The following is a 56,403-nucleotide window of genomic DNA, read 5'->3' as shown; positions in this document are numbered from 1 at the left end:
TGGGCGGTCAGGCCCGGTTCGACGCCCGCTGGGACGGCGTCCGCAACTCGGAGGCGCGGCTGAGGATCGCAGCACCCGACGGCACGGCGACGATCGTCGTCGACGAATACGGCAGCGCCGTGCCCACCGCCCCCCTCGACGACCCGGACGCCCTCGCCGCCGTCGCCCAGGCCGACTTCGACACCTGGTGCCGCACGCACGGCGGCGCCGAACGCGACGACCCGGTGATGGGCGACACCGTCCGGCTGGCCGCGTTCGTCACCTGGGCGGCCATCGTGCCGGCGGGCGGCGCACTGCGACGCGAGTCCATGCTCATGTCGAAGAACCGGATGACCAACGTGTGGAGCTGGGACCACTGCTTCAACGCCATGGCCCTGTGGCGGGACCCGCGGGCGGCGGCCGACCAGCTCTTCGCCGTCTTCGACCACCAGGACGAGCACGGCTGCCTACCTGACTACGTCAACGACGCCGGTGTCGAACGCAACTTCGTCAAACCACCGATCCACGGCTGGTCCATCGCCCACCTCATGGACCGCGGCGGCCTCACCGACGACGCGACAGCCGCGCTGTACGAACCGCTGCGCCGGTGGACCGAGTGGTGGTTCGAACATCGCGTGTACGGCGACGACGGCATCCCGTCCTACAACCACGGCAACGACTCCGGATGGGACAACGCCACGACCTTCGGCGTCGGCGTGCCCGTACAGAGCCCGGACCTGCTCGCCCACCTCGCACTGCAGATGCAGACGCTCGCGCTGATCGCCCACCGCACCGGCCGCCACGACGAGGCGGCGGCGTGGACGCGACGGGCCGCCGCGACCGTGCGGACGCTGTGCGACCGGTTCTGGACCGGAGACCGCTTCGTCGCACGGGACACCCTGACCGGCGAGGTGATCGACTCGGAGAGTCTGCTCACCTTCATGCCGCTGATCCTCGGAGACCTCCTGCCGGCTGCACTGCGCGACACGACCGTGCGCCGCCTCCTCGACGGCGGCTACCTCACCCCCCACGGGCCCGCCACCGAGCCACCGGGCAGCCCCCACTACGAGGCCGACGGCTACTGGCGCGGCCCCATCTGGGCGCCGTCCACGATGCTGCTCGCCGACGGACTGCGCCGCAGCGGGCAGCCCGACCTGGCGGACGACATCGAGACCCGGTTCATGGCGACCTGCGCGGGCGCCGGCATGGCGGAGAACTTCGACGCGATGACGGGCGCCGGTCTGCGTGACCGCAGCATGACGTGGACCGCCTCGGTGTACCTGTCGATGGTCTCCGATCGCGCCGAGCGCCGTGCCCTCGCCGCCGGCACCCTGTGTGAGCGTGCGTCATGAGCCGCTTCGGTACGTTGGCCTGTTCCTTGCTCCTTTCCTCGCCCCGATCCTTGCTCAGGCGGCGGTGAAGGCGGGGTAGTCCGTGTACCCCTCGGACCGGCCGGCGTAGTGGGTGTCCTGGTCGTCGTCGGCCAGCGGGTGGCCGTGCGTGAAGCGCTCGACCAGGTCGGGGTTGGCGATGAAGGGGGCGCCGAAGGAGACCGCGTCGACGACGCCGTGGTCGAGGATCTCGTTGCCGAGGGCCTGGGTGAAGCCGAGGTTGGCGACGATGTTGCCCTGGTAGTGGGCGCGGTAGCGGGAGAAGAGGGCGAGGCGCTCCTCGATGGTGCCGGGGGCGCCCAGGAGGTGCAGGTAGGCCAGGTCGCTGTCGTTGAGCTTCTTGAGCAGCTGGTCGTAGTCGGCGAGTGTCTCCTCGTCGGCGGTGAACGCGGCTCCGCTGATCCAGCCCGGGGACATCTTCACGCCGATACGGTCGCCGCCCCACACGTCACTGATCGCGTCGAGGATGTCGAGGAGGAACCGGGCCCGCTTCTCGCTGCTGCCTCCGTAGGCGTCGGTGCGCCGGTTGAGACGGGGGTTGAGGAACTGCGGGATCAAGTGGGAGACCTGGGCGTGGATTTCCACGCCGTCGAAGCCGGCGCGGCGGGCGTTCTCGGCCGCACGGCGGTAGTCGGCGATCGTGTCGGCGATCTCCGCGGCGGTGTAGGCGCGCGGGGTGACGGTGTCCTTCGGGCCTGAGGAGGTGTAGGACTTCTCGCCGGGGTTGACGGCCGAGGGCCCGGCGGGCAGGCGGCCGTCGAGGTGGTCGGGGTGGGAGGCCGCTCCGACGTGGCCGAGCTGGGAGACGATCCGCCCGCCCGCCCCGTGGACGGCTTCGGTGACCTTCGCCCAGCCGGCGGTCTGCGTGTCGGTGTAGATCCCGGGGACGTTGATGTAGCCGATCGCGTCGGCGTTGACCCAGGTCCCCTCGGTGACGATCAGTCCGGCACCGGCGCGCTGCGCGTAGTAGGTCGCCTGCAGGTCGGTGGGGGCGAGCTCGGCGTTGTGAGCGCGGGCGCGGGTCATGGGGGCCATGACGATGCGGTTGGGGAGCTCCAGCGCGCCGAGGCGGACGGGCTGCAGCAGGGGCTGGGTGGTCATGAGTGACTTCCTTGTGCCGAGGGGTGGATGAGGAGAAGGACGAGGGATGGAAGAGGGGGGAGGGGGTGGGGGGTGAGGAATGGGTGTGGGTCCGGCTCCGGGGTTCGGCTCAGTCCTGCTTGAGTGCGTGCAGGCCGGAGAGCGGCCCGCCGAGTTGCATGAGGCGTCCGCCCTCACGCAGGGAGCCGAGATCGACGGGGGCGAACCCGAAGTCCGCGGTGAGGTCCTTGACGATCGTCTTGGCGTCGGCGTCGTCACCGGCGAGGAACAGCACCTGGCGCCCGGCCGGGTGGCGCGGATCGGCGGCGATGTACTGGCCGTAGAGGGTGTTGAACGCCTTGACGACGCGCGCGCCGGGGAGCACTGAGGCGACATGTTCGCTGCCGGTCAGCTCGCCCAGGTCGGCGATCTTCGTGTGCGGGGGCAGGGACGCGAACTGGTTGGTGGCGTCGATGACGATGCGTCCGCCGAAGTGCGGCAGGCCGGCGGTCGCGTCCGCGATCTGGGGCCAGCCGACCGCGAGGAGTACGAGTTCTGCCGCGGCGGCTTCCTCCGGGGTGCCGGCGTGGGCGAGCGGTCCGAGTTCGTCGGCGAGCCCGGCCAGGGAGGCGGGGCCGCGGCTGTTGCTCAGGACGACCTGATGGCCGTGGGCCACGGCGTGACGGGCGATGGCCTGGGCGACGACTCCGGAGCCGAGGGTTCCGATCTTCATGGCGGTGTCCTTCGTGGGGTTCAGGATGCGGGGCTGGTGAGCAGGACGGTTCCGCTCTTGCCGGGGCGGCGGACATGGTCGACGGCCTTCGCGAAATCGGCGAGGTCGTACTCGGCCGCGACCTCGAAGAGTTCCGGGTCGGTCGCGGCCAGACGGGCGGCGAAGGCGACGTCCTCGGCCCGTCCCTCGGGCGCGCGGGTCATCCACCGGCCGATGGACACGCCCCGCACGGTCAGGTCCCTCGCTGTCAGCGCGACCGACTTCAACGGCGTGCTGCCGGAACCGAGTTGTCCGTAGGTGATCAGCGTGCCGCCGTCGTCGAGCAGGCCCGCCAGCTCACCGGTCAGGGATCCGCCCACCGCGTCCAGCACGACCTGGGCACCCCGGCCGCCGGTCGCGTCCCGGACCTGAGTACGCCAGTCCGCGTCGGCCGTCGAGATGGCCGGCAGGGTGGGGAAGCGCTGCCGTAGGGCCTGTGCCCCCGTGGCGCTGCGTACCAGGTTGACCAGCGGGATGTCGTGCCTGAGCGCTGCCGCGCTGACCAGCTTGCCCACCGACGAACCGGCGGCCGTCTGCACCACCGGACCTGCCTGGCCGTGCCGGGCGTCCTCGACGGCCCGCAGCAACATGAGCAGGGTGAGCGGGTTGACCAGCATCAGCGCCGCGGTCTCGTCGCTGACGCCCTCGGGTACCGGCACCACCAGATCGGCCGGTGCCGTGAGGAGTTCGCTCCACGCGCCCGGCACCGGGAAGAACGCGACCCGCTGACCGGGCCGCAGATCCCGCACGCCCTCACCGACGGTCTCGACGACGCCCATTCCCTCCAGGCCGGGAATCCGTGGCGTGGCGAACGGCTGCTGCGACGCGCCCGGAAAGCCCTGCACTCCCGCCAGGTCGCCGGGGTGGACGGGCCGGGACAGCACCCGCACCTGAACCTGCCCGGCCGCGGGCGCAGTTGGGGGTGGCTGCTCGCTCAGGCGCAGTACCTGCGCGGCTTCTCCGTGCTGGTCATAGGCGATGGCACGCATGACGCTCCCGTTCCATGGATCTTTGATGATGTGCATCATTGAAACTCTTGTTATGATGAGAGGCATCATTGAAAACGTCAAGTCGATTGCGACGCGAGAGGACGGCCATGCCGCGGATCACCAAGGAGGACAAGGCCCGCAACCGGGAGAACATCCTCGAAGCGGCGGGCCGTATGTTCCGCTCGCAGGGCATCGACGCGGTCGGCATCGCCGAGCTGATGAAGGAGGCCGGGCTCACCCACGGCGGCTTCTACAACCACTTCGCCTCCAAGGACGACCTGGTCGTGGAGGTGTGCGGGGCCTCCTTCGCCGCCTCCCTCGGGAGCCTGGCCCGGACGGTGGAGGACGGTCCGGACCGGGGCGGCACCCCGCTGGAGCGGGTCGTGGCCGGATATCTGTCCACCGCACACCGTGACGCCCCGGACGGCGGCTGCCCTTCAGCCGCCCTGGTCACCGACGCGGGACGGCACAGCGAAGGCGTGCAGACCGCGTACGCCGAAGGGGTCGAGGGCTATCTCACCGGCTTCGCCGCCGAGTTCCTGCGCGAGGCCGAGGAGGAGGGCCGCGCCCTCGACCCGGGCGAGGCCCGTCGTAGGGCCATGCGCCTGCTCAGCGAGATGGTCGGCGCGATGATGCTCGCCCGGGCGATACGCCACGTCGAGCCCGAGCTGTCCGAGGAGATCCTGCGGACCGGCCGCGGCCACGCCCTCGACTGACGCGGTTCAGCACCGTCGCGGACAGGGGTGCCCGCAGGGGCGGTTGAGGCCGGGGCCGGGACCACTCGCCAGTCGGCCGGGACTCGTGAACGGGTACCTGAGCGCTCGCTCCGTGCCCCTCTGGCGGACGGGCGGACGGGCGGGCCCCGTCCGGCTTGGACGCGCAGTCCGTGCAGGACACGTGGCCAGTGCGGGTCACATAACCTGGTCGTCGTCGTCGACAGCGGGCTACTCCGCGGAGTGGCTGAGGAGGTGGTCGACGGCTTCGGTGACGTCGTCGACGGTGTGGTGGGGCGTGGCGAGGTCGTCGGGCCAGGGTCGACCGCGGACCCAGATCGCGCGCAGGCCAGCGTTGTAGCCACCGGCGATGTCGGTGAGCGGGTCGTCGCCGGTCATCCAGTCGCCGGGGGTGAGCTGGGTGCCGCATCGTGCGGCGGCGAGTTCGAAGAGCCGCGCGTCGGGCTTGCGGAGGTCGATGTCTCCGGAGGCGGCGATCCCGTCGATCAGCTCGGCGAGGCCGGTGGCGCGGATCTTGGCCCGCTGGATGTCGCTGGCGCCGTTGGTGGCGACGCCGATGCTCCAGCCGGCGTCCTTGAGCCGGGTCAGACTCGCGAGGACAGCGGGGCTGCAGGTGACGGCGGCTGCCATGCGGTCGACGTAGACGCGCCACAGATGGCCGGCGGACTCGCTGAGCTCGAAGGTGGCGGCGAGGCGGTCGAAGTCGCTGCGGTCGGCCCGGTCGGCGAGTTCGGTGAGCAGCCAGCGCTCGATGTCCGGACGGTAGCCGTGATCGTGGCTGAGGGTGGCTATGGCATCCGCGAAGGCGGCCGTACGGTCGATGAGGGTGCCGTCCAGGTCGAACAGAGCGAGGCGCATGGGAGCGACCCTATCTGGGTTGCCACCTGCACTGATCCGCCTCCGGCAGCACCCCGGCGTCTGCGTGTCCGGGACGGCGATCGGGGCCGCATACAGAGGCCGTCCCCGCGCGCGCGGGGACGGATCCAGTCCGCGGGAGTCCTGCGCCCGGCCGAGGGGTCCAGCACATCCACGACTTCGTGACGGAGGTGTTCGGCGTGGCCGAGTACCGGGAGCAGGTCGTGGTCTGCGCTACCCGCGGGGCTCCAGGCCGTCCAGGATGACGTCGATCAGGCGGGTGCGGGTCTGCGCGTCCGCGGTGGCCTGGGCGGCCCGGCCGGCCGCGATCAGCAGGGCGATCAGATCGTCGAACGACACGTCCTTGCGTACGGCCCCGGCGGCTTGAGCGCGCTGGAGCAGGGCGCCGACGGCCGAGCGCAGCCGGGCCGTGACCTCGGGGTCGGCATCCATCTGCAGATCGCTCAGGGCGTCGGCGAGGATCAGTTTCTCGGCCGACGTGGTGGCGATGTCGGTGAAGAACTCCCGGAACCAGGTGGGCGGGGCACTGTCGGTCCCGATGGTCGAGGCGCGGGCGGCCAGGAGTTCAAGGCGCTGCTCGTACACCGCCTTGAGCAGGGCTTCCTTCGTCGGGAAGTGGCGGAAGACGGTACCGATTCCGAGTCCGGCCCGCCGGGCGATCTCCTCCGTCGATGCGGTGACCCCGTGTTCGACGAAGACCTCGTCGGCGGCTCGGAGTACGGCGGACCGGTTGCGTGCGGCGTCGGCTCGGGGAGACACGAGAACCCTTCCTTGACAAGCGGAGTCGTCACTCCGTAACGTCTTTTACCGGAGCGGTCACTCCGATTCTAACTTCTGGAGGCAATCATGCCCGACAACGCGGTTCGTGGTCCCCGTGAGGTGTTCGAGCTTCTGCTGAAGTCGCTCGCCGACCGGGACCTGACGACGGTGTTCGGTCTGTACGCCGAAGACGCGGTGGTGCGGCAGCCGTTCGCCAAGCCGGTCGAGGTCGTGCTGACGGGCCGGACCGAGATCGAGCAGCACCTCGCCGCGCTCGGTACGGCCCCGATCACGCTGTCGCCGCGGAACATCGAGGTGCACGAGACCACCGACCCGCAGGTGGTGGTGGGGGAGTGGGACAACGACGTCACCCCGACGACGGACGGCACGACGGTGAGCACGCACAACATCGCCGTGTTCTGCGTCCGGGACGGACGGGTCGTGTGGTCGCGCGACTACCACGACCACGCCGCCCTGGCCGGCCTGCTGTCGTGACCTGAAGCCCGATCGGGTTTCAACGGTTGGCCGCCGGCTGACCCGATCAGCAGCAGGTCGAGCCCCTTCTCCCGCCGGACCCTTCCACCGAGCGGATGCCGACGGGACAGGCTCCCTGGCCCCCCGGCGCAACGACGGCACGGCCGGGCTCGTTCCCGCAACCACGCGCGCGGGTACGAGCCCGGCCACCGGCACGTGGGTGCAGGAGCCCTCGTTCTGGGGCACATCCAGCTGATCCACCGCCCGTGGAACTCATCGGTGCGGCCCACGTCCGCGTACCGGACTTGCCCCTGACATCAACGTCAGCTCCTACGCTCCGGGCAGCCGGCCGACAACGCCGGCGGAACCGACGGACGACGGAGTGGAACCTCATGAGCACTGACGACATCATCGACGGCCTCATCCCCGCCGACATCCTCGCTTCGGACACCCCGGTCGCGGTCTACGGATACGCCCGGGCCAAGGCGGGCGAGGAGGGCCGGTTGCTGGGCGAGATCCAGACGATCATCGGCCTCACCCGCAAGGAGGACGGATGCGAGCAGTACGTGGTGCACACCGCGCCGGATCAGCCGGGCGCCTTCGCCTTCTACGAGCGCTGGTCCTCCGGCGCCCACCTGCTGGCGCACGTCTCGCAGCCGTTCATGCAGACGTACTTCGCCGCTATCACCGACCTGATCGAGACAGCCCCGGAGGCCCACTGGCTGCACCCGCTCTCCTGACCCACGGCCGACGGCCGGGGCCGCGCGCCACGCGGAACCCCGGCCACCTCCGGCAAGCACTATCGGTTGCACTCGATTGCTTGAACCTCACGCGGCGTGAGGATGCATCGTTGCTCCATGACCACCGCGGAAACCTGGAAGGTGGGCCGGCTTGCCGAGGCCAGCGGGCTGACCGTGCGCACGCTGCACCACTGGGACACCATCGGTCTGCTCAGCCCCTCACAGTGCTCCACGGGCGGGCACCGGGAGTACAACGAGGAAGACCTCGTCCGTCTGTATCAGGTGCTGGCGCTCCGCAGTCTGGGGCTGGCTCTGGACACCATCGCCACCTGCCTCGATGCCGGGGTCGACCCGGCGCGGCTGGTCCGGGACCACTTGGCCGGCGTAGAGGCGGCAATCGCCGCGCTCGGTGTCCTGCGGGAGCGGCTCGTGCGGCTGGGTGACGAGCTGTCGGCCGACCCGTCCCCGACGGCCACGACTCTGGTCGATGCGCTGTGGGCGATCGGCGGCACCCACCCGGAGGGCGAGGAGACGCTGGGCCGCCACCTGGACGCCGACCAGATTCAGGTCTTGCATACTCGCACCGCCGCACTGGGACCTGCGATGCACTACCTCCGTGAGGTCGAGTGGCCTGAGCTGTACCGCAGGGCGGAACGGCTTCGTGTAGCCGGAACTCCTCCTGCTGATCAGGAGATCTGTCGGCTGGTGGCCCGCATGGATGAGCTGAGCGCGTTGTTCACCGGCGGCGATGCCGGTATCTCCGCCGGTGTGAGGGCTGCCTGGCATGACGATCCAGCCGCCATGTCCGGAGACGGTGGTGCTCCCGCCGACGACTGGCGAAAGCTTGCCGACTACCTGGACCGCGTCCGCAACAGCCCCGCCTGACCAACACCGACGACACGGTGGAGGTGTCTGTCTCCTGGACGGCCCGGCCCGAGTCGCTGGATAGGGTCGCGGTGTGGACCGTAGCAGCAGAGAGCCGGAGGATGCGTTTGCCGGGGGCGCGGGAGGCGGGCTGTCGTCGCGTGCTGCTCGGGCGTTGTGGTGGGGGTCGGCGCTTCTGGTGCTCGGGGTGTTGGGTCCCTCCGTGCTCGTCGCCGGTATGGATCACGGTTGGCGGGCGCCCGTGGCGGTGGGCCTGGTATTTGTGCAGGTCTGTGCTCTGAGGTGGTTGGCGCGCGCCCCGGTCGCCGTACTGGCCGTGGTCGCGGTGGCGGGGCTGGGGGTGTGGGCACTGCTGCCGGCGGTGACCTTGACGGGGGCGCTGCTCGCCGCGCAGGTCGCGTTGTGCGTGGTGTCGGCCACCAGGCCGCGGCGGGTGTCGGGCGGGGCGCTCGCGGCGATGGTCCTTCCGGCGCCCCTGGCGTTCGGGGCGGGTGGCCCCGCGGGGCTGGCGGTCTATCTGCTGGCGGTGGTCCTGGCGTGGACCGCGGGGCAGTGGCGCAGGGCGCAGCAGGAACGGGCGCGGGCGGAGTTGCGCCGGGCGGTGGTGGAGGAGCGCGCACGGATCGCGCGCGAGGTGCACGACGTCGTGGCGCACACCCTGTCGGTGATGGTCATTCAGGCGGGCGCAGCCGACGACGTGTTCACCCGGCAGCCCGAACAGGCGCGTCAGGCGCTGCGGGCCATCGAGACGGGCGCACGCTCTGCGCTGGGTGAACTGCGTCTGCTGCTGCGCGCGTTCCGGCCCGAGGTGGAGGAGGACGGGGTGGGGGAGCAGCAGGAGCCGGGGCCTTCGCTCGCGCGCCTGGACGAGCTGGCCGACACGGTGCGCGCGACCGGGATGACGGTGCACGTGCACCGCGAGGACGCCACCGCCGGGCTGCCGGCCACGGTGGATCTCGCGGCGTACCGGATCGTCCAGGAAGCCCTCACCAACACGTTGCGTCACGCGGCCGGCGCCGATGAGGTGAACGTCCGCGTGACATCCGAGGGCGGGTGCGTGCTGGTCACGGTGGTCGACAACGGGCGTACGCCTCAGGGCAGGGGCCGTACGGCCCAGGGCAGGCCGGTCGCGGTGGGGGCGGGGCGCGGTCTGGTGGGGATGAAGGAGCGCGCGCATCTGGTGGGCGGCAGCCTGCGCGCCGGAGCGCTGCCCGGCGGCGGGTTCGAGGTGGCGGCCCGGTTGCCGGTGGAGCGTACGTCATGACACTTCGTGTGGTGGTGGCCGACGACCAGGCCCTGGTCCGTACCGGATTCCGTATGATCATCGACGCGCGGGACGACCTGACGGTGGTCGGTGAGGCGTCCGACGGCCGGGACGCGGTGCGGCTGACGCGGGAACTTGAGCCCGACGTGGTGCTGATGGACGTACGCATGCCCGGCGGCGTGGACGGTATCGAGGCGACCCGGCAGATCGCCGAGAGCGGCAGTCGGGCCCGGGTGCTCGTGCTGACCACCTGGGACGTGGACGCGCACGTGGTCGCCGCGCTGCGGGCCGGGGCGAGCGGCTTCCTGCTGAAGGACATGCGCCCCGGCGAACTCGTCGACGCGATCCGGCTCACCGCGCGCGGCGACGCGCTGCTGGCGCCGGCCGTGCTGAGCCGTGTTCTCGACCGGTTCCTGCGCACGACGCCCGACCCGGCACCGCCACCCGCCCTGCGGGATCTGTCCGGCCGGGAGCGGGAAGTGCTCACGCTGATCGGGCAGGCGCTGTCGAACGCGGAGATCGCCCGGCGGCTGCGCGTGTCGGAGGCCACCGTCAAGAACCATGTCACCGCGGTGCTGCGCAAACTGGGCCTGCGCGACCGCGTCCAGGCGGTTGTCGCCGCCTACGACCACGGACTCGTGCAGCCGCGCCGCCCCTGAGCACGCCGTCTCCTCCTCAGGGAGGAGACCGGGCCGCGATCCTCCCACGCTCCCAGTGCCGGTCCCTCCGCGCGGCCGATCCGCCGCCGGGGCACGCGCCCATAACGTCGAGGTGTGAACGATGACCTGGCCTGCCTCATGTATCTGCTCGCCCACGACGACGCGGCCCAAGGGCCCTACAACCGGTCCCGCACGCAGCTGCTGGTGCGCGCCGCCGCCCTGATCGACCTCGCGTCGCGCGGCCGGCTGGCCGAGGACGCCGGCACGGTGACCGTGTCCGGCACCGAGCCGATCGGCGACCCGGTCCTGGACGGAGTTCTGCGCGACGCCGCCGGGGGCCACGGCTGGAAGCACCTCGTACGCCGCCACCGCAAGCGCACCTTGACCCAGGTGGTGGACCGACTGGCCGCGGCGGGCCTGCTCACCGTGAAAGCGCCTCGCACGCTCTTCGGCACGCGGCGGCTGACCGTGACGGACCACGCCGTACCCGCCGCCCTGCGCGCCCGCGTCATCGCGGTGCTGCACGCGGACGGCCCCGTACGGGACATCCCCGTCGCCGACGCCGCGCTGCTGGCGCTGGCCGCGGCGGGCGGCATCCGCTCGGTCGTTCCACGGGAGGACCACAAGGCGTATCGGGCCCGTATCGACGCCTGCACACGGCGTCTCGCCGCCCTCGCGCCCGGCCTGGAGAAAGCTGTACGCGCTCTGCCGACGACCATGATCGCCGCGCAAGGCGGCATGGGCGGCAGCTGACCCAACGGGGAGACGATCACCATGCACCGCGTCCTGACCAGCCTGGGCTGCGCCCTGACGGCCGTACTCGCCACGGCCTGGTCCGCACCACCGCCGACGGAGCCCGCCCGGCCCGCCATCGCTCCTGCCGCTGCCACTGCTCCTGCTTCTGCTTTTGCCGGTGACACTGCCGCCGCCACGACGGTACGTACGCGCGACGGCCTGGTGAGGGGCGCCGCCCATGACGGCTACCGCACCTTCGAGGGCATCCCTTACGCCGCACCCCCGGTCGGCAACCTGCGCTGGGCGGCGCCCCACCGCCCCGCCCCCTGGTCCGGGACACGGGACGCGACCCGGCCCGCGAGCCCCTGCCCGCAGCCGTCCGGCGAGGTGCCCGGCGGCAGCACCGACGAGGACTGCCTCCATCTGAACGTCACCACGCCCGACGGCGCGGGACCGACCCGCCCCCGGCCGGTCATCGTGTGGCTGCACGGCGGAGGCTTCACCACCGGAGCGGGCAGCTCCTACGACGCCCACCGCATGGCCACGCGCGGCGACGCAGTGATCGTCACCGTCAACTACCGCCTAGGAGCCCTCGGTTTCCTCGCGCACAGCGGGCTCTCCGGCTCCGGTACCTTCGGCCTGGCCGATCAGCAGGCCGCGCTGCGCTGGATCCGCACCGAGATCGGCGCCTTCGGCGGCGACCCGCACAACGTGACACTGGCCGGCGAGTCGGCGGGTGGCTACAGCGTCTGCGCCCAGCTCGCCTCACCCGCAGCCGCAGGGCTCTTCGACCGGGCGATCATCGAGAGCGGCCCCTGCACAGGGCGCCTCGACCGGCCGTTCGCCCCGTCCTCCGTCCCCCTGACCGAGGCGCGTGCCACGGGCGCGGACCTCGCGGCAAGGGTCGGCTGCGGCTCCGCGCGCCACGTCCTGGCCTGCCTGCGCCGCGTGGATGTCCCCCGTCTCCTCGCGGAACAGGACACGGACCAACAGCCCGCTCACACCACCCCGTTGCTGCCCAGCGATCCCGCGGCGGCGATCGCTGCCGGCCGCTTCCACCACGTTCCCGTGCTCATCGGCAACAACCACGACGAGGGCAACGGCTGGGCCGCCGGGATCGTACAGGCAGGCCATCCCGTCAACGCCGACACGTGGCCCGACATCGCGGCCACCTTCTTCCCTTCCCCGGGGCAGGCGAAGGCGATCGTCCGCGAGTACCCGGTGCACGGCATCGACGGGGGCCCAGTGTTCGGCGCCGTCATCGGCGACGCGAACTTCGCCTGCCCGACCGTGCGCGCGGGGAGCCTGCTGGCGGATCATGTACGCGTCTGGCGCTACGAGTTCGCCGACGAGCACGCCCCGCCACTCACCTCGGGTACGCCGCCGTTCCCGCTCGGCGCACCGCACGCGAGCGAACTGCCCTACTTGTTCGACCTGGGAGGCCGTCCCCGCGACCTGACCGCAGCACAGCACCGGCTGGCCGACACGATGATCGACTACTGGACGCGCTTCGCCCGCACCGGCGACCCCAACGGCCCGTCGTCACCGCCCTGGCCCCGGCAGTCGGTGTTGTCCCTGGCGCCGGACCACATCGTCCCCACTCGTACGGTGTCCACTCGCCACCATTGTGCGTTCTGGGACGCCCTCGGGTGACCGTGGAGCTGGTTGCCGACTCGCCCCGCCAAGTTGCTGAGCGAGGGTGGCTTGGGACCGTGCCCACAGCGGGTCGGGCGCCGAGGAGGGGCCTGGGGAACTGACCAGCGGCCCTGAACCCGCCGATCGGGGCGGCTGGTACCGGCGCAACGAACTCGGGCCAGTGGCCGGGGCGCGAAGGTACGTAGTGATTACCCATGCGACGGTGTGCTGCCCGCCAACAGGATGTCGGTCGGAACGGAATCACTGAGCAAGCAAGAGGGAACCACTTGATGACATCACGGAACAAGGTCATGCAGGGAGTGGCTGTCGCCGCTTTCGTCACGGCGACGGCGCTGGCGGCGCCGTCGCCGGCCGCTGCGTATGAAGCGAAGCCCGGTGGCGGGACCTATCAGGAGTGCCGGGGTGTGACCGTCGACAAGAGCGCGCCGGTCGTCAGCCGTGCCGCCGTCCTCATCAAGGCGCCGCTGACCACGATCTGGGACCTTCACACGGACATCGACGCGTGGGACACGTGGATCCCGGAGATCACACCGGCACGGAAGCAGACGCCGGGACCGCTTCGGCAGGGCTCGGTCTTCGAGTGGTCGCCCCAGAACATGCACGTCACGTCTACGGTCAAGTCCGTCGCGCCGCGCAGGTGCACCGCGTGGGCCGCGCCTGTGAACGGCATCGACGGTGTCCACCTGTTCACCTTCAAACAGGTCAAGGGCGGCGTACTCGCCACCACCGAGGAATCGTGGGCCGGCGCGCCCGTGGAAGCCGACATCCCCGGCAACCAGGCCGCCCTCGACGCAGGCCTCGCAGACTGGGTGAAGCGGCTCAAGGACACGGCAGAGTCGACGAGTTGCGGAAAGTAATTCGCCGCTGAGCCGACTGCGGCCCTCGCGCCGCAGTCGGCTCAGCAACCCATCACCCAAGGATGATCAGTGACCTGTATCCCCTCCTTGTCCTCCAATCCGGACCATCCCGATCGTCAGTACGCGCTCGGTCAGGAACTCCGGGTCTCGGTCCTCACCTCGGCGGAGGAGACCGACGGCCGTCATGATGTGACGGACTCCTTCATGCTCGCCGGTGCGGCCACACCGCTGCATGCCCACACCAGGTACGAGGAGCGGCTCTGGGTCTCCGCCGGCTCGCTGACCGTATGGGCGGGTGACGAGAAGGTGACCTTGAGTTCGGGAGACTTCTACACCATCCCCCTGCGCGTACCCCATGCGATAGCGGCCGGTCCGGACGGCGCCCGCGCCCTCAACATCTCCACACCGGCCGGATTCGCCGAGGTCATCGCCCGTACGGCCACGCCGCTCCACCTGTTCACGGACGCGACCGCACTCGATGTGGAGCTCTTCAACGCTGTGGCGGAGCAGCTGGGCGACCTTATCCTGGGTCCACCCGGGACCACACCCGCCGACCTCGCGTCAAAGCCTCCGGGGTCCATCTGACGCTCCCCGAGGCCGACCCGCGCGGAGCCACCCCACGGACCTGCCTCGCGCCAAGGCCGCACGTCAGGGTCGGCGAGCGGTACCGAAGTGAACGACGGAGGCAAGGCATGAGTGCAGGCGCGGACATGGATTCGCTCCGCTGGGCGGTGGCCTGGATGTGCGTCACCTTTTCCCGCGGCCTGAGCCCGGAGGAGGTCTTCACCCGGTACGGGGCCGACCTGGACCACGTGCGCGTACTCGACTGGGACACGGCGTCGGACCTGGTTCCGGGGGATTCCGGTGACGGGACGGTCTCGCTGCTGCGGTCCGGGAGGATCGGCGAATGGGCCTTCTGCGTCGAGGAGGAAGGTGTCCTCGGCTGCGGGGAAGAATCGCTCGCGGAGTTGTCTCGCGGCACTGAGACGTACAGTCTGGCGACGACCGAGGGAATCGACGTCTTCCAGCACTGGCGTGACGGCGAGTGCGTCGAGTACTTCGAGCCCGGCATGGAACACACCCGGTCCGAACCGCTCGGCCCCTGGTGGGACCGGGTGGAAGCGGCGCGCACAGCGCACGAAGGCGAGGGTGCCGGAATGGCACCTGCGGTGGCCCTCGTACTGGAGCACCTCGGCATCACCCTGGACGATGCCGTCCTCGCCGGGCCCTGGCCCAGCCTGACTCTCACCGAGGACGACGCATCGGCGGGGCCACGATGCGACACCTACGCGGGAGAGGGGCCGGTTCCGCCCGGGACCGTCGAGATCTTGCGGCCGAACTGACGTAGTCAACGATGCCGTCGGCTCCGGATCTAGGTCAGGTGCGCGAGCGAGCCGATGACACGCTCGGGGATGCCCTCGGGCCAGAGGAAGGACGGCGAGACGACTCGCTGGTGGGCGAGTCCGTGCAGGCCCGCCCACAACGCCGTCGCGTCGGCGGACACATCCGTGCTTATGGCCGCACCCGCCGCGACACAGTCGGCCAAGGCGTCGATGAGCATCAGCAGGGACGACGCGCCGAGCACGACGAGATCCGTCTCGGTCAGCGAGCTCTCGCCCAGGCGTGGCATCCACAGGCCGCCGAACATCGTGCGGTAGCGCTGGGGGTGACGCCCGGCGAAGTCGAGGTAGGTCGCGCAGACGGCCAGGAGTCGTTGCCGTGGATCGCCGCCGGCTCGCTCCGCCGCCGCGCCCAGGCTGCTCTCCAGTCCGGCGAACTCCCGTTGTACGACGGCCAACATGATGGCCGGTTGGTCCGGGAAGTGCGGGTAGATCGAGGGGGTGGCGATGCCGACCCTGCGGGCCACCGAGCGCAGCGTGACGGCGTGTTGCTCACCCGTCTCGTCGAGCAGTTCGGCCGCCGCGTCGATGATCTCCTCGCGCAGACGCCCGCCTTCTCCACGGCGATTGTGTGCGCGGGCCGGGGCAGCCTGCCCCGCAGCGCCAGCGCCAGCGCCAGTGACAGCCGCAGCCGCCGCAGCCGGCGCTCGTACTGATCCCGTTTGCTTCACCTCGTCACCTTCCGTCGTGGAGTGGGTAGCGCGACCGTGCCCGAACAGCAGTGGCCCGACCAGCAAAGGCCCTACCAGCAAAGGGAGTTGCGGAGCGTCGGGTGTCACACCTGGGGAACGATGACGACCTTTCCGGCGACGGTGCGGGCTTCGGCGAGCTGCAGTGCGGCGACGGTGTCGGTCAGGGCGAACTTGGCGGCGATCTGCGGGACGAGGGCGCCGTCGGCGACCAGGCCCAGGACCTGGGTGAGATCGTCGGTCATGCGCTGCTGCCAGGTCTTCTGGCAACGGCGCTTTCCGGCCCAGAGATTGTAGAAGTGGGCGCTCCTGCCGTTGTGCAGGGCGTTCCAGGTGTTGAGGCGCGCGAAGAGCTTGAGGACGGGGAACTGGGAGTTGCCCTCCTCGTCCTTGCTGGCCGCGGTGCCGTAGGAGACGAGGGTGCCGCCGCGGCGCAGCAGTTGCCAGGAGTCCTCGATGGCGGGTCCGCCGACGTGGTCGAAGACCGCGTCCACGCCCTCGGGGGCCAGTTCGCGGATGCGGGCGTACATCTCCGGGTCGCGGTAGTCGACCGGGGTGACGCCCAGTTTCCGCAGGGCGTCGTGATGGCGGGGTGACGCGGTGCCGATGACGGTGATGCCGGCGTGCCGGGCGAGCTGGACGAGGGTGGAGCCGACACCGCCGTTGGCGCCGAGGACCACGATGGTCTGGCCGGTGCGGACCTTGGCGGTGCGGTAGAGCATCTGCCAGGCGGTGACGCCGTTGACGGTGACCGTCTCGGCGACGGCCGGGTCGATGTCGTCGGGCACGGGCATCAGGTCGGCGGCGTCGACGGCCAGATGGCTGGCCCAGGCGCCGGTCTTGGTGATCGCGGCGAAGCGGCGTCCCACGAGCGAGGCGTCGGTCCCGGGGCCGGTCGCGACGACGGTGCCGACCAGGTCGTAACCGGGGACGAAGGGGAACGGCGGCTGGTCGTAGTACTTGCCACGGCGCATCTGCTGCTCGGCGAAGCACACCCCGGTGGCCTCCATCCGCAACACGACCTGTCCCTTGCCCGGGGCCGGCAGCTCATGGGTCCGGGTCTCCAGTCCTTCGGGCTCGACCTTGCCCGGCAGGACGATCTCGGTCGCGGTGATGGTGGGTGTGGTGCTGCTCATGGTGTGCTCCCGTGGATTCCTGCCGTGTGGTTACACCCGTAAGGCTAGAGGTGTTAGGTCAGGTCGAGCAAGGGGCTACGAGCATAAAGTTACGTGCGTAAGTCTGCGATCTGGGCATGAGAAAGGGCGCGACCGGATTCGAGTCGGTCGCGCCCTCTTCATCAGTCCTGGTTCAGAGCGATCTGTCCACGGATCGCAGATCGGGCCGGTCCCTGAGCTGCCGACGCGAGTTGATGCCCAACTTGCGGTAGATGCTGCGCAGGTGGGCGTCCACGGTGCGTGGACTGATGAACAGCCGCGAGGCCACTTCCTTCGATGTCGCGCCCGTGGCGACCAGCCGCGCGATGTGCAGTTCCTGCATGGTGAGTTGGTCACGGGCGAAACCCGTGCGGCTGCGCGCCGTCTCTCCCGTCGCGCGCAGCTCGTCGGCGGCTCGCCGGGCGAACGCCTCCAACCCGGCACCGGAGAACAACTCGTGCGCCGTACGCAGATGGGGCCGGCAGTCCTGCCTGCGGCCCTGGCGCCGCAACCACTCCCCGTACAACAGGTGGGCCCTGCCCCGGTACGGGAGCAGCGGTGTGTCGGTGAGGCGGTCGATCGCTTCCCGGTAGTCGCTCTCCGTTCCCTCCACCAGTCCCCGCGCGTACGCCGCGATGCCCAGGCCGGAAGGGGTGCCACTGGCCTGCGTACGTTCGGTCAGCGAGGCCAGCGCGGCGACGGCCGCGGCGTGGTCACCGCAGCGGACGGCGGCTTCCACCAGCTCCGGCAGGACGAACCCGGCGACGAAGAGTTCCCCGTCGGCCGCGGCACGTCGTGCGGCTGCCAGTGCCTCCTGGTATTCGGCCAGGCCGTTGTGGAGCACCGCGCTCGCCCAGTGGATGTTGGAGATGATCTGTCCCGTGGCGGTGGCTGTCGTGGTGACGGCTTCGAACAGTGCGACAGCCTCGTCGCGGCGTCCGCGCATCGCGGCCAGTTGCAGCCGGTGGTAGATGACGGGAGGCGCACCGGTCGCGTCGGCGATCGCCTCCTCCTCGGCGATCGCGGCCATCGCCTCGTCGAGGTCGCCGGTGAGCGCGGCGGCGGAGGCGGCCTGGGCGAGACCGAGCCGCAGGACCAGCGGTGATCCCGACGCCCGGCCGTTCTTCAGCAGCCACTCGATGATCCGCACGTGGGTGACCGGGTCCCACAGCTCGGCCGCGAGGATGATCGCGAGCGCGGGGTGCCGGGCCCACAGCGGGCCGTCCGCACCGTCTAGGGCCTCTTTGATCAGGGGGACGGCCGCGTGGTGCCCGTCCGAGGTCAGGGTGTCCAGCGCGTCCAGGATGTCCGGGGCGTGCGGCGAGGTGGTCCTGGCCGCGGTCCTGGCCTCGGCGAGGACCATGTCCGTCACACCGTTCGCGCGTCCGACGAGCAGACTCATTTCGAGCGCTTCCACATAGCTCTCCCGGGAGCGCGCGGGATCCAGCAACGCGAACCGCCTCGCGGCGCGCAGCATGGCCGCCGGGCCGTCGCTGTCGTCGACGCGGGCCAGGGCGATTCGGCCCCGCAGCAGATCGGCCTCCGCCTGTTGCCACTCGTACGAGCCCGAGCCCGATTCGGAGCCCGATTCCGAGCCCGAGTCTGATTCCGAGCCCGAGTCAGTCCCAGTGCCGGTGTCCGAGCCAGGGTCGAAGCCTTCGACCGTCGTGAGCAGAGCGGTCGTCGTGAGCAGCGCGGCAGCCCTGTCGGTGGCGCCCGCGTCGAGGTGGGCGCGCGTGGCCGCGAGGGTCCGTTCGATACGCCGTTCGGTGTCGAGCGACAGCTCCGCCGCGCGTTCGAGGAAGGCGGCCGTGGCCACCGCGCCACCACGTGCCAGGGCGCGGGACGCCGAGCGCTCCAGCTCTGCGGCGACGTCCTCGTCCGGGACGGCAGAAGCCTGTGCGCGATGCCACGCGCGCCGGTCGGGGTCGGTGACCGGGTCGGTCACGTCGGCCAGCGCGCGATGGGCCAACTGCCGCTCACCCGCCGCGGCGTCGTCGTACGCCGCAGTGCGTGCCAGCGGGTGGTAGAAGCGCACGCGGGCGCCGAACTCGACCAGTCCGGTCGCGGCGGCAGCCGCACCGGCCGTCGCCAGGTCGATGTCCAGCCTCCGCGCCGCGGGCCACAACAGCCCGGGATCGCCGGTCGGGTCGGCGCCGGCGAGCGTGAGCAGGAGCCGCGCCTGCGCGGGCAGGTCGGACAGCGTGGTCCGGAATCCGTGGCCGACCCGGTGCGGCACCGAGGCCGGTTCGGGCGGGGCGAACCCACCGGCCCTGGGCAGGGCGAGCAGAGCCAATGGGTTGCCTCTGGCCTCGGCCACCAGCCGGTCACGTACCTGCTCGTCGAGCGTTTCGTGGCTCTGCCGGGCGAGCAGTGCCCGCGCGTCGGCGTCGCTCAGCCCGTCGACGTTCAGACCTGGGAGAGCCTCCAACTCACCTTCCTCGTAAGGCAGTCGGGCGGTGAACACCATGGCCACCGGCTCGGCGAAGACGCGCCGGGCGAGAAAGGCAAGTGCCCTTGACGAAGCCGCGTCGAGCCAGTGCGCGTCGTCGACCACGCACAGCACGGGGCGTTCCTGGCCGGCCGCCGTGAGCAGTCCCAGGGTCGCCAGGCCGGCCCGGAACACGTCCGGGGTGCCGGACGCCAGGTCGAAAGCGATCTCCAGGGCCTGGCGCTGCTGGGCGGGCAGCTCGGTCAGGCGGTCCATCACCGGGAGGCAGAGCTGGTGCAGCGCGGCGAACGGCAGTTCCGCCTCGTGCTGGGCCCCGCCCGCCCGGAGGACCTGAAACCCGGACGCCACCTCCTGCGCGTGCTCAAGCAGCGTGCTCTTGCCGATTCCTGCCTCACCGCGGAGGACCAGAGTGCCGCCCCGGCCTGCCCGCGCCGCGCCGATCAGCTCACCGAGGCGCTGTGTCTCGTACTGCCTGCCGAGCAGCGGACCGCGAGTATGGGCCAACGTTTGCACAGCGCGTAGCCTACCGAGCCGGCGGCGGACCTCGATCCGGTCCCGGGGAACGGGTGATTCAGAAGAATTCCGGGTTTTTTCGGGCGGCGCGGGTATCCAGGACGGTTCTCAGGAGTGATGGTGTGTCGGCTGCACGACGCCGACCTTCTCCCTCTTGCCGAGGACGACGAACTGGCCCATCATCCCGTCGTCCTCGTGCTGCAACAGATGACAGTGGTACATGTACGGCGTGTTCGGATCGGTGTGTCCGCGAAAGCGCATCGCCAGCCGGTAGTGCTTTCCCTGTGCCAGCAGGACGGTGTCCTTCCAGCCGCGCAGGTGCGGTTCCGGCTTCCCGCCGCCGACGGTCAGCACCTGGAACTGCACGTCGTGAACGTGGAAGTTGTGCAGAAAGCCGTTGTCGTTGACCACGTCCCACACCTCGACCGTGCCCTCGCGGACACCGAAGTCGATACGGTCCACCGCCATCGACCTGCCGTTGATCTGATCCGACGCGAGCACGAAGGAGCGTTCCCGCGCGGCCTTTTCGCCGGCGAGGTCCGGTGCGACACCGAGCGTGTCAGGGAGGGTGCCGACGTCGGACAGGGTGGTCGCGGCCCGGAACTGGCAGATGTCGAGACGGTCGTCGAAGCCGTCGATCCGACCCAGCGTGCCCCCGTACTCGGACGGATAGGAGCGCAGTTCAACCTGCTCGCCCGGCTTGAACGCCACCAGAATCTCCGCACGTTCGCCGGGTGAGAGATAAAGGCGCTCGGTGTTCCACGGCTCCGCGAGCAGACCGCCGTCGGTGGCGATGAGCGTGAAGCGCCGGTCGTCGGAGAACCCCAGGTTGTACAGGCGCGCATTGGACCCGTTGAGCAGCCGCAGTCGTACGAGCTTGGTGCTGACGTCGACGTACGGACCGATCGCGCCGTTGACGAGCACCTCTTTGCCGATCACGCCCACCGAGCCGCCCAGTGGCACTCGCTTCTCGAACTGGTTGTCCCCGTCGAACGCCCGGTCCTGAACAATCATCGGGATGTCGTCGACGCCGTACTCGGACGGAAGTGTCGACGCCTCGGAGTCCTCGTCGTCGACGATGAACAGGCCGCTGAGGCCCCGGTACATGTGGTCGGCGGTCGCTCCGTGCATGTGTGGGTGGTACCAGAGCGTCGCGGCGGGCTGGTCGACCGTCCACTGCGGCCGCCAGGTCTCTCCGGGGGCGACGACCTGATGGGGTCCGCCGTCCATGGCCGCGGGAAGGTGCATCCCGTGCCAGTGGAGAGAGGTGTCCTCGTCCAGTCCGTTGCGGACGGCGAACTCGACCTGCTCGCCGCGCCGCACACGAATCGTCGGGCCGAGATACGTGCCGTTCACGCCCCAAGTGCGCGTCGTGGCACCGGCCTTGAACCGGGTCCTGCCCGACCGGATACCGAGGGTGAACACCCGGGCCCCCTGCGCGCCCTTCTCCGACTCTGCCAGGGGCGGTATCGGCAGAACCTTGTCGAAGTCGATCTCGCCGAACGTGTCCTGCTGCGCGGCGTAGTAGTAGATGCCGTAACCACCACCAGCGAGGACAACCGCGCCCCCGGTGCCGAACCCGAGGGCCTTCAGCGCTGTGCGTCGTTTCATACGGTCACTGTCGTGCGCGGACCGGTCCCTTCGCGTCGGTGCAGATTACGTAGACCGGGTTCTCCACGGACGGTTTCGCTGGCGAGGCACACCGCCTCAATGCGCATGGCCGAGACATACGTACTTCCCACCGACGCGAAGGCCCCAGGCCGCGCGAGAGATTCTCCGGGGGCCCGTTCCAGCCGGACCGCGCACACCGTACGCCGCTTGCCGTGACCTGTCCGCCCCCAGACCGGACACCCCGAAACACCCTCTCTTGGAGAACAGTTGCCCTACATACCCGTCAGTGACGTCGATCTCTACTCCGAAGCGGCGCGCACCGACCCGTACGACATCTACGCCGAACTCCGGGCGCTCGGGCCGGTGGTGTACCTGTCCCGCTACGACCTGTACGCGTTGCCCCGCTACGACGAGGTGCGCGCCGCGCTGATGGACTGGCGGACGTTCTCCTCGGCACGCGGCGTGTTCGTGGATCCGGGCGTGAACGCACAACTGGAGGGGATCACGCTGTGCAGTGACCCGCCCGAGCACACGGCGATGCGCTCGGTACTGGGACGGCCACTGCGGCCGGATCGGATGCGCGAGGTGACTCCGCGGATCGAGGCCGAGGCCGACCAAGTCGTCGAACGGGTCGTCGGGCGGGGCAGGTTCGAGGTGGTCACCGAACTGGCGGAGTATCTGCCCATGACCGTGGTCTCGGACCTGGTCGGACTTCCCGATCACGGCCGGGAGAAGATGCTGGAGTGGGCCGCGGCCATCTGGAACACCCAGGGCCCCGCCGACGACCGGGCAGCCGCGGCGGGACCCGCCGTCGAGGAGTTCATGGCCTTCGCCATGCATGACGCCGTGCCGGGAAAGATCCACCCCGACGGCTGGGCCGCGCAACTTTACGAGGCCGCCGACCGTGGCGAGATCCCGCGCGACAAGTGCCCGGTGATGATGCTCGACTACGTCACGCCGAGCCTGGACACGACGATCCTCGCCATCGCCAACACGGTCGCGCTGTTCGCCCAGAACCCTGACCAGTGGGACCTGTTGCGCGCGGACCGCTCGTTGATCCCGCACGCGATCAACGAGTCGCTGCGTCTGGAGACCCCGGCGCCCCAGTTCAGCCGGGTACTCACCGAGGACCATGAGATCGGCGGGGTTCCGCTTGCCGCCGGCTCACGGGTCGCGCTGCTCTACGCCTCCGCCAACCGCGACGAGCGTCACTACCCGGACCCCGCGCGCTTCGACATCACCCGCCGCCCCTCGGACCACCTCGCCTTCGGCCGGGGCGAGCACGTGTGCGTCGGAATGCACCTCGCCAGACTGGAGATGAGCGCGCTGCTGGAACGACTCGCCGACCGGGTCGCCCGCTTCGACATCATCGAACGCCAACCGCTGATCAACAACGGGTTGCGCGGTCTGGACCGCCTGGACGTGTCGGTCACACCTGTGTCCTGACGACAGGGCCTAGCGGCACGGGTTGCGATACCTGCGTGTGGGTCAGCCGCAGTGGCCGGAGTCGCCGCCGGAGGCGTTGCCGATGACGCCGTACCACTCGATGCAGTAGCCGCGGCCGTCGACGTAGACGGGGCCGGCGTAGGACGTGTACTGGCCGTCGTCCCGGACCGGCGTGCTCTCGTGGCCGACCTGGGCGTTGAGCTCGACGGCCATGTAGATCTTCGCGCCCGTGGTGTTGCGGATGGTGACGGCGCAGTTCTTGCCGGTCGCTGCGTTCCAGGTGAGGAACACGGTGCCGGAGTTACCGACGGGTGTGGAGTCGATGACGGTGTAGCCCGTGCCGCAGGCTCCGTTGTACGTTGCCGCGGCCGACTTGGCGGTGATCTTGCCCGTGGCTGCCGTGGCCGGGGCTGTTGCGGCGAGGGTGCCTGCGAGGGCCAGCACGCTCAGGGCGGTGGCAGTGGTGGCGCGGCGGGACAGCTTCATGGTGTTTCCCCCTGGTGGTGTGTTCGGCGAAGTGCCGTATCGGTGAATGCCCGTGGGCTGGCTGGTCGTTGCCGTCCCACGCATATGAGACCGGGGAGCCCCCGGCAGGGTTGTGGGGGGTTGTGTCCCTGTTGCGTCACCGGTGTCACAAAGCCCGTTACGTCGCCAACGCGTTGCTTGCCTGCTCGTATGCCAGCCTCTTTCAGGGAGGTCGTGTGGAGCACCGAAGCCCCGCGCCCACCGCGTGCAGCCCTCTCCCCGAACCGTGACCACGTCAGGCCAGGAGAGCGGAATGGAGACGCTGAAGCGGTACTGGGGCGACCGGACTGTTGCGGACCGACACCAAGGCTCACACCCCGCGGGATACGCGGGTCGGGCGCGGTGGCACACCTCGACGCTCTCGTCGGCCTCGGCGAGGCGTCGGCGATGATGCCGAACGATTCGAGAGTGTCGCCCGGGGTCCTGTCCAGTCCGGGAGGCGACCGCCCCAGCCTGCCCACTGTTGGCTCCTCAGCTTCATCAGCACGTTCTGAACTTGACTCTGTCGGGGATCTTGGAGCGCGGAGGCCAGCTGCCTAGCGTCGGTTGGCGGCAGTGGGCTGAGGGGCTCGATGCCGACGGCGATGGCCGTTAGACGCGACGGCCCGCCGGCTCTTCTCCACGTGGATGGAGGCCCGAGCGTGGGCCAAGCTCCACGGTGACAAGCACGTTCATCTGTCTGCGCCGTCCTGCCCGCTGATGTGTCGACGCAACAGTTCTACCGCCAGGATGTGGTCGTACTCCTCGGCTATGTCGATGGGCGTGTGACCGTCGGGATCCGGCAGCTGCGGGTCGGCGCCGAAGGCCAGCAGGATGGCCGTGGTGTGCACGGTCAGCGGGCGCCCGCTCTGCAGCGTGCTGTCTCCCTCGACGTCAATGGCGTGCGTCAAGAGCGTCGAGTTGCCCTGCACCTCGTTGGGATCGGTACCGGTGGCCAGCAGGCGCGCCAAAGTCTCGGCATCCTCGTGCTCCACCGCAAAGTGGGCTGGCGTCCAGTAATCGTTCACCAGGCCATTCAACCCACTCCACCCGTGTCCACCAAGGGGTTTTTGCACCGTGCGCACTGCCAAGTGAGATGACGTACTGGTCTCCGGAGAAGCCGAAAATTCCCAGGTGAGTGGGTCTCCCCTCGGAGTAGAGCTCGATGTAGGAACCGGTCCGCCGGATCCGCCGCTCACCGAACAGGTTCCCTCGCGCTCCTCATGATTCGCAGACTCGTTGGCATAGGCAGCAAGCTCTTCGTACTGCCCCACCGTCGGGCGGCCCGCGGGCCCCGGCCCGTCATCGTGAAGGCAGATGCCGATGTTCCTGACCGTCTGCGATGTCGGTCCCGCTCAGCACCCCTGCTGCTCGGGCCGACAGTGCGCAGTCCTGGAAGCCATCGGCCTAATGGCGCTGCCTTCGGAGCGCCACGTGACGTGCGGCAGCCCCTCTGTAACGGGGGTCAGGTCGTGGTGTGCCGCGTGCTGTGGGGTCGCGCGGCCTTGTTCATCCGAGAGCCGGGATGATCACCCACCTTGCGGTGCCGGCCACGTCCGCCACAGTGGGCCGGATTCCGGCGGTACGGCAGAAGAGTTCGAGAGTCCCGTCGAACGCGGCCTCCTGGGGATCCTCCATGTCCATCGCCTCCATGGCCGCTAGGACCTCCGGGATGGTCGGCTCCTCGTAGTCGCCCTCTTCGGAATGATCGGCCACCACCTCGCCGTCGCGATACACCACGAAGGTGGTGTCCGCGTTGATGCTCCTGGAGCAGGCCACGGCGAAGGTGCCGACGGAGAGTGCCGAACTGTCGGTTCCCGGGTGGCCCATGTTCTCGACGATCAGTGTGTGCGGGCCGAGGGCGAACGCGGCCACGCATACGTCGTCGAAGGCGGCGTCCTCGATCGCACTCTGTGTCAGCAGGTCGTCCCAGGTGCCCGTTCGGACCTGGTCCGGGTCGACGCCCAGGCGCCGCAAGGCCTCGTCGGGTGTCGTGTCGTGCACGACGGCGATGGAGAAGTACTCCAGCCCGTTCAGCTCCTCCAGCCACGTCTCGAAGTCCTCGTCCGGCTCTGGCGCGGCGGCGTCCGTTTCCGCCACCTCCTCGCCGTTGCGCCACACGACCGTGCCGTCCGCGCGGCGCAGTAGGACTTCCCCGCTCTCCACGAGCAGTTCATCGGCCGGACCGGCCAGCGCCGGCCGCTCGGGGTCGTCGTCGAGGATTCGCAGCATGCCGTCCTCGTCCAGGAACAGCCCTGGCTGCTGAGCCTCTCCCAGGTACTCGTACCAGAGCCACGTGCCGTCCGCTCCGAACAGCACCAGACGCCGGTCGTCATTGTGGCCGAGTACGGTGCTGCCGTCGGCGGAGGTGAGGGAGTGCTGGCGGAGCGTCTGACCCCGGCGCAGAACCGCGCCGCGCGGCGTGTCCACAGCCGGGGCGTCGCAGGAGGTGTGTGCGTCCACCGACCACACCGCGCGGCCCTGCGTGTCGAGCAGATCCACCCGGCCGTCGTCCCGGACGGCGAGCCGCCGTGCACCCGAACCGGCCGTACCGGAGCGCCAGACGGGCGCGCCGTGCGCATTGTGCAGCACCAAGTCGCCGTCGGGCGTCAGTTCGGCCCAGGTGCTCTCGGCCCAGTGCGTGCCGGCCGACCACACGTCACGGTGCTCGGCGTTGCAGCGCAGCACGAGGTCGCCGTTCCCCTGGTGGGTCAGGGTGTGCGAACCGGAGGGGGAGGTGAGCGACTGGTGGCGCAGGCGTCCGCCGGTGCCGAGCTCCGCTCCGCCGTAGGCGTAGGGGGCTCCCGCGGACACCGGCGTGGCCGGGTTCGGGGTGCCCTCGTGCCACAGGACGGTGCCGGCGGCATCCGTCAGGCACAGCGTCCGGGCCTTCGCCTTGGAGCCGTGGATGGGCAGCATGCGCCAGCTGAGCACGGTGCCTTCCTGCTCCAGCCAGTCGACCAGCGGCCCGGACAGCGCGTAGCTCCCGCCGCCGCCGTTGGGCCAGCGCTCGCCGATCCGGAGCTGTCCGTCCTGTTCCCGTACGACGGTCCGCCGCTTCTTGCCTTCGCTGAGCAGGTATCGGCCGACGGTGATGTCGGCGGCGGGGGCGGCGTCCCGCAGCGGCTGTGCTTCGACCGGGCCGGTGCGCACGTTGGCCAGCCGCACATGCTCGCCGTCGAGCAGTTCCAGGTCGCCCTCGTCGGTGAGGATCAGGTACTGGGCGCCGCGTGCTGCGAAACCCGAGCGCCAGACCGTCTCGTGGTTGTCCCCGGCCTCGACCTGAACCTCGCCCCCGTCGCCGAGCAGCAGTCGTCCGGCGGCCCCCGCCCGCCAGGTGACCTCGTCCCGCTCGGTGTCCGTGATCACGGCGATGCCCGCCGCGTCGTGGTGCAGGACGAACCGTCCGTTGGGCGCGCGCAGTTGTTCGTCTGCGTGGAGGCGGTTGAACTGGAGGATTTCGTGCATGGTGACCTTTTCTCGTGCTGGGCGCCGCGGGTGCGTCGTGCTTGATCGCATTGTGTCGGGTGCCACTGACAATCGGCCGGGTGCCGTAGCTATGGCCCACGTTTCCCGTATCGGCCCTGCGCTGCGGCTTTGTTGGAGAGGCGCCCGGCCCCGTTCATCGTCACTTGGCGGCTGACTCTGGCGAGACGGTCTCGCGGCGGGTGATCTCGACCTGGCAGAAAAAGGTGAAGGAAAGCCGAGGTTGCCGTCTACCGCGCTTACGGGGGTGAGCGCGGACACGCTCCGGTGGCGGAACGGGAGTTGTGGACCCCGCGCTGTCAGACCTCGTATCCGGAACCGCTGCCGCGCGGTGAAGAGCCGTCGGCCCCGTGCGCCGACAGCTCATACCTGAGCGGGTGTCGACGCACGGCGGGCCCATCCTTCACCGCAGCGAGAGTTGCACGAGCCGCGCGCTCGCCCTGGCTCCGGATTCGGTGGCGACCACGACGGCGACGTAGCGTGCTTCGGTGTCCGTGCTCAGATTCCGGCTTCGTCCCGGGCCCGTGAGGCGCCCGATCTGCGTGTACGTCAGCCCATCGGCGCTGAACTCGACTTGGACCCCGGGAACCCGCCCGCTCGTCCACTGCGTGCGGATGCTGCGGATCCGCTGGGCTGCGCCGAGGTCGACGACCATCCGACCGCCGGGGCCGGGGGTCCAGGCCGTCGTCGGATCGCCGTCCACGGCCGCAGAGGGGTCCGACATGCCCTGGGGCAGAGGCGCTGTGGGGAAGACGGTACGGCCCAGGGCGAGATCGTTGTGCGGATAGGCGGGAGTGTCCCGCAGGGTGCAGGTGGTGACTCGTCCCGAGCGCACCACGACCACCGCGCCGGCCTTCGGGCCGACGACCTGCACGCGGCAGGACGGACCGCTGAGCCGGACCGTGGAGGCATCGACGACCTCCGCGCGCAGGCCCACGGGCAGCCGGTCGCCGGACAGTGGGCGCAGCGCGAGCCGTGGTGCGAGGACCTGGGCTGTGGCTGCGTCGAGCGCGGCCTCGTAGGAACTGCCCGCCGTAGTCACCGTCTGCCGACCTTCGAACAGCGTCAGGCGTGACCGGGACTGCGGAATCGCGACCTGCGTGGCGATCGCCTGGTCGGAGAGGTTGAAGAGGCTGAGGTGGCCGTCTGTGAGGGCGACACGTACGGCACTGTCTGTGGCGTGAGGGGTGGGGCGGTCGGCCAGTTCGCGAAGGGTGGCGGGGGATGCGTCGGGCAGTCCCTCGACCAGCAGCGGGGCGGCCGGTCCGTCCGCCAGGACCACGGTGTCGCCGTACACGGCCAGTTGGTGTTCAGAGCCCCGCACCACCAGTCCCGCACGGCCGTCGACGTCGAGCCAGCCACCTCGGCTCGACACGTCGGGCGTCGGCCAGGACACCAGGTCGGTCCACTCCAGGCCGTCCATGGAACCTTGCAGAAGGTAGGCGCGCCCCGCGGCGGCCTCCCAGCGCAGACTCACCCGGTCCACGGAGTGTGATCCGCCGAGGTCGACGGCGAGCCAACTGTCCGTGCGGGGGCGTTCTGCCCGCGAGACGGCCCATCTGCTGGCCAGGTTCCCGTCCACTGCCAGGGCCGGCTCCTTGCCGGGATCGAAGGACGACGCGGTGGCCGTCGTGCCACGGGCGAGGTCGGTGCCCGCGGCCCCGTCGCGTGCCTCGAACGCGAACAGGGAGTACCCGTACGCCGGATCGGGCCGGACCCCGGTCATGCGCAGATGACGTACCTCGGTCCGCGTGAACGTGAGGTCGTCCACGCGCGGGGAAGCCGCCTGCGGGCGGGCGTCCTGGGCCGCGACCGTGGTGCTGCCTTCGGCGAAACGGTAGGTACGGGAGCCCGACAGTCCGGCCACGCCGGGCATGGTCAGGTTGTGCACCTCCAGATGTCCTTCTCCGGCGGCGACGCCCGTGGTCGCGTAGACGACGGCGCCCGAGGGCAGAGTCGTCCAACCGGCGTACTCCGCGCCCAGTCGCAGCACGGTCGCGCTGCCGTCGAACCCGTCGCGGACGCGGCTGTACGTCTGCACCTGGCGGCTTTCGACCTTGCCCGACACGGCCGGGAGGAACATCGGGGTGGCTCCGCTGATTTTGAACAGCCAGTCGTCGTGCGCCGGTTGCCAGGCGAACTTCACGAAGCCCGGCTTGGAGACGGCACCGGCCCAGGCTCCTGGGGACTGGTGGGAGACCAGACCCGGCTCGGCTCCGAAGTCGGTGACTCCACGGGCCTGCGCGAACAACTCGGCCTCGGACAGCGGACGGACCGTGCGCCCCTGCTCAGCCGCCCACACATGCAGAAGGTAGCTGATGGCCAACTCGGCCCTGGCCTCCGGCTCGTACTTCGGCTCGCCCGAGAACTTCGCCAGCCGGTACTCCGGAGGATAGGCCTGGTACGCCTCCAGCCGCGAGGCCAGCGAACGCTCCGCACGGGCCGCGGCCCGGTCGCCGGCGACCTGGGCGAGGAAGGCGAGCGGGATGACGTCTCGCCCGTAGAGGTGCTCGCGGTCCGCCACCATGGGCATCAGCGGCTCTCCGGCGTCGCTCATCACACCGAGGAGGGTGCGCCACAGCAGGTCGGCGTTCGGCTGCCGGGTGAGTACCTGCGGCATCGGGCGCCCGGCAACGATGAAGTGCGCGGCGTTACGACCCGACGTGCGCCACAGTTCTTGCTGGTAATGCGGGCCGAAGGACCCGTGGTTCTCGACGATGAACGTGTCGTACAGGTTGCGGGCCGTGTTCGCGGACACGGAAACGCCATCCACGCGAACCGGGTTGGCGAGGTCCGCCGGGGGCAGCCCCGCCTCGTTGCGCGACCAGGTGCCGTATGCGGCCAGCCAGTCGGCGTGCCGGGGGTCGTCCGTGGCCCAGGCCGCACCGGGGGCGAGGGACTGGGCGTACACGCCCATCTCCTCCAGCTTGGTGTCCTTCTGATGGCCGCCGGAGAGGCCGTGCGGGGTCCAGTCGCCGGAGTCCGGGTCGTCGCCCGTGCCCAGGGCAGTTGTGTAGGCCGCCTGTTCGCGCGCGATGGTGTCGACGTGTCCTTGGGTCACTGCGTCGAGCTCGTCCCACAGGAGTCGTGCGGCGAGGACGAAGTACGACTGGAAGGTTGTGTCGAAGAACAGCTTCCGGCCCCACTGGGTGCCGCCGGTCAGCCGGTTGGAGGCGGCGAAGTGCTTGATGGTCGCCAGGGTCCGGGTCCGCAGCGTCTGCTCGTCGACACCGGCCCGATCGCTGTCGTACGCGCCGTGCGTGAGGAGGACCGCATTGCCCAGCACCACGGCGAACCCGAAGTCCTTGTCCGTGTAGTACCCGCGTGCCTGGTCCCACTGCTGCTCGGACCAGCGCGTGTGATTCAGCAGGACGCGATGGTAGACGGCCGCCACCTCGGCCGGTCCTTCGCCGGATTGCCCCGCGGCCCCGCCGGAACGGCCCTCGGCGTGGGCGGCGATGGGCCGTCCGAGTGCCAGAGGCACGGCGGCCAAGCCCGCGGAGACGCCGAGAAGTTGGACGAACCGGCGTCGGGCGACCGGGGGAGGGGGTATGTGCGACACGATCGGCGCCTCTCTCAGCGAGCTAGACAACGTTGTCAAGTGGCAGCGGCAATCTTTCGTCGTGTCGGCGGGGTGCGTCAAGGGGTGTGACGTGTGCGGGGGTTTGTGGGCCGGTGGGGTGCTGGGTGATTTCGGGGGTGGGGGCGGCTGAGGCTGTCGGGTGCCGTGGGGTGCCGTGGGGTGCTGTCGGGTGCAGCATGGTGCAGCCGGGGCCGTCGGGCAGGGCGCGGCGGATCGGGCACTGCCCCGGCGGTTCCGGCGGATCCGGTGGTGTCGATCGGTGCCTGGGGGCTGTTGAGGATGCTGCGGTGCGGTGCCAACGGGGCTTCTTGACGAGGAGGGACCAAGGCTGGCCGGTCAATCCGGAATCCGGTTGAATCGGGCCGGCGCCCTATCCGGGCGCTGCGTTGAGACCGCGAGTCAGTACCGGATCCAGAGCGAACTGGTCCGGTCGTTCATGCGCGCCCCGACATAGCCCACGTTGGGTCCGTCGCCCGTCCCGTCGTACCAGTACTGCGAGTCGCCGTCCCGGTTGTAGCCGTCGTAGATGGTCACCCTGTGGCAGTTGCTGTATGTGTAGAAGCCGGAGATCTCGTTGTCCCAGATGAGGTTCGGTTGCAGGCGGTAGCCCGACGAGTCGCAGGGCCCCTCCTCCGCCGACACGATGATGCGTGTGAGGTTCGGCGGGCTGTTGTAGGCGTTCCAGAACCACTCCATGAGCAGCACGTCGGGCGCGGCAGCCGCTGTGAAGGCCGATGAGTTGGGGTCGTTGCTGCAGGTCTGCGACTTCACCGGTGAGAAACCCCCGTCGACCGACTTGCCGACCTCGACGACGCAGAACTTCCCGTCCCGCTTTCCCTCGGGTGCACCGGCGGCCGTGGCGGCACCGGTCGAGATACCTGTGATGAGTAGGGCCGAGGCGATCATCGCCACTGGTCGGCGGGCGCGGACGGCACCTTTGCGAGCATTCATGGCGTTCCCTCCGTGAGGTCTGACGTTCATGATGTGGACGGGCATGGCGCTGTGGAGCGTGACGCTGACGGGCTACCTCTGTGGGCTCTTTTGGTTCTCGCATCACGGCGGCCTGCTGGTCCGGGACCGAGTCCTGGACGGCAGGACATCGCCCAAGACTCGGTTCCGCAGTGGGACGGCGAGAGCGACACCGGCTGTGCGCAGGGGTACGACGCCGTCGACTGGTTCACCGGCGTCTCCTGGATATGCAGGAGCCCTGTGGTCAACTTGCCCTCGTGAAAGGCCGCGAGGGCGCTGGCGGCTCAGATGCCGCCGACGCTGCCGATGCTGAAGGGCGAGGCGGCGATTTTGTTGCCGGAGGAGACCAGGTAGTTCTGGCCGGTGCAGTTACTTCCGCTCCAGAATCGCTGGGTGATACCGCTGCGATTCCAGAGGGAGAAACTGTAGGCGAGGCTTACTCGCGCGCAGGTGCCGGGTTGCTTCGGGCCGAAGTACTGCACGCTGCCGTCCCATGACGTGTAGTTGTAGTCCTTCCAGAGGCACGAAAAGCCCGTCCCGTTGCATTGAGACAGGTCAGTGGGACCGACATCCGCAGTCGCATGCTGGGGCGAAGCAGGGGAGTGGCCGGCGGCGTTGGCAGGAACCGGTGCTGTCAGCGCGACAGAAAACAGGATGGCGGCTGCTGTACCAGCGAGGAGAGATGATCTCGGTTTCATTATCGCTACCTTCGGGTCGGGTCCTTTCCTCGGTACAGGCTGGCCGCTGCAATCGAACCTGTCCTTACGTGTGAGCGCACTGTTCTTTAGCCCGCGTGCACTGCTGACAGCGCTCTGTATCGGCAGGAAGTTGACGTCGCTGTGGCCGAGGCGGGCGACGGGAACGCCGCGCTCGCCGTGGTGGACGAGGAGCAGGCCGACGTCGCAGTGAGGGACACCGCCGAACCCGAAGCGCCCCGGCCGTGCCGGTACATGCGCGCCTGGTACCGCGCGGGGGAGCGTGACTGAAGGGAGGGAGGCCCGGTGACCGGACGGGGATCGGGCCCTACGGATGCGCATCCGGCACGTGGTGACTCGAAACAGGGAGGGATCCGTGCCGCCTCTGACGCCGAGGCACGGACCCCTCCCGTAGCTGTCTGGCCCTTCACCTGGCCGCCTCGGGCTGACCTGCCTGACAGCGGATCAGCCGTGGCGATGACCGGCAGCTGAATCGAGCACTGCACGCCATCATGCTCATCGGGATGCGGCAGCACGCGGTGGCCAAGGCCTACGTCGGCCTATGTCGCCCGCCAAGCTGTCGCGCAGGCCGAGAGGCAGCCCAGCGGATTCACTTCACTACGACGTTGTCCCCGGCTGAAGTCGACGGCCCGGTGGTGGTGTTGCCGTAGTACGCCCAGCGCCACGTGCCCGTCTTGGATGCCTTCACGGTCGTCTTGAGATTGCCCGAGCCGTTTGCGTACACCTTTTTCACCGTGGTGTAGGAAGTGGTTCCGGTGGCCTTGAACTGCAGGCTCGCCAGACGGCCTTCGTAGGCGGCGTACTTGTTGGTCTCCCAGTTGGCCCGCGTGACCTTTCCGGTCACGGTGAGGGTGCTGCCTTTGGTCACCGGCTCGGGTGAGGCGTTCACGGTCAGGCGGGAGTTGCGCTTGACGTAGACCGTGAGGCCCTTGTCATCAGTGTCACCGCCGCCGCCCTGGAAGGACACCTCGGCCGCGACCTTCCAGGCTCCGGCCTCGCTGTTGAGCATGTCCCACTCGCTCGGGTCGAAGTACATCGTCTCGGTGAAGTCGCAGACGCCCGAGCTCACTTTGATGCAGTCGCTCGTCTCGATGGCGTGCCACAGCCGGTCATCCGCACTGCCGCGGTACAGGAACACCGCCGGCCACTTCCACTTGTGGGTGGTCGTCATCCGGAAGGAGGCGGGCACCGCCACCTCCTTCGACACTCCGATCACGATCGGCTTGCCGCTGTTCACCTGGACGCGGGTGAACGAGACCCCGCCTTCGGCCGCGCCGGCCGGCACCGCGGCCACGCCGGTGAACACCGGGACCGCGCCACCGGCCACGACAGCTCTCCAGAGCTTCTTCCCCACTTGATCCCCGATCTCTGTATGCAAAGGCGCCGCAGACTCGTGCTCCGGCGCGTTTTTCAGACAGCCGGGATCCGCACGGGGTTGTGCACCCGTTGATCACGATCGGGCATCAGGCGATCTTCGTCTCAGGAGGCGATGTGCCGGGGCTGCTCGATGTCGCGTAGAACCTGGTCCCCGGTGGCCGGGACATCACCGACTACAAGGCCCCGATTACGGCCGCGTCGTCCGTAACTGGCATAACTGGCATAACTGGCGTGAGGCCGTGGGGAACCTGGTCTACCCGGCCGCACACCATCACGGCAGCCAGGACGCGGTCACACTAATTGTCGACGTCGTCGAGGGGCGCAGTGACGTTCGCTGGGCAGATGTCCGGGACCCGGGCGGTGCAGAACGTGTGCGGCACTCGCCGGACGCGGACGGGGTCGGCGAGTGCCGGATGGCTCCCCTTCTTTGACGGGGGAGGGGATGGACAGTGGCGACCTGGTTCCCTCGCGCAAAGGGGGGTTCGCCGTGGTGCGGCCGGAGGCGCTGTGTGCGGTGGGCGTACTGCCGGCGTACGGCATCGCCCGGCGCGGCGGACCCGTCGGCGCCGTCCGGTTCGGTGAGGAAGCGGCGCCATTCCCCGTGCACGCCCGGCTGACCTGGGTCGTCGGGGAGCCGCCGGGGACGGTGAACCAGTTCCCGGCGAGTACGGAGGCGGTTCCGATTGCGGTGCAGGGTGGCCAGGACCTGGTTTGGTGTCGGCGCACGCTTGGGCGACACGGGTCTCGTACGCGAACTGTCCCTTCGTGTTACGAAGTTGGGCATGTCAGATGAACGTTTGACGACCGGGCGGTCGCGGGCCCCGTGGCCACGCCGTCGGGCGAGGTTCGGTCTGGCGGCGCTCGGCTTCGGTGGCGCCGCTGTCTTCTCCCACTACTGGCTGGGAGACTCATGGAGCGATGTCCTGTGGTTGGCCATTTCGCTGCTCGTCGTGTCGACGACCATGCTGGAGGTCGTGCAGTTCTACCGCAAGCGCGGTGGGCGGCGGGGGCGTTGACGTGAAGGCGTCCGTGGCGACGCGTCCGTGGCGTTGCGCCGTCGCCGGTGGGCGGCGGTAAGGGCGATTTCTTCGGCGTCAGCGTTTCCAGCGTTCGTGGATGGGCCCGGTTCGCCCAGGAAAGCCGGACGACCACCAGCGTGCCCGCACGAACGGCGAAGCGGATTCTGCCGGATGGCGATGGTGTGATGGAGCGACGGCGAAACGCGGGGGAGTCGCCCCTCCAGCGGCGCACCAGCTCCGGCTCTCCCGTTCAGATCACTCGGCGGTGACCTTATGAACAGTGGTGTCATCGGGATTCAGCCGTTGCCCGTCCGCGGACAGCACTTCCAGTGGGCGCAGGCGTTGCCCCTGTCGGCGGTCGACCAACTGTGAGTGAGGTTCGCCGGGGGCGAAGAAGTTCTGTTCGCCCCACTGCCGCAGTGCCACGATGACGGGGAAGAGGGCCTTGCCCTTCGGGGTGAGTACGTACTCGCGGTAGGCGCTCCCGTCCGAGGCGGGGACGGATTCGAGGACACCGCCGGCGACCAGTGTGCGCAGTCGCGTAGCAAGGATGTTCTTCGCGACGCCGAGGCTGCGCTGGAACTCCCCGAAGCGTCGGCTTCCGTCGAAGGCGTCCCGCACGATCAGCAGGGACCACCAGTCGCCGATCGCGTCCACCGACCGGGCGACGGGACAGTCGCTGTCGTCGAAGCGTGTTCTGGTCACCATGGCGTTCCTCTCTCGTGACGGTTGCAACATGCTACCAAAATAGTTACCTTCGCCAGTGGTAGCAATATGAAACCAGCAGTGTGGAGGGGTGCTGATGCCCGGCAATTGCGAGGCTGTGACGCGACGAACCAGGGACCGAACCAGGGACCGAACCAGGGACCGAACCAGGGACCGAAGCGGGGGCCGGAGCGCGGGCCGAAGCGGGGGGCGAAGTGGGGGGCGAAGTGGGGAACAATCCTCGTTCGTCCTGTCCCGTGGTGTCGTCGTACTGTTCGCCGTCGCCAGCGGGGCCGCCGTGGCCAACGTCTACTTCTCCCAGCCGCTCCTGGTGACCATGGGCCACGACCTCGCCATGAGCCCGGGGCTCGTCGGCAGCGTGGTCACACTCACACAGGTCGGATACGGGCTGGGACTCTTCTTCCTCGTGCCGCTGGGCGACGTGGCCGACCGCAGACGGCTCATCGCAGCCCAACTGCTGCTCCTCGTGGTGGCCCTGGCCGTGGTAGCCACCGCTCACACGGCAGCGATCCTGCTCGCGGGCATGGCCGCCGTGGGACTTCTCGCGGTCGTCACACAAACTCTGGTGGCCTTCGCCGCATCACTGGCCCCTCCCGCCGAGCGTGGACGGGTCGTCGGGCTGGTCACCGGCGGCGTCGTCATCGGGATCCTGCTCGCCCGCACCGCATCCGGTCTCCTGGCCGATCTCGCGGGCTGGCGATCCGTCTACCTCGCCTCGGCATCGCTCACCGCGCTGCTCGCGCTGGTCCTGCACCGAGCGCTGCCGCGCCACACTGACGCTGGGCGGCCACCCCTGCCCTACGGGCAGCTGCTCCGCTCCACGATCACCCTGTTCGCACGGGAACCACTGCTGCGGCTCCGGGCTCTGTTGGGTTTGCTGATCTTCGCCGCCTTCAGCACTCTGTGGAGCAGCATCGCGCTACCCCTCAGCGAGGCCCCGTACTACCTGTCCCACAGCGCGATCGGCGCGCTGGGACTGATCGGTGTCGTCGGCGCGCTGGCTGCGACGATGGCAGGCCGCCTGAACGACCGCGGACTCTCCCGGCGGACCACCGGCATCGCCCTGGTGCTGCTCGTCGTCTCGTGGGTGCCCTTGTCCTTCACCCGGAACTCGCTCTGGGCCCTGGTCGTCGGGGTGATCCTGCTCAACCTCGCCGTGCAAGCGGTCCACGTCACCAACCAGACCCTGATCTACGCGCAACACCCGGACGCGGGCAGCCGATTGATCGGCGGATACATGGTCTTCTACTCGATCGGCAGCGCCACCGGCGCCCTCGCCGCGACCTTCCTCTACACGCTGATCGGCTGGGGTGCGGTACGTGCGTTGGGGGCCGCGTTCAGCTGTTTCGGGTTCGCGCTGTGGGCTTTGGCCGGCCGGGTGGGCGAGGAGTAACCCTGACTGTTTCCACGTCGCCATCAAGAAGATCGGCCAGTTCCTCAGGGGAATCACCGGCACGCCGCGGACCCCGTACCTCGCGCTCTTCCGCCGCAGCCGGTGGGTGAACTGTCCGAACTCGCCGCCGACGTCTGCTACCAGTCGATTTCAGTCGCCAGAAAAGGCTTGTTCTCCGGGGCCTGCTTGCGGGCCGCCAGTACGCGCTCGGCAACTGCGCCGACCGGTACGCGCAGGGGAGGTTCGTCCTGTTCGACGGTGTCGGCCACTGCGGAGGCCACGTCTTCCGGAGTGACCGGCTCGCTGCGCAGGGCACCGAGCATGTCGACCAGCGGAGCGTACGGGTCCTTCTCCTTCACGAACACCTTGGCGCGTTCAGCGCCACCGGAGGAGACCGCCCCGGGCTGGATGACACTCACCTTGACACCGAAGTGACCCGTCTCGATGGCGAGCGTCTCGGCGAGCGCCTCCAGCGCCCATTTACTGGCTCCGTACGGGCCGATCATCGGCAGCACCAGGCGCCCCTGGATGCTGGAGATGAAGACGAGACGGCCCGCTCCCTTTTCTCGCATCGCGGGAAGGACGCCCTGCACCACCCGCAACGCCCCCAGGGTGTTGAGCTGGAAGAGCCGCTCGACTTCTGCGAGCGGCACGCTTTCCAGGGGTGCGCGCACGGTGTCCCCTGCGTTGCTGATCAGTACGTCGATGTCGCCGGCGTCCCTCATGGCCTGGTCGACGCTTTCCTGATCCGTGACGTCGAGGCGCAGCCGTCGATCTACGGGGAGGTCTGCCAGTTGTTCCGGACGGCGTGCGGTGGCGACCACTCGGTGGCCGCGGTCGGCGAGTTCGACGGCTGCGGCCCGGCCGATACCTCTGGACGCGCCGGTGACGAGTACGGACGACATGGTGAACCTCCTGGTTCGAAGGGGGTGGGCGGACGGACCCGGTCGGGAGTCGATCGGGCCGGGAGTCGATCGGGCTGGGAGCCGACCTGGCCAGGCGATTGGCTCAGGCGGCGCCCTTGTCGCCGACGAGGTTGCCCTTCATGAGCCACGTCGGGCCTTCGGCGTATGTGCTGGCCTGCGCGAAGAACGCCGCGAAGTAGGGGCCACCGGCATGGGCGTTGAAAGCATCTACGTCCGCGTAGACCTCGTTCAGATAGAAGACATCGGGGTTCTCCTCGTCGGCGATGACTTCGAACCGGTGTGAGCCGGGCTCGTTCGCGAGGGAGTCGCGTGCGGTCCGCGCCGCCGCTTCGACGAAGTCGTCGCGGTGCTCCGGCTGGACGGTGAAGGAAACGAGGAATTGGTACATGGGGCTGCTCTCCTCAAGCTGGACGATGTGAGCAGTTCACTGACTGAACTGCTCTCCTCGTCACCGTAACACGCATCAGTTCAGTGAGTGAACTAGCTCTGTTAGAATCGGCGCATGACGCTCCCCAACACCTACGCGGACCGGAACTGCCCGCTGGCGCGAACACTGGAGGTCGTCGGAGAGCGCTGGACACTGCTGATCGTCCGAGACGCGTTCTACGGGGTGCGCCGGTTCGGGGACTTCGCCACGCAGCTCGGGATCCCGCGCGCCGTCCTGACCTCGCGACTCAAGTCCCTGGTGCAGGAGGGCGTGCTGACGCGTGACGACGGCAGTGCGGGCGGAGTCGAGTACCGGCTGACCGCCAAGGGCATCGCCCTGTGGCCGGTGGTGCACTCTCTGATGAACTGGGGCGAGGCCTTTTACTCCCCCGACGGACCGAAGCGCGTCCTCCGCCACGACCAGGACGGGGGCCTCCTCGACCCTCAGGGTCGCTGCCAAGAGTGCGGTTCCGTCGTCCCTGTCCCGGAGATCCGACTGGAGACCGGCCCTGGATTCCAGCCGTCGGACTCCGTTCAGGATCCGGTGTCCACCGCGATCAACACCCCGCGCCGCCTGCTCGAACCGATCACGACGCCTCGCGCATCTCGCTGAGGGGTTTCAGCGAAGCGCCACCGGCGGTTGTGGTGAGGTGATCGTCGGGATAGCGGGCGTAGGCAACGTCGACCCGGTCCAGATCTGGCTGCAAACTTGATCGGCCGGGCCAGCCCTAGCCTGTAAGGGTCTGCTTGGGGCGGACTACGCAGAACTCGTTCCCCTCTGGGTCTGCCAGCACGGTCCATGACTCGTTGCCGCTCTGCCCGACGTCGGCCCTGCGGGCGCCGAGTGCGAGGATGCGCTCGATCTCGGTCTCCCGGTCCTCTGCGGCAGATGTCAGATCGAGGTGCAGCCGGTTCTTGACGACCTTGTGGTCAGTCACCGGCATGAAGCAGATGCCCACGGGCGCGGTCTCGTCCGGCCCGATCACGACCTCCCGCTCCCGTTCGGACAGGATTCGCCAGCCCAGGACCGCAGACCAGAACCGGGCCAGGGCGGGCAGGTCATGGGCGTCGATGACTATGTGGTGCAGGGATAAAGGCACGTCGGTCAGTATGCTCCGTGATCGACGGAACGGGCCCCAGTCAGCCGGTCGATGGTCCGCTCGACCTCGTTGCGGCGACGGTAGATCGTCGCGTCGAACCGCGTGTGTCGGCCGCCTTGGCTGTCGCGGCGCCGGCGGTTGGCCCCTCAATCTGAGTCCTCCGCCGCCGATATGTGTACTCAGCTTGAAGAATGCAGACGGCCGCCCTCGTTCTCGTGGCACGCGCACCCGGTGATCCAGCACGCTCCAGATATACCCCTGGGTGCATGAGCAGGTCCTTCTCCGGGGTGATGTGGGTTCCCGCCCCGGTCGGGGAGGCTAGAAACGCGGATCGGATGCGGCGGTGGGAGAGAACGAAGTTATGGCGACGTGCAAGAAGTGCGGTGTCCGAAAGCGCAGTTGGCCCCGTGACTGCTCGCAGTGCCGATCCAAGTCGGACCGGACGGACGCTGCTGCAGACGCAGTCGATCTCGCTGTGGCGGGAGGACTGTTCGGTTGGATCTGGCGAGGGATCATGGCAGTTGTACGGCTGGTGCTGCGTGCGGTGAACTGACCAGCCCCGTCGTGAGCGGCTGTCCGGCCTAGACCTCTGGGCTAACAGATGCCGAGCAGCGAGAACCGGGTTGCGCAGGGCGCTGCTGCGGCGCCTGATGCCTCCGCCTGCCCAGTCAGCGGCCGTCAAGGGCAACCCGGGCAGCCTGCAGGCAGGCGTTGATGGCGGGGTCCTCGCTCGCGGTCCGGCGGGTGAGGGCCTGGATGGTGCGGTGCATGCGCGGGGAAAGCGGCAGGGCCGTGATGGTGGCGTGCTCGGCGGCCAGTTCGGTGGGCAGGAGGGCGAGGCCGGTACCGGTCGCCACCACGGCGGCCTGCACGTGCAGGCCCTCGAACTCCCAACGGCGCAGCGGCGAGGCGTCGGCCGCGGCCAGCCGTTCGTCCCCTGCCACCCGGGACAGACGGCCGGGTGGTGCGCACAGCCAGGTCTCTGCACGTACGGCGTCGCGCAGTCGGACGGCGGTGACAGGGCCAGGCCGTTCCGCGAGGTCGTGGCCGGCGGGGACGGCCACCACGATCTCCTCCCTGTGCAGGTGGTGCGCCACCAGACCGGAGACCTGGGCCGGGGGTTTGGCCTCCCAGTGGTCGATCACGGCGAGGTCGTAGCTGCGATCCAGAACCGCGGCGGCCGCCGTGGGGGCGCTCGTCTCGTGGGCCACGATGCTCAACTCGGGATGGTCGCGTTGCAGTGTGGCGAGGTGGGGAGCCAGGACAGGGGCCAGCCCGGGAATGCAACTGAGTGCCACCCGGCCCGCCACGGTCCCGGCCCGGACCCGCATCCGGCTCGCGGCGGCTTCCGTGGCGGCGAGGATGCGCCCGGCATGCTCGGCGAGTTCGCGTCCCGCATCGGTCAGGTTGGCGCGCTGTGCGGTGCGTTCCAGCAGTGCCACCCCCGCCTCGCGTTCCAGTGCGGCCAGTTGCTGGGAGATGGCGGAAGGCGAGTAACCCAGGTCGGCGGCCGTCGCGGTGATGGTGCCCCGTGCGGCGAAGCGGTGAAGGATCTCCAGCCGACGCAGATCCAGCATCAGGACTCCTTAAAGTGAGGACCACATACTCGCGCTTTCTCTAACGCTACCGCTGCGGCAGTGTGGAAGTGATCCCGGCGTCCCGTCGACGTATCGGCCCCGCCCTCCCAGGAGCACCACTGTGACCACCCACTCCGCCACACTCGCCATCGATGAGGCCGTCCATGCCCGGCGACAAGCCGGGCACGAGGTCCTGCACCTGGGCTTCGGCGAAGCCGGGCTGCCGATTCCCCCCGGCCTGGTCGAGGTGCTCGCCGGCTCGGCACACCACAACCACTACAGCCCGGTCGCCGGGACGGCCGAGGCCCGCGAGGCCGCGGCAGGCTGGTTCGAACGCCGCAGCCTGCCCACGCGGCCGGAGCAGATTCTCTTCGCCCCCGGCAGCAAGCCCCTGATCTTCGCCTTGCTGGCCGCCATCGGCGGAGACGTGGTGCTGCCCTGCCCGTCCTGGGTCTCCTACGCCGCCCAGGCCGCGCTCCTCGGCCGTCGGGTCATCCCCGTGGCCGTCCCCGCGGAAGCCGGTGGCATCCCAGACCCTGCACTGCTCGAAGAAGCCCTCAAGCAGGCCGTCGCCGACGGTGCCGAGCCAGGTGTGCTGGTGCTCACCGTGCCGGACAACCCCACGGGCACCGTGGCCTCGGCGGAGCAGGTGGACGAGGTCTGCGCCGTTGCCGAACGCCACGGCCTGGCCGTCGTCAGCGACGAGATCTACGCCGAGCTCTGCCATCAGGGCACCGCGCCCAGCCCTGTCCGGCGCCTGCCCGACCGCACCGTCGTGACCACCGGCCTGAGCAAGTCCCTCGCCCTGGGCGGGTGGCGGATCGGATTCGCCCGTACCCCCGACAGCCCTTGGGGGCGCAGGCTGCACGGCGAACTGACCGGCATCGCCAGCGAGGTCTGGTCCAGCCTGGCCACCCCGATGCAGACGGTGGCCGCCCACGCCCTGGCCGACCCTCCGGAAGTCACCGCCCACATCGCCGCCTCACGGCATGTGCATGCCCGTGTCGCGGCTGCGGTGTACCAGCGCGTCACGGCCGTCGGCGCCGGCTGCCGCCCGCCCCAGGCCGGCTTCTACCTCTACCCCGACTTCGCGCCCGCTCGCGCCGAACTCGGCCGACAGGGCATCACCACCAGCATCGATCTCGCCACCGCACTTCTCGACCACCATGGCATCGCCACCTTGCCCGGCAGCGCGTTCGGTGACTCCGAAACCGCCTTGACCCTCCGACTGGCCACCAGCCTCCTGTACGGGACCACGCCCGGCGAGCGTCTGGCGACCCTGGAGGCCGACTCGCCCGAGGACCTGCCATGGGTGAGTGCCGCGCTCGACCGGCTGAGCGAGGCACTCACCACACTCACGCGCCCGTAGAAGCGAGTAAGCGAGTAGCTGTCCAGCGGAGCGCCGATCAGTACGGCGCCGGCGTTCTCCCGTTCGTCGATGAGCGTCAGTCGGTGGGCGCGCGTCGACACCAGCTCGGCTCAGTTGTCAGCGTCAGCCGGTGTACACGTATCGACATCAGCTCAGCTCAGATCGCCCGCCGTGCGGCACCCGGCCGTTCCGTGACGTCCTTGCGCGTCACCGCCAGGTAGACGACCAGGCCGAGGATGACCGTGAGGAACAGCGCGCTGGTGACGACCGTGCCGAGGCCGACTCCGCCGTCACCGGTCGGCTGGGACAGGTAGTCGCCGATCGAGGCCCCGAGGGGGCGGGTGAGGATGTAGGCGATCCAGAAGCTCCACACCGCGTTCAGTCCCAGCGTGAAGTGCGCGACCGCCACGGCGCCGATGGCCAGGGCGAACAGGACAGCCGCGAGCCAGTAGCCGAGGTTCATCCGCTCGGAGACGAGGTCGCCGGCCGCCGTGCCCAGGGCGAAGGTGAACAGCACCGCCAGCCAGTAGAACGACTCACGGCTCGGGGTGTCGATGCTGTGGATCGACAAGGTCCGCTCGCGCCGGTACCAGACGGCGAAGACGACCGCGAGGAGGACCGCGAACACCGCGGTGCTCGTCTCCAGCGGTACGCCCATGTTGTCGGTGAGATTGTCGCTGATCAGGGTGCCGACGACGCTGATCAGGGCGACGGCGAGCCAGTACACGCCCGCGCGGTACCCGGTCGTGCGGAACTGGACGACCAGGACGGCCGCGAGCAGTGCGCTCATGAGCAGGGACACACCGGTCAGGCCCAGACCGGCCTTCTCGTTGAGGAGGTCGGCCGCGGTCTCGCCGACGGTCGTGCACAGGACCTTGATGATCCAGAAGTAGGCGGTGACCTCGGGGACCTTGTTCCAGCGCAGTCGATGGGAGGGGCCGGAGAGGGGACTCCCGCCCGGTTCGGCTTCGGGTGTGTTGGACAGTTCGTACGTCATGGGCGAGACGCTGCCAGCGGTTACCTGAACACATCCTGACTGCCGCGCGGCTTCCGCGACCTGCCGGATCCGGCCTGATGACGATGGACGCATGCACACCCACGCGGCGTCCTGGCTGCGCCACCGGCTCGGACGCGCCGTCGTCCTTGCCTACGCCCTCGCTCTGTTCCTTCCCGGCCCCGGCCTGTGGCTGCGCGGCCCCCACGCCTTACCGCAGGCGCACCTGACGCTGAACGTCCCGTCGTTCCTGCTGTCCCTGGTGTTGTTCTTGGCCGGGCTGCAGGTCCCCGTCCGTGCGCTCGGCCGTCTGCTGCGGCGTCCGACAGCCCTGCTCGCCGGGCTCGTGCTGCACCTCGCGATCCCGCTGGCGGTCGTGCCGTTCGTCGCCTTCCTGCTGCGGCGAACGCCCGATACGGACGGCGGCAGCGGACTGCTCACGGCGATGATCCTCATCGTGGCGATGCCCGTCGCCGTGGGGGCCACCGTGTGGACGGACAAGGGCGACGGCGACCAGCCGACGATGGTCGGCCTCGTGCTGGCCTCCACCCTCCTCAGCCCGCTCACCACCCCCTTCCTCCTGCAGGCCCTGGCACCGCTGCTCAGCGGCGGCTACGCACACACCCTCGCCGGCACCGGCCGCCTGATCCAGGGCGGATTCGGTCTGACCTCCGTGGTCCTGCCCTGCTCGGCCGGCCTTCTGGGCGCGCTGGCCCTGCCCGCGCGGTGGCTGTCCCGCCTCCAGTCGGCGGTGGCGCCCGTGGCCATGACCGGCTCGCTGCTGCTGACCTACGTAAATGCCAGCGGCGCTCTCGGCTCCGCATTGGCCCGGCCGCGCCCTCTGCTGTTCGTCGCCGCTGCGGCGGTGGCGGGCCTGGTCTGTCTGCTCTCCTTCGCCCTCGGCCGTACCGCAGCCCGTGTCCTGCGGCTCGAAGCGAGCGCCGCCTCGTCGTTGACGCTCGCCTGCGGCATGAACAACAGCAGCGCGAGCGCCGTCCTGATCACCACGTCCCTGCCCGACAAACCACACCTGCTGCTACCGGTCCTCGCGTACGGGCTGCTGCAGAAGACCGCCGCGAACCGCATCGTCACCCGCGGCAAGATCGTCACCCGCGGAAAGCACGATTCCGCGCCCGCAGCGCGACCCTGACCCCTTATCGGCCGTCTCGCGGGTCGGCCTCTTCCTGTCAACGCCAACGCCAACGCCAATGCCGGTGCCGGTGCCGGTGCCGGTGCCGCGCCCGGACCAGGGCTGCCGGGGTCACCCGAGCCGGTGCCGAAGCGGTTACGGGCTCTCCTCGCCCTGCGCGACCTCGACCTCGTGGTGGAAGTCGACGACACCGACCGCCCCGGCGGCGACGGACAGGACCGTACAGGCGACCAGAAGGAACGCGGTCCAGCGCGCGGCCCGTGAGCGCACCGCGACGGGTTGGAGCAGGGCGGTGACGCGTCGCGGAATTGGCCCGGTCGTCGCCGCGGGCGCGAAATCCGGGCGGGCGGACTGCGCGTCGTGGCCCGCGAGGGCGGCGCGCGCGATGGCCGTCGCCATCAGATGGCGGTCACCGACGACGCCGGCGGCGCTCTCGTCGGCGGCCCGCTCGGCGGCAAGACGGATGGCGTCGCGGACCGCGCGCAGGGCCGGATGACAGTGGGCGGCGAGTTCGGCGACGGCCAGATGGTAGTGGTGGCCGGCCCGGTTGTGCGCCCGCTCGTGGGCGAACAGGGCTTCACGCTCGGCAGGTCCCAGGCTGCGCAGCATCGCGGTCGTGACGACGATGCGGTGGGGCCGTCCGGGAAGGGCGTACGCGTCCGGGTGGGGCGAGTCGACGACGCACAGGTCACCGGCGGCGGGGCGGCTGTCCGCCTGCCGCCGGGCGGTCCGGAAGTCACGGGTCTGCCGCAGGGCGGAGCACACGACGGTCCAGGCACTGAGGGCGAGCACTCCGGTGGCCGCCGCGGCAGCGGGCAGGACGAGGAGGTCCGAGGGGCTTCGCAGGGGATGGACGAGTTCCCCGAGGGCCGCGAAGACAGGGAACTTGAGCAGTCCGATCAGGACCAGGGAACCGAGAGCGGCGACGCAGACTCCGGCCAGCGCGAGGGCCGAGACGGTGAGCACCCACAGCGCGGTGGCGGGTACGAGACGGTCGAGGGTTCTGCGGGCCGCCATCGGCGCGAGGAAGGGAAGGACCAGCGGTACGAGCAGCAGGGCGGTCATCGCTCGTCGCCCTCCAGAAGCCGGCGCAGGTGCTCCTCGTCGCCGGGAGCGAGCTGGGCGACGAAGCGGGCGAGGACCGTCTCCCGGTCGGTGTCCCGGTCGAGTTCGGAGTGCATGCGCCGCGCGGTCAGGCCGGGTGCGTCCTGTACGGGGCTGTAGGCATAGCCGCGGCCCTGTCGTTCACGGCTGACGACCCCCTTCTCGTGCAACCGCGTCAACGTCGTCGTCACCGTCGTACGGGCCAGTTCGGAACCGAGTCCGCTCTGTACCCCGCCGGGTGTGAGCGGGATCCCCGCAGCCCACAGCACGCCCATGACGGCGGCTTCGAGCTCGCCGGCAGGTCGCCTCTCGTCCCTCGCGTCGGTCATGGGAACGTTCCTCACTTCGCGATCGTCTACAGTGCAATAGACCGTCTACTGGATTGTAGTCGATCGCCGGTTGTCGCTGCCCCGCCATGTCCGCCGGCCGGGAAAAGGAAGGGCGCTCTCGATGCTGACCACAGCCATGCATCCATCGTCGCAGCTTGCCGTCAATGTGCTGGATGCCCGTTCCCTGCTCTCCGCGTTCGGCGTGCTCGGGGTGGGTGTGGTGCTGTTCGCCGAGACCGGACTGCTGATCGGTTTCTTCCTTCCGGGCGACTCACTGCTGTTCACGGCAGGTCTGCTGTGCACCGGCGGCGCCGACCGCGGTCTGAAGCTGTCCCTCGCCCCGCTCCTGGTCGCCGCGGCGGTGGGGGCGCTGGCGGGCTCGCAGTGCGGTTATCTCCTGGGCCGCAGAGCGGGTGGTGCCCTGCTCGCCCGCAGCCGCTCGGCCCGCCTGCGCCAGGGCGCGGAGCGAGCGGAGGAACTGCTGGAGCGCTACGGGTACGCGAAGGCGATCGTCCTGGCCCGCTTCGTGCCCGTGGTGCGCACGGTCCTGAACCCGATGGCGGGCGCCCTGCGTGTGCCGGTGCGGACCTTCACCGTCTGGCAGGTGGCCGGCGGGCTGGTGTGGAGCCTGGGTCTCACGCTGGCGGGATACGCCCTGGGCTCCTCCGTACCGAACGTGGACCGGTATCTGCTGCCCATGGTCGCGCTGCTCGTGGCTCTGTCGCTGATCCCGCTCGCCTCCGAGGTGTACCGCTCACGGCGGGCCTCGAAGACGAAGGAGGCCCGCGGATGATCCTCGCCCTCGACGGGTCGCCGGTCGACGGCCGGGCCTACCTCGACGTGGTGGGCCTCGCCCGGCACGCTCCCGCATGGCTGAACGACACGGTATCGGCGTGGTCGACGTACGGGCTCGCCCTGTTCGTGGTGCTCATGACCATTGGCTGGTGGCTCGCCCGGCGGGCGGACGCCGCCGCGTCGGTGACGGCACTCGCCGTGCCGCTCGTCGTGGCCGTCGCCTTCGGAGTCGATACGGTGCTGAAGCTGGTGGTGCGCGAGGACCGGCCCTGCCGGAGCCTGCGGGTGACCACGCTGGAGGCGTGTCCGGCGCCCGGCGACTGGTCCTTCCCCAGCAATCACGCGGCGATCGCCGCCGCGGCGGCCGTCGCCCTGATGTTCGTATCCCGTCGGCTCGGCGCGGTCGCCGCTGTGGCCGCCGCTGCGATGGCGGTCTCACGGGTCTGGGTCGGCGCGCACTATCCGCACGACGTGGCGGCCGGGGTCGTGGTGGGCGCCATGACCGGGCTGGTCGTCATGTCCGTACTGCGCGGGCATCTGGGGGCCCTGGCCCTGCGGCTCACGGGTACGCGTCTGCGTCCGCTGCTGGTGGCGCCGTGAAACCCGGCGCGGTCGCCGGACCGATCGGCGCCGGACCGACCGCGGCCGGAGTCGCCGGCAGTTGTGCCCTCGGGGCGTGGACGGCGTTCGGCGTGCTGTCCATGGTCGTGGTGGGCCACGACGGCGTGCCGCTGTCCCCGGACAGGGGCCTTCTCGCGTGGTCCGTGGGCCACCGGCCGGACATGGCGGTGGCGTTCGCCCGCGGGCTGACCGCCACCGGGACGGGTGTCATCGCGTACGCACTGGCCGTACTGGCCGGAATCATCGCGGGACGCACACTCCGGCAGCGCACCCTCGCCGTCGCGCTCTGTCTGGCCTGCCTGGGGGTCGGCCAGTCGCTGCGGTACACGGTGATGTCACTCGTCGCCCGGCCACGACCGCCCCTGACGGACTGGCAGACGCATGCCTCGGGATGGTCGTTCCCGTCCGGGCACACCACCACCGCGGCCCTCACCACGGGACTGCTGATCATCGCTGTCCGGATGCGCGGCCCGCGAGGCGGATCGCTGTTCGTCCTGGTCGTCGCTGTTTGGGGCGCCCTGGTCGGGCTGACCCGTGTCTACCTCGGAGTGCACTGGTTCACCGATGTCGTCGGGGGCTGGCTGTTCGCCCTCGGCTGGCTGGGGGTGTGCCTGTGCGTCGCGGCTCGCGTGCGACTCCGGCAGCCGGCTCCCGGCACGCCATGCCTGAACCCGCAGCGTGGGACGACAGCGGAGACAGGTCCGCCGCCGACCCGTCCGGACACGGCACGAGAACGGACGTACACGTCACGAGAGCGTGCGCACACGGCACAAGAACGGACGGACCCAGGACACGAGCGGAAGGAGCACCGTGCGCCGGACGATCCTGGTCGTGGAGGACGATCACGGCCTGCGTGACGTGCTGATGCGCGGGCTGCGCGACGAGGACTTCGACCCCGTGCCCGCGCCGGACGGCGCCACCGCCCTGCGGCTGGCCGTCACAGGCACGGGCCTGTCCGCCGCCGTGCTCGACATCGGGCTGCCCGACGCCGACGGGCGCGATGTGTGCCAGGCCATGCGCGCGAACGGCTTCTCCGCCCCGGTCATCTTCCTGACCGCCCATCACCTGCTCACCGACCGGCTGTCCGGGTTCTCGGCCGGAGGCGACGACTACCTGCCCAAGCCGTTCCATCTGGCCGAACTCGCCGCCCGCCTGCGGGCCGCCCTCAAACGGACCGCGCCGCCGCCCGCCGTCAGTGCCGGAGACCTGGTACTGGACGCCGTCCGACACGTCGTCAGCATCCGGGACACAGCGGTCGATCTGACACCGACCGAGTTCCGCCTCCTGGCCGCTCTCATGGCGGCCACCGGCGGAATCGTACGCCGCCGTGAGCTGGTCCGGGCCGGCTGGCCCGAGGGTGCCCAGGTCCACGACAACACCCTCGACCAGTACCTGACCCGACTGCGCCGCAAGCTGCGCGAAGCGGGCAGCACTCACACGATCCGTACGGCCCGCGGTGTCGGCCACCGCCTGTCATGAGCGGCATCCGCCACCGGCTGACACCCCGCACGCTGCGCGGCCGGCTCGCACTCGTGGCCCTCACCACGGCCGCCCTGCTGATGCTGGTCCTCACCGTCGCCTTCAACGCCGTGGCCCGGCACCACCTCCAGCAGCAGGCGGACGACGAACTGCGCACCCGCGCCGCCGCCGTCGCGACGACCGTCGACACCGGCGGGGCGACGGTACGCGTCCTGGAGACCCCCCACGACGACGTCCTCGACACGAACGTGTGGATCTACGCCGACCGGTACCTGCTGGAAAAGCCACCGGCCGCCGGCCGGCTGACCCGTATCGCCGACGCACTCGCCGATCGCGGCGGCCGTCGGTGCGTCACGACAGAGTTCCACGGCCCCTTGCGACTGTGTTCCCAGCCCGTACCCACGTCCACGTCCACGTCCACGCCCATGTCCAAGGACAGCAGCAGAGCGACGGTCGTCACCGCGCTCAGCCTTGCCCCCTACCGCAGTTCGGCCGACACCCTGCTCCTGGGATCCTTCGCCCTGGACGCCGTGATGCTCGTCTGCACGTACGCCCTGACACGGCTGGCGGTGGGCCGCGCACTGCGCCCTGTCCGCACGATGACCGACCAGGCCACCCAGTGGAGCGCCGTCGCCTCCGAAGAACGCTTCGGCAGCCGCCACCACCCGGCCGAACTCACCGCCCTCGGCACGTCCCTGGACGCCATGCTCGACCGCATCCGCACACTCCTGCGCCACGAGCGCCGGCTCACCGGGGAACTCTCGCACGAGCTGCGTACGCCCCTGAGCCGGATCATCGCCGAACTCGACTGGTGGCACATCCGCCCCCGTACCGCAGACCAGACGCGGACCACCCACCGGATCATCGCCGATGCCGCCGACTCCATGCGTGCCATCTGCGACACCCTCCTGGACGACGCCCGCGGTGGCACGCTCACCGCTCCGGGCACAGCCGAGGTCGTACCCACACTGAAACGCCTCACCGAAGGCCTGGCCGCGCCGCTTCACCTGACGGTCACCGCCGACGGCCCGCCCCTGGTGGCCGGAGTCCCACCGGCCCTCCTCGAACGCATCGTCAGCCCGCTCCTCACCAACGCCTGCCGTTACGCGAAGTCAGAGGTCGAGGTCCGCGCCCGCCGCACACCCGACGGCGTACGGGTCCAGGTCACCGACGACGGACCCGGCGTGCCCCCACTGTTCGCCGGGCGGCTCTTCGAACCCGGCCGCCGTGCCGACCCCGCCGACGGACACGACGGGGCGGGCCTGGGGCTGGCACTGGCACGACGCCTCGCCCGCTCCGCCGGCGGCGACGTGACCCACGACCCCGGGCACAGAACCGGCGCCCGGTTCGACATCAGCCTGCCTCCGGGGTGAGGGCGGCACGCTCGCCCGTCCCTCACGGCGGTGCGGCCCGAAGACCCTTCACCCCGGGGTGTACGCGGTCCAGTGCGTGCCCGGCAGTCGGTGCCGGATCCAGTGGTGTGCGTACCGGGGCCGGTGGTGTTCTCGGGGCACGAGTACGGCGAAGGGCATCTGGTCGGCGCGGTCGAGCAGTGCGGCACGAGTGAGCGAGCGGTTGTTCCCGTGCAGTTCGGCGGAGGCACAGCCCGCGGCGTAGGCCACGGGTAGTGCGCTCGGTCCGGTGATCAGGCACGGCGGACGCAGTCCGAGGGCGTTCAGGGTGTGTGCAGCCGTCCGATAGCGCTCGGAGACCAAGGCCACCCGCGCACTGATTCCAGGCAACAGCACTGCCTGCCCGGCGAGTTGAAGACCGACGACCAGGACGACCACGGCCATGACGGGCCTCGTACGGCGACCGGTGGCAAGGACGCGGGCGGCGAGCGCGGCAAGAGGCAGGCTCAACAGGGCATAGGCGGGCAGCAGGAACCGCGGGGCCGAGTAGGTGAGCAGGAAGAGGTACGGGAAGGAGAGCGCGACGGCGCAGATCAAGGGCAGGGTGGTGAGCGTGAGGGGGCGGGTCCTCCGGTCGTGCGCGGCGACCACGAGCGCGACGGCTGCGAGGAGGGGCAACGCGAGCCACCACAGGGTGAGTTCGGGGTGGGTCTGCGGGATGTGACAGGGGCGGCACAGCTGGGGGCCGTTGAGACTGTGCCATGCGTTGGCCGTGTTGATGTGCCAGGACATGCCGCCCTCGGTGGCACTTGACCGGTGCAGTCGCTCGGTGACACCTCCGAAGCGCAGATAGGCCTCGGCGACCCACGGGGTGGCACCGAACACCAGGCCACCGAGCAGGAACGGCACGGTATGCCGACGCGACCGGAAGCACACCGCGGAGACCAGCAGAGGCAGGGCCAGCCAGCCGGCGTCGGGCAGACGGACCAGAGTGACGCCGAGAAGAATCGCCGCGAGCCACCAGCGGGCGCGGGGTTCGCCGGGGGAGCGCAGGAACCAGCCGACGACCGCGACGGCACCGAGGGCGACCCACAGGTTGGGCATGGCCTGGGAGCCTGCGAGTTGGGCACTCCACAGTCCGGCGAAGAGCAGCGCGGCCAAGGCGGCGGTGGCGTCTCCCAGCAGGGCCCGCCAGATGCGGTAGGCGCAGTAGAGGGCTGCGGTGGACAACACGACCAGGGTCAGGCGAAGGGCGAGAACCGAGTCGGTGAGGGCCACGACCGGTGCGGTCAGGTAGCTGAGCCCCCGCGAGCGTGGGGCACTGAAGTAGGCGGCCGGGGTGCGCGGATCGAACTGGGAGACGTAGACGGATTCGTCCCAGCCGAGCGCGTGGCCGGTACGTGGTACGACCAGCACGAGCTGGACGACGGCGTAGGCGCAGGCCACGAGGGCGAGCCAGGGTGTCCGCCGCCGACGACGGCTGTCACCTGTGTGCACAGCGACGTGCCGCTCCACAGCAAAGCCTGCTGTCATGAATCCTCCCTGCTGGTGAGGTCACGCGCTTCCGTTGTCCGGGCCCTCTCCCTCAGCAGTGCCGGCGGTCCGGCACTGCTGGCGAAGATGATGGCGTATCGGAGTAAGGGGCGATTCAGGCCCGGGTGAGGGGAAAGTGAGGATTTCCTTCACATTCGCCAACTGCGTTGACGGGCAGCGCCGTTGAAGTCGTCAGAGCCTCAGCAGGCCGCACTGCCGAATGAGCCCGTCGCCCGTTGACCGTCGCCAACGGCTCAGTCGGCGATGGCCGGTCAGGTCGCGTGGGGCTGCAAGAAACGGGCCAGCAGGTCGTCCAGACTCACCATGCCCGTCATACGGCCGTCCTCGTCTATGACGACCGTCAGAGAAGCACGGCGTCGCCGCAGCAGGTCGATCGCGTCTGCGATCGTGGCGTCCCCGCGCAGTTCGGGAATCGGCCGTGCCAGATCGCGGGCGGCGGCGGCGCGGCCCTGGGCGCGGGCCACCAGGGCGTCGCGGGCGTGGACGGAGCCGAGGACGGTGTCGCCGTCGCGGACCAGCAGACGGGTGCGGTCGCTGTCGGACGCGACGCGCAGGATCTCGTCGATGTCCGCCACGCCGTCGACCGCAGTGATCGCCGCGGTCGGTACCTGGAGATCGCCCACCGGGGTCTGCGGCTCGGTCAGTGAACGGGTGAGCAACTGCGAGTCGGCCCCGCTGATCAGGCCCAGCCGCTCCGACTCCGCGACCAGGTGGGTGAGCTGATCCCGGTTGTGGACCGAGGTCAGCTCGTCGCGTGGGGTGACCCTGCACAGCCGTACCAGAGCGTTGCTGATCCGGTTGAGTACGCCGATCAGCGGCCGTACGACCTTCACCACGCCCCGGAAGGGAGGGGAGAGCAGCATCGCCGAGCGTTCGGGGTGGGCGATCGCCCACGACTTCGGGGCCATCTCGCCGACCACCATGTGCAGGAACACCACCACGATCATCGCCACGGCGAACGCGACGCCGTAACTGAGCGCGCTGGGCAGCCCCAGGTCGTGCAGCAGCGGGTCGAGTTCGTGCGAGATCGCCGGCTTGGACACCGAGCCGAGGCCCAGCGTGCAGATGGTGATGCCGAGCTGGGCACCGGCCAGCATCAGCGACAGTTCACGCATACCGGCGAGCGCGGCCTTCGCTCCGCGCTGCCCCTGGGCCACTGCCTTCTCCACGCGGTGGCGTTTGGCCGCGACCAGGGCGAACTCGGCCGCGACGAAGAAGCCGCTGCCGATCAGCAGCAGCACGGTGACGAAGAGCGCCATCGGAAAACTCATGCCTGCCCCTCCTCATCGGACTCCGCGGGCAGCTGTTCCATGCGGATCTGTTCGGGCACGTGCCGGTCCAGGGTGAGAACGTCGATCATCACGCCGCCCCCGCCGGGCAGCTCGACAGTGAGACGGTCGCCGACGGTGGGGAAGCGGCCCAGGCGGTTCACGATCAGACCGGCCACGGTGTCGTAGCCGTCCTCCTCGGGCAGTGCGATGCCGGTGGCCTCGGCGACCTCGTCCAGGCGCCGTCCGGCGTCCACCCGCCAGCCGCCGGCGTCGGCGACGGCGAGTTCGGTGACGGCGTCGGACTCGTCGGCGATGTCCCCGACCAGTTCCTCGGCGATGTCCTCGTAGGTGACCACACCTGCCACGCCGCCGTGCTCGTCCAGGACGACGGCGAACTCGTCGTCCCGCTGCCGCATCGCCTCGACCGCCTTCGGCAGGGGCAGGGTGTCCGGGAGGAGCAGCGGACGCCGGGCGAGAGCGCCGGCGGTGGAGCCGAACATCTCGGTGGGCAACCGCATCAGCTCGCGTACGCCCAGGACGCCGGTGACGTCATCGGGGCGGTCGCCGAGGACGGGATAGTTGGAGTGGCCGTACCTGCCGATCAGTTCGACGACTTCGCTGGTACTGGCGTCCGTACGGACGAAGACGGCGTCCGCGCGCGGCACCATCACCTCGTCCAGGGTGCGCTCGGAGAACTGCAGGGCGTGGTCCAGCAGCACGGCGGTGCCCTTGGGCAGTTCGCCCTGCCCGTGGGACTCGCCGATCAGATGACCGAGCTCTTCCAGGGTGGCGCCGTGGTGGAGCTCCTCGACCGGTTCGATGCCGACCCTGCGCAGCAGGCGGTTGGCCGCCCCGTCGAAGACGCGGACGAGAGGACCGACGACCTTGAGGTACGCGAGCGTGGACGGGGCCAGGGCCTTCGCCAGCCGCTCCGGCACGGCGATCGCGAGGTTCTTCGGGGCCAGCTCGCCCAGCACCATCTGGACCACCGTGGCGCCCACGAAGGCGAGCACGACGGAAATGCCACCCACCGCGCCCTCGGGAATCCCGATGGCGGTCAGGGCCGGTTCGAGCAGCGCCGAGACGGAGGGCTCGGCGATGAAGCCGACGACCAGTCCGGTCACGGTGATGCCCAGCTGCGCGCCGGACAGCATGAAGGACAACTGCTCAAGCACCCGCAGGGCGCGCGCGGCCTGCTTGTTCCCGGCCTCGGCCTCGCGGGAGAGGGCGAGCCGGTCGGCGGTGACGTAGGCGAACTCCTGGGCGACGAAGTAGCCGGTCCCGGCAGTCAGCACGAACACGGCGAGCAGGCCCAGTACGGCGCTCGCGGTACTCATCGAGGCATCAAAGAGGAGAAGGCACCCCGCCGTGCGCCGCTCGTACGCTCGTCGTGGCGTGGCAGCCGGGAACTGCACCCGGCGAGGTCCGTCGATCTGGCGGACAAGGTCGGCACTCCTCTGATTGCGGTGGAACCCGGGAAACGATTCTGGCCACACTTCGGTTCCCCGCGCCTCTTGGGCCCGGACTGGGTCAGCGGTTCCGTGCACCGATTACGGAGGCCGCTTTCGAGAGGGCTCTACCTGCCTCGCCGCCGCTGCCCCCACGCCCCGATGCGTTCCTCCGCCACCCTCCGGACGCGCGGGACGAGACCCATGGCGGAGCGCCTGTTCGGGTGGCCCTGGACGCGCGGGTCGTCCGTGACGTCGTATCGCTTCACGTACGCCCCGAGGAAGGCCTGCAGGGTGGCGACGGCGGGGATGGCGATCAGTGCGCCGACGGCTCCGAGCAGGGCGGTGCCCGCGATGACGGATCCGAAGGCGACGGCAGGGTGGATGTCCACGGTCTTCGCGGTGAGCTTGGGCTGCAGGACGTAGTTCTCGAACTGCTGGTAGACCACGACGAAGACCAGCACCCACAGCGCGTACCAGGGGTTGACCGTGAAGGCGATCAGCATCGGCAGGGCGCCCGCGAGATACGTACCGATCGTGGGGATGAACTGCGAGACCAGTCCCACCCACACGGCGAGCACCGGCGCGTACGGCACCGCCAGCGCCTGCAGCAGGACGTAGTGCGCGACCGCGGAGACGAGGGCCATGAGCCCGCGCGAGTAGATGTAGCCGCCGGTCTTGTCGACGGCGATCTCCCACGCGCGCAGCACGGCGGCCTGCTTGGCCGGCGGCAGTACGGAGCACAGGGCGCGGCGCAGGCGGGGGCCGTCGGCGGCGAAGTAGAACGAGAACAGCGTGATCGTCAGCAGCTGGAAGAGCCCTCCGAGGACCTGTGCGGACACGTCCAGGACGCCGGTGGCGCCATTTTGCACGTACTTCCGGAGCCAGTCGGAGCGCAGCAGGTTCTCCTGGACGTCCACGCGTCTGAGCTTGGTGTCGAAGTGCGTGTTGACCCAGTTGATGACGGAGCCGAGATAGGCCGGGAAATCCTCGACGATCTTGATGATCTGCTCGGCGAGCATGGAACCGAGCAGCAGGACGAACCCGGTGGTCACGATCACGATACTGAGGAAGACCAGGAAGGCGGCCAGCCCGCGCCGCATGCCACGGGAGGCCATCCAGCTCACCGCGGGCTCTATGGCGAGGGCGAGGAAGAACGCCACGAGAAGGTTGAGCAGCAGGCCGACGAGTTGGTGGAAGGCCCAACTGGCCAGCTGGAAGGTGCCGATGAGCGCGAGCGCCAGCAACAGGGCGCGCGGTATCCAACGCGGCATCCGGCTCCCCGGCTCCTTCCCGCGCTCCTGCCGCGGCCGAGCACTCGGCCCTTCATCGCTTGCAGGGGTGGGCGGGGCCGCCTGACCGGTCATGTCTGTATGTGCCACCGCGCAAGTCTCGCCCACGCCGAATCACTCTCTGGCAGCACCCCCGTGGCTGTGGGGTCCAGGCGGACTCTGGTCCATTTTTCGCGGAGGGTGGACTGATCGTACTGTCGGCCTCCTGTGACCAGCGGTGAGAGGCTGACGTGAGCCAGTACTACGACATGGGCGACCGAACCCTGTGGAACCCGTCCAACGGTGCGTCCCGGCTGTTCATGAGCCAGGTCACCGTCTATCAAGCCGAAGTGGGTCTGCCATCCGGCATTGGCCCCATGGAAGCCGATGAGTGTCAGATCGACCCCATCGCTTTCGCGGTGTTCGTCGACGCCCTGCTCGCCTGGCACAGCGAAACCAGACACGCCGTCATGGCCACACTGTCCGAAGGGTTCGTCGCCACGGTGCTGGCCTTGGCCGAGACAGCGGACATCGAGGTGAACTGGCAGGCTGCCGAGCGCGCCGAGAGCCACTGTCTCAAGACGGCTTCGGACCCCCGGGCAAAGGGGTGGACAGCCGCGTTGCGGCAGAAGTCACGGGAGCTCGTCCGGCACTTGGGGCCTTGAGCTTCATCTTTCGGGCGAACTCGACCGGTATCACGCGAAGGTGGACGGTAACCGTATAGGTCAAGGTGCGGCAAAAGGCGCCTG

The 56,403-nt window shown here is 69.8% G+C and carries 54 protein-coding genes and 1 pseudogene (1 of these 55 cut by a window edge); 26 read left to right on the top strand and 29 right to left on the bottom strand.

Going from position 1 to position 56,403, the window contains the following annotated elements:
* Positions 1–1,331 carry the 3' portion of an amylo-alpha-1,6-glucosidase gene (locus tag ACZ60E_RS09245; RefSeq protein WP_469439178.1) on the top strand. The gene continues 403 nt to the left of window position 1, outside the view, so only the last 1,331 of its 1,734 coding nucleotides appear in the window; its start codon lies off the left edge, out of view; it ends in the stop codon at positions 1,329–1,331.
* Between the two features lie 54 nt (positions 1,332–1,385).
* Here ACZ60E_RS09245 and ACZ60E_RS09240 read toward each other — a convergent pair whose 3' ends face one another.
* The 3 genes from ACZ60E_RS09240 to ACZ60E_RS09230 form a co-directional block, all read right to left on the bottom strand.
* Positions 1,386–2,471: an alkene reductase gene (locus tag ACZ60E_RS09240; RefSeq protein ID WP_469439177.1), complete on the bottom strand. Its 1,086-nt coding sequence runs from the start codon at positions 2,469–2,471 to the stop codon at positions 1,386–1,388.
* Positions 2,472–2,580: 109 nt separating this feature from the next.
* Entirely contained in the window at positions 2,581–3,183 is a 603-nt protein-coding gene (locus ACZ60E_RS09235) for an NADPH-dependent F420 reductase (protein WP_469439176.1), read from the bottom strand.
* Between the two features lie 20 nt (positions 3,184–3,203).
* Positions 3,204–4,211 carry an alcohol dehydrogenase catalytic domain-containing protein gene (locus tag ACZ60E_RS09230; RefSeq protein ID WP_469439175.1) on the bottom strand — a complete coding sequence of 336 codons (1,008 nt, stop codon included), beginning with the start codon at positions 4,209–4,211 and terminating at the stop codon, positions 3,204–3,206.
* A 107-nt stretch (positions 4,212–4,318) separates the two neighbouring features.
* Between ACZ60E_RS09230 and ACZ60E_RS09225 the strand changes: the two genes are divergently transcribed.
* Positions 4,319–4,927, top strand: a complete 609-nt coding sequence (locus ACZ60E_RS09225) for a TetR/AcrR family transcriptional regulator (RefSeq protein WP_469439174.1) — start codon at positions 4,319–4,321, stop codon at positions 4,925–4,927.
* 228 nt (positions 4,928–5,155) lie between these two features.
* On the opposite strand, the gene ACZ60E_RS09220 is transcribed toward ACZ60E_RS09225, so the two are convergent.
* Entirely contained in the window at positions 5,156–5,803 is a 648-nt protein-coding gene (locus ACZ60E_RS09220; RefSeq protein WP_469439173.1) for an HAD family hydrolase, read from the bottom strand.
* A 231-nt stretch (positions 5,804–6,034) separates the two neighbouring features.
* Positions 6,035–6,580, bottom strand: a complete 546-nt coding sequence (locus tag ACZ60E_RS09215; RefSeq protein WP_453790999.1) for a TetR/AcrR family transcriptional regulator — start codon at positions 6,578–6,580, stop codon at positions 6,035–6,037.
* An 87-nt stretch (positions 6,581–6,667) separates the two neighbouring features.
* On the opposite strand from ACZ60E_RS09215, the gene ACZ60E_RS09210 reads away from it, so the two are divergent.
* From ACZ60E_RS09210 to ACZ60E_RS09165, 10 genes are all read left to right on the top strand, one after another.
* Positions 6,668–7,075, top strand: coding sequence for a nuclear transport factor 2 family protein (locus tag ACZ60E_RS09210; protein WP_469439172.1), 408 nt, complete (start codon positions 6,668–6,670; stop codon positions 7,073–7,075).
* A gap of 371 nt (positions 7,076–7,446) precedes the next feature.
* Positions 7,447–7,794 (top strand): putative quinol monooxygenase, encoded by a 348-nt coding sequence (locus tag ACZ60E_RS09205; protein WP_469439171.1) that lies wholly within the window; start codon positions 7,447–7,449, stop codon positions 7,792–7,794.
* Between the two features lie 117 nt (positions 7,795–7,911).
* On the top strand, positions 7,912–8,679 hold the full coding sequence (locus tag ACZ60E_RS09200; protein WP_469439170.1) for a MerR family transcriptional regulator: 768 nt from the start codon (positions 7,912–7,914) through the stop codon (positions 8,677–8,679).
* 73 nt (positions 8,680–8,752) lie between these two features.
* Complete coding sequence (locus ACZ60E_RS09195; RefSeq protein ID WP_469439169.1) at positions 8,753–9,943, top strand: sensor histidine kinase; 1,191 nt, start codon at positions 8,753–8,755, stop codon at positions 9,941–9,943.
* On the top strand, positions 9,940–10,602 hold the full coding sequence (locus ACZ60E_RS09190; RefSeq protein WP_469439168.1) for a response regulator: 663 nt from the start codon (positions 9,940–9,942) through the stop codon (positions 10,600–10,602). Before ACZ60E_RS09195 ends, ACZ60E_RS09190 begins: the two co-directional genes overlap by 4 nt.
* A gap of 114 nt (positions 10,603–10,716) precedes the next feature.
* A complete protein-coding gene (locus tag ACZ60E_RS09185; protein ID WP_469439167.1) occupies positions 10,717–11,355 on the top strand; it encodes a GOLPH3/VPS74 family protein in 639 nt (212 codons plus the stop codon).
* Between the two features lie 21 nt (positions 11,356–11,376).
* Entirely contained in the window at positions 11,377–12,990 is a 1,614-nt protein-coding gene (locus tag ACZ60E_RS09180) for a carboxylesterase/lipase family protein (protein WP_469439166.1), read from the top strand.
* Positions 12,991–13,262: 272 nt separating this feature from the next.
* Positions 13,263–13,850: an SRPBCC family protein gene (locus ACZ60E_RS09175; RefSeq protein ID WP_469439165.1), complete on the top strand. Its 588-nt coding sequence runs from the start codon at positions 13,263–13,265 to the stop codon at positions 13,848–13,850.
* Between the two features lie 69 nt (positions 13,851–13,919).
* Positions 13,920–14,435 carry a cupin domain-containing protein gene (locus ACZ60E_RS09170; protein WP_469439164.1) on the top strand — a complete coding sequence of 172 codons (516 nt, stop codon included), beginning with the start codon at positions 13,920–13,922 and terminating at the stop codon, positions 14,433–14,435.
* Between the two features lie 107 nt (positions 14,436–14,542).
* On the top strand, positions 14,543–15,193 hold the full coding sequence (locus ACZ60E_RS09165) for a DUF6461 domain-containing protein (RefSeq protein WP_469439163.1): 651 nt from the start codon (positions 14,543–14,545) through the stop codon (positions 15,191–15,193).
* Positions 15,194–15,222: 29 nt separating this feature from the next.
* Here ACZ60E_RS09165 and ACZ60E_RS09160 read toward each other — a convergent pair whose 3' ends face one another.
* Positions 15,223–15,726, bottom strand: a complete 504-nt coding sequence (locus tag ACZ60E_RS09160) for a TetR-like C-terminal domain-containing protein (protein WP_469439650.1) — start codon at positions 15,724–15,726, stop codon at positions 15,223–15,225.
* A 9-nt stretch (positions 15,727–15,735) separates the two neighbouring features.
* Here ACZ60E_RS09160 and ACZ60E_RS09155 point away from each other — a divergent pair, with 9 nt between their 5' ends.
* Positions 15,736–15,906 carry a hypothetical protein gene (locus ACZ60E_RS09155; RefSeq protein WP_469439675.1) on the top strand — a complete coding sequence of 57 codons (171 nt, stop codon included), beginning with the start codon at positions 15,736–15,738 and terminating at the stop codon, positions 15,904–15,906.
* A gap of 119 nt (positions 15,907–16,025) precedes the next feature.
* Here ACZ60E_RS09155 and ACZ60E_RS09150 read toward each other — a convergent pair whose 3' ends face one another.
* The 3 genes from ACZ60E_RS09150 to ACZ60E_RS09140 form a co-directional block, all read right to left on the bottom strand.
* The gene (locus tag ACZ60E_RS09150; protein ID WP_469439162.1) at positions 16,026–17,075 is read right to left on the bottom strand and encodes a medium chain dehydrogenase/reductase family protein; all 1,050 of its coding nucleotides are present in this window, start codon (positions 17,073–17,075) and stop codon (positions 16,026–16,028) included.
* A gap of 172 nt (positions 17,076–17,247) precedes the next feature.
* Complete coding sequence (locus ACZ60E_RS09145) at positions 17,248–20,058, bottom strand: AAA family ATPase (protein ID WP_469439161.1); 2,811 nt, start codon at positions 20,056–20,058, stop codon at positions 17,248–17,250.
* A 108-nt stretch (positions 20,059–20,166) separates the two neighbouring features.
* Positions 20,167–21,669: a multicopper oxidase family protein gene (locus ACZ60E_RS09140; protein ID WP_469439160.1), complete on the bottom strand. Its 1,503-nt coding sequence runs from the start codon at positions 21,667–21,669 to the stop codon at positions 20,167–20,169.
* 267 nt (positions 21,670–21,936) lie between these two features.
* On the opposite strand from ACZ60E_RS09140, the gene ACZ60E_RS09135 reads away from it, so the two are divergent.
* Positions 21,937–23,115 carry a cytochrome P450 gene (locus tag ACZ60E_RS09135; protein WP_469439159.1) on the top strand — a complete coding sequence of 393 codons (1,179 nt, stop codon included), beginning with the start codon at positions 21,937–21,939 and terminating at the stop codon, positions 23,113–23,115.
* Between the two features lie 42 nt (positions 23,116–23,157).
* Here ACZ60E_RS09135 and ACZ60E_RS09130 read toward each other — a convergent pair whose 3' ends face one another.
* The 6 genes from ACZ60E_RS09130 to ACZ60E_RS09105 all read right to left on the bottom strand — a co-directional run bounded on the left by ACZ60E_RS09130 (position 23,158) and on the right by ACZ60E_RS09105 (position 32,355).
* The gene (locus ACZ60E_RS09130; RefSeq protein ID WP_469439158.1) at positions 23,158–23,601 is read right to left on the bottom strand and encodes a spore-associated protein A; all 444 of its coding nucleotides are present in this window, start codon (positions 23,599–23,601) and stop codon (positions 23,158–23,160) included.
* A gap of 710 nt (positions 23,602–24,311) precedes the next feature.
* Positions 24,312–24,647: an ankyrin repeat domain-containing protein gene (locus tag ACZ60E_RS09125; RefSeq protein ID WP_469439157.1), complete on the bottom strand. Its 336-nt coding sequence runs from the start codon at positions 24,645–24,647 to the stop codon at positions 24,312–24,314.
* A 481-nt stretch (positions 24,648–25,128) separates the two neighbouring features.
* Entirely contained in the window at positions 25,129–27,087 is a 1,959-nt protein-coding gene (locus ACZ60E_RS09120; protein ID WP_469439156.1) for a DUF6461 domain-containing protein, read from the bottom strand.
* 421 nt (positions 27,088–27,508) lie between these two features.
* On the bottom strand, positions 27,509–30,667 hold the full coding sequence (locus ACZ60E_RS09115; RefSeq protein WP_469439155.1) for a discoidin domain-containing protein: 3,159 nt from the start codon (positions 30,665–30,667) through the stop codon (positions 27,509–27,511).
* 420 nt (positions 30,668–31,087) lie between these two features.
* Positions 31,088–31,639 (bottom strand): hypothetical protein, encoded by a 552-nt coding sequence (locus ACZ60E_RS09110; RefSeq protein ID WP_469439154.1) that lies wholly within the window; start codon positions 31,637–31,639, stop codon positions 31,088–31,090.
* A 302-nt stretch (positions 31,640–31,941) separates the two neighbouring features.
* On the bottom strand, positions 31,942–32,355 hold the full coding sequence (locus ACZ60E_RS09105) for a hypothetical protein (protein WP_469439153.1): 414 nt from the start codon (positions 32,353–32,355) through the stop codon (positions 31,942–31,944).
* Between the two features lie 141 nt (positions 32,356–32,496).
* Here ACZ60E_RS09105 and ACZ60E_RS09100 point away from each other — a divergent pair, with 141 nt between their 5' ends.
* Positions 32,497–32,643: a hypothetical protein gene (locus ACZ60E_RS09100; protein ID WP_469439152.1), complete on the top strand. Its 147-nt coding sequence runs from the start codon at positions 32,497–32,499 to the stop codon at positions 32,641–32,643.
* A 319-nt stretch (positions 32,644–32,962) separates the two neighbouring features.
* On the opposite strand, the gene ACZ60E_RS09095 is transcribed toward ACZ60E_RS09100, so the two are convergent.
* Positions 32,963–33,727: a hypothetical protein gene (locus tag ACZ60E_RS09095; RefSeq protein WP_469439151.1), complete on the bottom strand. Its 765-nt coding sequence runs from the start codon at positions 33,725–33,727 to the stop codon at positions 32,963–32,965.
* Between the two features lie 805 nt (positions 33,728–34,532).
* Between ACZ60E_RS09095 and ACZ60E_RS09090 the strand changes: the two genes are divergently transcribed.
* Complete coding sequence (locus ACZ60E_RS09090) at positions 34,533–34,766, top strand: hypothetical protein (protein ID WP_469439150.1); 234 nt, start codon at positions 34,533–34,535, stop codon at positions 34,764–34,766.
* Between the two features lie 258 nt (positions 34,767–35,024).
* On the opposite strand, the gene ACZ60E_RS09085 is transcribed toward ACZ60E_RS09090, so the two are convergent.
* A complete protein-coding gene (locus ACZ60E_RS09085; RefSeq protein ID WP_469439149.1) occupies positions 35,025–35,477 on the bottom strand; it encodes a winged helix-turn-helix transcriptional regulator in 453 nt (150 codons plus the stop codon).
* A gap of 88 nt (positions 35,478–35,565) precedes the next feature.
* Here ACZ60E_RS09085 and ACZ60E_RS09080 point away from each other — a divergent pair, with 88 nt between their 5' ends.
* Positions 35,566–36,888, top strand: coding sequence for an MFS transporter (locus ACZ60E_RS09080; protein WP_469439148.1), 1,323 nt, complete (start codon positions 35,566–35,568; stop codon positions 36,886–36,888).
* Between the two features lie 137 nt (positions 36,889–37,025).
* Here the strand turns inward: ACZ60E_RS09080 and ACZ60E_RS09075 are convergent, their stop codons facing one another.
* Both ACZ60E_RS09075 and ACZ60E_RS09070 read right to left on the bottom strand, forming a co-directional pair.
* Positions 37,026–37,793, bottom strand: coding sequence for an SDR family oxidoreductase (locus ACZ60E_RS09075; protein ID WP_469439147.1), 768 nt, complete (start codon positions 37,791–37,793; stop codon positions 37,026–37,028).
* Positions 37,794–37,896: 103 nt separating this feature from the next.
* A complete protein-coding gene (locus ACZ60E_RS09070; protein ID WP_469439146.1) occupies positions 37,897–38,202 on the bottom strand; it encodes a putative quinol monooxygenase in 306 nt (101 codons plus the stop codon).
* Between the two features lie 114 nt (positions 38,203–38,316).
* Here ACZ60E_RS09070 and ACZ60E_RS09065 point away from each other — a divergent pair, with 114 nt between their 5' ends.
* Positions 38,317–38,853 carry a winged helix-turn-helix transcriptional regulator gene (locus ACZ60E_RS09065; protein ID WP_384811783.1) on the top strand — a complete coding sequence of 179 codons (537 nt, stop codon included), beginning with the start codon at positions 38,317–38,319 and terminating at the stop codon, positions 38,851–38,853.
* Between the two features lie 115 nt (positions 38,854–38,968).
* On the opposite strand, the gene ACZ60E_RS09060 is transcribed toward ACZ60E_RS09065, so the two are convergent.
* The 3 genes and pseudogenes from ACZ60E_RS09060 to ACZ60E_RS09050 all read right to left on the bottom strand — a co-directional run bounded on the left by ACZ60E_RS09060 (position 38,969) and on the right by ACZ60E_RS09050 (position 40,917).
* On the bottom strand, positions 38,969–39,340 hold the full coding sequence (locus ACZ60E_RS09060) for a VOC family protein (RefSeq protein WP_453790972.1): 372 nt from the start codon (positions 39,338–39,340) through the stop codon (positions 38,969–38,971).
* A gap of 23 nt (positions 39,341–39,363) precedes the next feature.
* Positions 39,364–39,483: pseudogene (locus tag ACZ60E_RS09055) on the bottom strand (IS5/IS1182 family transposase); the annotation flags it as partial.
* A 525-nt stretch (positions 39,484–40,008) separates the two neighbouring features.
* Positions 40,009–40,917 (bottom strand): LysR family transcriptional regulator, encoded by a 909-nt coding sequence (locus ACZ60E_RS09050; protein WP_469439145.1) that lies wholly within the window; start codon positions 40,915–40,917, stop codon positions 40,009–40,011.
* A gap of 121 nt (positions 40,918–41,038) precedes the next feature.
* Between ACZ60E_RS09050 and ACZ60E_RS09045 the strand changes: the two genes are divergently transcribed.
* On the top strand, positions 41,039–42,286 hold the full coding sequence (locus ACZ60E_RS09045) for a pyridoxal phosphate-dependent aminotransferase (RefSeq protein ID WP_469439144.1): 1,248 nt from the start codon (positions 41,039–41,041) through the stop codon (positions 42,284–42,286).
* Between the two features lie 157 nt (positions 42,287–42,443).
* On the opposite strand, the gene ACZ60E_RS09040 is transcribed toward ACZ60E_RS09045, so the two are convergent.
* Positions 42,444–43,283 carry a COG4705 family protein gene (locus ACZ60E_RS09040; RefSeq protein ID WP_469439143.1) on the bottom strand — a complete coding sequence of 280 codons (840 nt, stop codon included), beginning with the start codon at positions 43,281–43,283 and terminating at the stop codon, positions 42,444–42,446.
* Between the two features lie 91 nt (positions 43,284–43,374).
* Between ACZ60E_RS09040 and ACZ60E_RS09035 the strand changes: the two genes are divergently transcribed.
* On the top strand, positions 43,375–44,430 hold the full coding sequence (locus tag ACZ60E_RS09035) for a bile acid:sodium symporter family protein (RefSeq protein WP_469439142.1): 1,056 nt from the start codon (positions 43,375–43,377) through the stop codon (positions 44,428–44,430).
* Positions 44,431–44,565: 135 nt separating this feature from the next.
* Here ACZ60E_RS09035 and ACZ60E_RS09030 read toward each other — a convergent pair whose 3' ends face one another.
* Both ACZ60E_RS09030 and ACZ60E_RS09025 read right to left on the bottom strand, forming a co-directional pair.
* Complete coding sequence (locus ACZ60E_RS09030; protein WP_469439141.1) at positions 44,566–45,495, bottom strand: M56 family metallopeptidase; 930 nt, start codon at positions 45,493–45,495, stop codon at positions 44,566–44,568.
* Positions 45,492–45,863, bottom strand: a complete 372-nt coding sequence (locus ACZ60E_RS09025) for a BlaI/MecI/CopY family transcriptional regulator (RefSeq protein ID WP_469439140.1) — start codon at positions 45,861–45,863, stop codon at positions 45,492–45,494. Before ACZ60E_RS09025 ends, ACZ60E_RS09030 begins: the two co-directional genes overlap by 4 nt.
* Positions 45,864–45,984: 121 nt before the next feature.
* Here ACZ60E_RS09025 and ACZ60E_RS09020 point away from each other — a divergent pair, with 121 nt between their 5' ends.
* From ACZ60E_RS09020 to ACZ60E_RS09000, 5 genes are read left to right on the top strand one after another with little or no spacing between them, the layout of a single operon-like run.
* Entirely contained in the window at positions 45,985–46,656 is a 672-nt protein-coding gene (locus ACZ60E_RS09020) for a DedA family protein (RefSeq protein WP_469439139.1), read from the top strand.
* The gene (locus tag ACZ60E_RS09015; RefSeq protein WP_469439138.1) at positions 46,653–47,258 is read left to right on the top strand and encodes a phosphatase PAP2 family protein; all 606 of its coding nucleotides are present in this window, start codon (positions 46,653–46,655) and stop codon (positions 47,256–47,258) included. The genes ACZ60E_RS09020 and ACZ60E_RS09015 overlap by 4 nt, the downstream gene beginning before the upstream one ends.
* On the top strand, positions 47,255–48,136 hold the full coding sequence (locus ACZ60E_RS09010) for a phosphatase PAP2 family protein (protein ID WP_469439137.1): 882 nt from the start codon (positions 47,255–47,257) through the stop codon (positions 48,134–48,136). Before ACZ60E_RS09015 ends, ACZ60E_RS09010 begins: the two co-directional genes overlap by 4 nt.
* Entirely contained in the window at positions 48,090–48,758 is a 669-nt protein-coding gene (locus tag ACZ60E_RS09005; RefSeq protein WP_469439136.1) for a response regulator transcription factor, read from the top strand. Before ACZ60E_RS09010 ends, ACZ60E_RS09005 begins: the two co-directional genes overlap by 47 nt.
* Positions 48,755–50,131 (top strand): sensor histidine kinase, encoded by a 1,377-nt coding sequence (locus ACZ60E_RS09000; protein ID WP_469439135.1) that lies wholly within the window; start codon positions 48,755–48,757, stop codon positions 50,129–50,131. Before ACZ60E_RS09005 ends, ACZ60E_RS09000 begins: the two co-directional genes overlap by 4 nt.
* A 48-nt stretch (positions 50,132–50,179) precedes the next feature.
* Here the strand turns inward: ACZ60E_RS09000 and ACZ60E_RS08995 are convergent, their stop codons facing one another.
* The 4 genes from ACZ60E_RS08995 to ACZ60E_RS08980 form a co-directional block, all read right to left on the bottom strand.
* On the bottom strand, positions 50,180–51,643 hold the full coding sequence (locus ACZ60E_RS08995; protein WP_469439134.1) for a hypothetical protein: 1,464 nt from the start codon (positions 51,641–51,643) through the stop codon (positions 50,180–50,182).
* A gap of 272 nt (positions 51,644–51,915) precedes the next feature.
* A complete protein-coding gene (locus ACZ60E_RS08990; RefSeq protein WP_469439133.1) occupies positions 51,916–52,935 on the bottom strand; it encodes a hemolysin family protein in 1,020 nt (339 codons plus the stop codon).
* On the bottom strand, positions 52,932–54,272 hold the full coding sequence (locus ACZ60E_RS08985; protein ID WP_469439132.1) for a hemolysin family protein: 1,341 nt from the start codon (positions 54,270–54,272) through the stop codon (positions 52,932–52,934). The genes ACZ60E_RS08990 and ACZ60E_RS08985 overlap by 4 nt, the downstream gene beginning before the upstream one ends.
* Positions 54,273–54,511: 239 nt before the next feature.
* Complete coding sequence (locus ACZ60E_RS08980) at positions 54,512–55,765, bottom strand: AI-2E family transporter (RefSeq protein ID WP_469439131.1); 1,254 nt, start codon at positions 55,763–55,765, stop codon at positions 54,512–54,514.
* A gap of 140 nt (positions 55,766–55,905) precedes the next feature.
* On the opposite strand from ACZ60E_RS08980, the gene ACZ60E_RS08975 reads away from it, so the two are divergent.
* Positions 55,906–56,319: a DUF6086 family protein gene (locus ACZ60E_RS08975; protein WP_453790959.1), complete on the top strand. Its 414-nt coding sequence runs from the start codon at positions 55,906–55,908 to the stop codon at positions 56,317–56,319.
* Positions 56,320–56,403: the final 84 nt, after the last annotated feature.

The organism is Streptomyces sp. NPDC102514 (genome assembly GCF_055584525.1).
This window is presented reverse-complemented; position numbering and strand designations above follow the sequence as displayed.

Coding starts and splice junctions, on each gene's coding strand:
- ACZ60E_RS09240 (WP_469439177.1), bottom strand. CDS start 2,471: ATGACCACCCAGCCCCTGCTGCAGCCCGTCCGCCTCGGCGCGCTGGAG.
- ACZ60E_RS09235 (WP_469439176.1), bottom strand. CDS start 3,183: ATGAAGATCGGAACCCTCGGCTCCGGAGTCGTCGCCCAGGCCATCGCC.
- ACZ60E_RS09230 (WP_469439175.1), bottom strand. CDS start 4,211: ATGCGTGCCATCGCCTATGACCAGCACGGAGAAGCCGCGCAGGTACTG.
- ACZ60E_RS09225 (WP_469439174.1), top strand. CDS start 4,319: ATGCCGCGGATCACCAAGGAGGACAAGGCCCGCAACCGGGAGAACATC.
- ACZ60E_RS09220 (WP_469439173.1), bottom strand. CDS start 5,803: ATGCGCCTCGCTCTGTTCGACCTGGACGGCACCCTCATCGACCGTACG.
- ACZ60E_RS09210 (WP_469439172.1), top strand. CDS start 6,668: ATGCCCGACAACGCGGTTCGTGGTCCCCGTGAGGTGTTCGAGCTTCTG.
- ACZ60E_RS09205 (WP_469439171.1), top strand. CDS start 7,447: ATGAGCACTGACGACATCATCGACGGCCTCATCCCCGCCGACATCCTC.
- ACZ60E_RS09200 (WP_469439170.1), top strand. CDS start 7,912: ATGACCACCGCGGAAACCTGGAAGGTGGGCCGGCTTGCCGAGGCCAGC.
- ACZ60E_RS09190 (WP_469439168.1), top strand. CDS start 9,940: ATGACACTTCGTGTGGTGGTGGCCGACGACCAGGCCCTGGTCCGTACC.
- ACZ60E_RS09180 (WP_469439166.1), top strand. CDS start 11,377: ATGCACCGCGTCCTGACCAGCCTGGGCTGCGCCCTGACGGCCGTACTC.
- ACZ60E_RS09175 (WP_469439165.1), top strand. CDS start 13,263: ATGACATCACGGAACAAGGTCATGCAGGGAGTGGCTGTCGCCGCTTTC.
- ACZ60E_RS09165 (WP_469439163.1), top strand. CDS start 14,543: ATGAGTGCAGGCGCGGACATGGATTCGCTCCGCTGGGCGGTGGCCTGG.
- ACZ60E_RS09150 (WP_469439162.1), bottom strand. CDS start 17,075: ATGAGCAGCACCACACCCACCATCACCGCGACCGAGATCGTCCTGCCG.
- ACZ60E_RS09140 (WP_469439160.1), bottom strand. CDS start 21,669: ATGAAACGACGCACAGCGCTGAAGGCCCTCGGGTTCGGCACCGGGGGC.
- ACZ60E_RS09130 (WP_469439158.1), bottom strand. CDS start 23,601: ATGAAGCTGTCCCGCCGCGCCACCACTGCCACCGCCCTGAGCGTGCTG.
- ACZ60E_RS09120 (WP_469439156.1), bottom strand. CDS start 27,087: ATGCACGAAATCCTCCAGTTCAACCGCCTCCACGCAGACGAACAACTG.
- ACZ60E_RS09110 (WP_469439154.1), bottom strand. CDS start 31,639: ATGAATGCTCGCAAAGGTGCCGTCCGCGCCCGCCGACCAGTGGCGATG.
- ACZ60E_RS09105 (WP_469439153.1), bottom strand. CDS start 32,355: ATGAAACCGAGATCATCTCTCCTCGCTGGTACAGCAGCCGCCATCCTG.
- ACZ60E_RS09090 (WP_469439150.1), top strand. CDS start 34,533: ATGTCAGATGAACGTTTGACGACCGGGCGGTCGCGGGCCCCGTGGCCA.
- ACZ60E_RS09085 (WP_469439149.1), bottom strand. CDS start 35,477: ATGGTGACCAGAACACGCTTCGACGACAGCGACTGTCCCGTCGCCCGG.
- ACZ60E_RS09075 (WP_469439147.1), bottom strand. CDS start 37,793: ATGTCGTCCGTACTCGTCACCGGCGCGTCCAGAGGTATCGGCCGGGCC.
- ACZ60E_RS09070 (WP_469439146.1), bottom strand. CDS start 38,202: ATGTACCAATTCCTCGTTTCCTTCACCGTCCAGCCGGAGCACCGCGAC.
- ACZ60E_RS09065 (WP_384811783.1), top strand. CDS start 38,317: ATGACGCTCCCCAACACCTACGCGGACCGGAACTGCCCGCTGGCGCGA.
- ACZ60E_RS09050 (WP_469439145.1), bottom strand. CDS start 40,917: ATGCTGGATCTGCGTCGGCTGGAGATCCTTCACCGCTTCGCCGCACGG.
- ACZ60E_RS09040 (WP_469439143.1), bottom strand. CDS start 43,283: ATGACGTACGAACTGTCCAACACACCCGAAGCCGAACCGGGCGGGAGT.
- ACZ60E_RS09035 (WP_469439142.1), top strand. CDS start 43,375: ATGCACACCCACGCGGCGTCCTGGCTGCGCCACCGGCTCGGACGCGCC.
- ACZ60E_RS09030 (WP_469439141.1), bottom strand. CDS start 45,495: ATGACCGCCCTGCTGCTCGTACCGCTGGTCCTTCCCTTCCTCGCGCCG.
- ACZ60E_RS09025 (WP_469439140.1), bottom strand. CDS start 45,863: ATGACCGACGCGAGGGACGAGAGGCGACCTGCCGGCGAGCTCGAAGCC.
- ACZ60E_RS09020 (WP_469439139.1), top strand. CDS start 45,985: ATGCTGACCACAGCCATGCATCCATCGTCGCAGCTTGCCGTCAATGTG.
- ACZ60E_RS09015 (WP_469439138.1), top strand. CDS start 46,653: ATGATCCTCGCCCTCGACGGGTCGCCGGTCGACGGCCGGGCCTACCTC.
- ACZ60E_RS09000 (WP_469439135.1), top strand. CDS start 48,755: ATGAGCGGCATCCGCCACCGGCTGACACCCCGCACGCTGCGCGGCCGG.
- ACZ60E_RS08995 (WP_469439134.1), bottom strand. CDS start 51,643: ATGACAGCAGGCTTTGCTGTGGAGCGGCACGTCGCTGTGCACACAGGT.
- ACZ60E_RS08990 (WP_469439133.1), bottom strand. CDS start 52,935: ATGAGTTTTCCGATGGCGCTCTTCGTCACCGTGCTGCTGCTGATCGGC.
- ACZ60E_RS08985 (WP_469439132.1), bottom strand. CDS start 54,272: ATGAGTACCGCGAGCGCCGTACTGGGCCTGCTCGCCGTGTTCGTGCTG.